Here is a 54,890-nt window from a genome sequence, read left to right as displayed (position 1 = left end):
CCAGCCCGGCACCGGGCTGACCGGCGACGCCGCCCTCGCCGCCGACGTCGTCAAGGGCCTGGACCATGTGCACGACACGGTCTACCACGCGGGTACGGCGCGCTACGGCAACTGGTGGGAGTGGCAGATCGGCAGCCCCCGCCTCCTCCTGGACGCCGTCGCGATGCTGTACGAGCAGCTCGGCGCGGACCGGCGGACCCGGTACCTGGCCGCCGTCGACCACTTCGTCCCGGACGGCATGCTCGGCGACTACACCGGTACCAGCACCGGCGCCAACCGCGTCGACCTGTGCCGCGTCGTCGCCCTGCGCGGCATCCTCGGCGGCGCCCCGGCGAAGATCGCGCTGGCCCGCGACGCGCTGTCCCCGGTCTTCCCGTACGTCACCAAGGGCGACGGCCTCTACGCCGACGGCTCCTTCGTCCAGCACACCTGGGTCGCCTACTCCGGCACCTACGGCTTCGTCCTGCTCGACGGACTGGGCCGCCTCTTCACCCTGCTCGCCGGGACCGACTGGGCCGTCACCGACCCGGAGCGCCAGATCATCTTCGACAGCGTGGAGCACGCCTACGCGCCCCTGCTCTACAACGGCCTGATGATGGACAGTGTCAATGGGCGCGCCGTCAGCCGCGGCTACCTGCGCGCCGACGAGCGCCGGGTGATGCGCAGCGACCACTTCCACGGACACGCCCTGGTCGCCGCCGTCGCCCTCCTGGCGGAGGCGGCCACGCCGCAGGAGCGGGACCACTGGCAGGCCATGGTCCGGGGCTGGATGCGGCGTGACACCAGCTACCCGGTGCTCGCCGACCGGCAGTACGAGATCGCCGACCTCGCCCGCCTCAAGGGGCTCGCGGACGACGGCGGCCCGGTCGCGCCGGAACCCGTCGCCCACCGGCTCTTCCCGGCCATGGACCGGGCCGTGCACCGCCGCCCCGGCTGGGCCGCCGGCCTGGCCATGGCCTCGGACCGCATCACGTACTACGAGAACGGCAATGGCGAGAACCCGCGCGGCTGGCACACGGGCGCCGGAATGCTCTACTGGTGGGGCCGGGACTTCGCGAACGACCAGTACACGGATGCCTTCTGGCCCACCGTCGACCCGTACCGCCTGCCCGGCACGACCGTGTCCGCCAAGCGGCTGGCCGACAACGAGGGCGGCGGCTGGGGTCTGCCCAAGCCCGCCGCGCGGTGGGTGGGCGGCACCACCGACGGCGAGTTCGCCGCGGTGGGGCAGGACGTGCGCGGCCTGTCCTCCACCCTGCGCGCCAAGAAGTCCTGGTTCTTCGCCGCGGACTGCGTCATCTGCCTGGGCGCGGGCATCACCTCCGGCGACGGCGTGCCCGCCGAGACCGTCGTGGACAACCGCAACCTGGGCGCCTCGGGCATGCAGGCGCTGACCGTCGACGGCGTACGGCAGCCCGCGGCGCCCGGCCGTCCGCTGGCCTTCCCGCGCGCCCGCTGGATGCATCTGGCCGGGCACGGCGGGTACGTCTTCCCCCGCGTCCCCGGCGGCGGGGAAACGGTCCCGCACGTGCTGCGCGACACCCGGACGGGCGCGTGGAGCGACATCAACACCGGCGGCTCGCCCGACCCGTACACCCGCCGCTACCTGACCCTGTGGATCGACCACGGCACCGACCCGGCGGACGCCGCGTACGCCTACCTGCTGATGCCCGGGGCGGGCCCGCGCGCCCTCGCCGCCCGGGCCGCCGACCGCCACTGGCTGACCGTCCTCGCCAACACCGGCGAACGGCAGGCGGTCGCCGTCCCCTCGCTCGGGCTGACCGCCGCGAACTTCTGGCAGGCCGGTTCGGTGGGCGGCCTGACCGTCTCGGCGCCCGCGAGCGTGCTGCTGCGTGAGCGGGCGGCGCGGACCGCGCGCGGGGCGCACGGCGCCCGTACGGCGTCACTGTGCGTGGCCGAGCCGCCGCGCACCGGGAAGCCGTTCGAGGTGATCTGGGACCGGCCGGTCCGCGCGGTGCTCACCGCCGACCCCTCCGTCACGGTCCTGGCGACCGCCCCGGCACTCCGCCTGCGCGTCACTCCAGGCACCTCCTGCACCACCCACACCTGCACGGTCGCACCCCGCTGACCGGCCGTTCCCCCTGATCACAGCGGTGCCGACGGGGTGATCAAGGTGGCCCGCCGCCCGTCAAGCAGCGGACTGCCACAATGCCGCGCGGTCACGTTTTGTCGGGCCCATACATACCGCTGGAGCCCTCCGGCGTGCCCACAGGAGCGGACGCGGGCCGCGTACAGGAGGCTTCTGTTCTGCCTGCCCACCAAATCGCTTCCGACGTTGTACGAAACCGACATCGGTTCCGGAGGGTCCGGCCACGTACCGTCGATACATGACCACTGTCGAAGATGTGCCCGCCGAGGCGAACGACGCCCGCGGGCGGGTCGCCGAGCTGCACGCCATCCGCGAGCAGGCCCGGCGCGGCCCCAGCGAGCGGGCGACCGAGGCGCAGCACGCCAAGGGCAAGCTCACCGCGCGTGAGCGGATCGAGCTGCTGCTGGACGAGGGTTCCTTCCGGGAGGTCGAGCCGCTGCGGCGGCACCGGGCCACCGGATTCGGCCTGGAGGCCAAGAAGCCCTACACCGACGGTGTGATCACCGGCTGGGGCACCGTGCACGGCCGGACCGTGTTCGTCTACGCCCACGACTTCAGGATCTTCGGCGGCGCGCTGGGCGAGGCGCACGCCACGAAGATCCACAAGATCATGGACATGGCCATCGCGGCCGGTGCCCCGCTGGTCTCCCTGAACGACGGCGCCGGCGCCCGTATCCAGGAGGGCGTCTCGGCGCTGGCCGGGTACGGCGGCATCTTCCAGCGCAACACCAAGGCGTCCGGCGTCATCCCGCAGATCAGCGTGATGCTCGGCCCGTGCGCGGGCGGCGCGGCCTACAGCCCCGCCCTGACCGACTTCGTGTTCATGGTCCGCGAGACCTCGCAGATGTTCATCACCGGCCCGGACGTGGTGCGCGCGGTCACCGGCGAGGAGATCACCCAGAACGGCCTGGGCGGCGCCGATGTGCACGCCGAGACCTCGGGTGTGTGCCACTTCGCCTACGACGACGAGCAGACCTGCCTCGAAGAGGTCCGCTACCTGCTGTCCCTGCTGCCGTCGAACAACCGGGAGAACCCGCCGTCGGTGGCGTGCGAGGACCCCGCCGACCGCTCCGGCGACGCCCTGCTGGACGTGGTGCCGGCCGACGGCAACCGCCCCTACGACATGCGCACGGTCATCGAGGAGCTGGTCGACGACGGCGAGTTCCTGGAGGTCCACGAGCGCTGGGCCACCAACATCATCGTGGCGCTGGCCCGGATGGACGGCGAGGTCGTCGGCCTGGTCGCCAACCAGCCGCAGTCACTGGCCGGTGTGCTGGACATCGAGGCGTCCGAGAAGGCTGCCCGCTTCGTCCAGATGTGCGACGCGTTCAACATCCCCATCGTCACGCTGCTGGACGTGCCCGGCTTCCTGCCCGGCGTCGACCAGGAGCACGGCGGCATCATCCGGCACGGCGCCAAGCTGCTGTACGCGTACTGCAACGCCACCGTGCCGCGGATCTCGGTGGTCCTGCGCAAGGCGTACGGCGGCGCGTACATCGTCATGGACTCGCAGTCCATCGGCGCGGACCTGACCTACGCCTGGCCCACCAACGAGATCGCGGTGATGGGCGCCGAGGGCGCCGCCAACGTCATCTTCCGCAAGCAGATCGCGGAGGCGGACGACCCCGAGGCGATGCGGGCGCGGATGGTCAAGGAGTACAAGTCCGAGCTGATGCACCCGTACTACGCGGCCGAGCGCGGCCTGGTCGACGACGTGATCGACCCCGCCGAGACCCGCGAGGTGCTCATCCGCTCGCTGGACATGCTCCGCAACAAGCACGCGGACCTGCCCGCCCGCAAGCACGGCAACCCGCCCCAGTAGGCGGGGCAGCCCGCCCCGCAGGGCGGCAGCCGACCGACCGGCCCCCGACCGGACCTTTCGCAGACCGGAGAAACGACGTGACCACTTCCGTTCAGACCAGCTCCATCCGCGTGGAGAAGGGTGAGGCCAGCGAGGAGGAGCTGGCGGCGCTGACCGCCGTCCTGCTCGCCCGCGCCGCCCACCGTCCGGAGGCCGCCGTGCCGGGCCGCCGCCGCGCCACCGCCGCCCGCTGGCGCCGGCTGGAGCGCCAGCACGGCTTCCGCGGCGCCGGTAGCTGGCAGCGCTGAGCAGCAAGCCGTCCGGGCCCGGTACTCCCACCGAGTACCGGGCCCGACTGCTTTCTTCGCGGGACGTACGCCGTTGCTGCGACGGCCGAAAGAAGGCGTAGGTTCACACCGACTCCGGGGCCGGGAGCTGTCCAATCCGTGATCCCCGTGCTGACATGCGCTCGTCATTGCGCTCCCGGCGTCCACCCCCGGGTCCCGGGAGCCGACCGCAGGACGACCGGAAGGAAAGCCCATGTTCCGCACCTTGGGTGTCGGTGCCGCCGCGGCATCGCTGCTGCTCCTCGCCGGGTCGGCGTCCCCCGCCTCCGCACAGACCTCGCCCCGGTACGGCGAAGAGGCGCCGCCGACCGGACAGATCACCATCACGGTCGCCACCGTCAACGGCTCGGGCTGCCGGCCGGGCAGCGCCGCGGTGGCCGTCGCGCCCGACAACACCGCGTTCACCGTGACGTACAGCGAATACCTCGCCCAGGCGGGCAAGGACAGCAGACCCACGGACTCCCGCAAGAACTGCCAGATCGCGCTGAACGTCCACGTCCCCCAGGGCTTCACCTACGCGATCGCCAAGGCCGACTACCGCGGCTACGCCCAGCTCGCGCCCGGCGCCGTCGGCCTGGAACAGGCGGGCTACTACTTCCAGGGCAGCTCCGAGACGGCCCGCAAGAGCCACCGCTTCACCGGTCCGTACGACGCCAACTGGCAGTCCTCGGACGAGACCGGGATCGACGCGCTGGTCTACGCCCCCTGCGGCGAGAAGCGCTACTTCAACATCAACACCGAGCTGCGGGTGGACGCCAAGGGCTCCGACCCCAAGGCGACCAGCTACATGGCGATGGACTCCACCGACGGCAGCATCAACACCAAGTACCACTTCGCGTGGAAGCAGTGCCCTAGGTAGCAGCCGCGTCGGCAGCGGTCCGTACGGCCACGGGGTCCGCGTGCACCGGTGCGCGCGGACCCTCCGGCTCCGCCGGGCCCTCCGGCACCTTGAGGTACAGCGTCAGGGCGGCGGAGACGACGTACAGCGCCGCGAAGACGATCACGACCCCGGCCGGTCCGAGCGGACCGAGGAAGACGCTGACGACGGCAGGACCGACGAAGGCCGCGCCGCCCGCGCCCAGGTTGAGCAGGGCCATCGCGCCGCCCTTGTTCTCCGGGGCGAGGGCCGGGACCAGGGCCGAGATGGGCACGAATCCGGCCAGCGTGATGCCGTACAGCATGCCCATGATGATCGCCACGGTGTAGTTGCCGCCGACGGCCTTCGGCACGAAGTACAGGGTCAGCGTGGTGACCGCGCAGCCGAGGCCGCCGAACGAGGCGATGGTCCGCCGCCAGCCGATCCGGTCGCCGATCGCCCCGAACAGCAGGTTGCACAGCACGTTGGTGCCGTAGATGACGGCCAGCAGGGTCAGCCAGCGGCCCTGCCCGAAGCCCAGCTCCGAGCCGAAGAAGGTCGGCAGGAAGACCAGGAAGCCGAACTCCGGGGCCGTGTTGATGATGCGTACGACACAGCCGACGGCGACCTTCGGGTGCGTCCAGGCGATGGACAGGCTGGACAGCAGCGACTGCACCGGCCGCACCTCCGGCGGCGCCAGCCGGGCGAACCCGGTGCGCTCCCGGACGCCGAGCAGACAGCAGGCGCCGCCCAGGACGATGATGCCGAGCGCCACCCACAGGGTGCCGAACTGGCCGAACCAGGGGTTGGTGACCCCCGCGACGAGCGAGCCGAGGGTGGGCAGCCCGCCGGTGAAGGCGACGTAGAACCAGCCGACCGCGGTGCCCATCCGGGCCGTCGGCGCGGTCGCGGTGATCCACACGAGGAAGCCGAAGGCGAAGAGCGGGTAGCCGAAGCCGCGCAGCCCGTAGAAGACCAGCATCAGCGGGTAGTTCTGCGGGCCCAGGGCGAAGACCAGGAAGAGCACGTCGAAGACGACCCACACCGCCAGCCCCAGTTGCATCACCCGGCGCGGGCCCCACAGGTCGGACAGGGCGCCGGACAGCCAGGACGCGAGCATCACGGTCACGCCGTACGCGGTGATGACGTACGAGGCGTGCACCTCGGTGCCCGCACCGTGGTTCGCCATGTACGGGGCGATGAAACCCGACTCGACGCCGTCGCCCACCATGAACAGCAGCACGCCGAGATAGCCGAGGACCAGCGGGCCCGGGATGCCGAGCCGGTCGGGGAGCGGGAGCTTCGGTGGGGCCATGGCCTGCCTCCGTGCGGTGCGGTGCGGCGGTACGTGCGGTGGGGGGCGCGCTGCGGCGGCGCGGGTGTGATGTGAGCAGCATGAATCCTGTGAACTTCACATGCAAGATGTGATGCAAGCTTTTCTCTGACGCCTTTCGCGCAACTTGAGCCGCCATTTACGCCAGGAGGGGTGACGGATATGTGATCTGGGTGTTAAATCCAACAGGGACGAAACAAAGGAGTGAGCCCGATGACCACCACCCCCGCCGGCCCCGGACACGACCCCGGAACCTTCCGCGAGGACTGGCTGGAGGGCCTGGCCGACGCCTACGCCCGCACGGTGCGCCGGGTCCCGGACACGTTCGGGGTCGTCGGACGGCACGCGCCGCGCCCCGGCAAGGTCGCGGTCGTCATCGGGGGCGGCTCCGGCCACTACCCCGCCTTCGCCGGGCTCGTCGGCCCCGGCCTCGCCGACGCGGCGGCCGTCGGCGACGTCTTCGCCAGCCCCAGCGCCGAACAGGTCTACCGCACCGCGCGCGCGGCCGACGGCGGCGCCGGGGTGCTCTTCAGCTACGGCAATTACGCCGGGGACGTCATGCACTTCGGCCTCGCCGCACGCCGCCTGGCCGCCGAAGGCACCGACGTCCGTACGGTCCTGGTCACCGACGACGTGGCCAGCGGGCCGCCGCCCGTCGCGGGCCAGGAGGTCGACCCGTCCCACGACCGGCGCGGGGTGGCCGGCGACTTCTTCGTCTTCAAGGTGGCCGGCGCGGCCGCCGAACGCGGTGACGACCTGGCGGCCGTCGCCCGCGCCGCCGAGCACGCCAACGCGATGACCCGCACCTTCGGCGCCGCGTTCGCTGGCTGTACGCTCCCGGGCGCCCGCGAACCGCTGTTCACCGTCGACGCGGGCACCACCGAACTCGGCATGGGCATACACGGCGAACCCGGCCTGCGCACCACCCGCCACCTCACCGCCGCCGAACTCGCCGACGCGCTCGTCGACAACCTCCTCCAGGAACTCCCCGAGCCGCCCGCCGGGAACGACGGCCGGGTCGCCGTCCTCCTCAACGGCCTGGGCCGCACCAAGTACGAGGAGATGTTCGTCGTCTACCGGCAGGTCAACCGCCGCCTGCGCGCCGCCGGGCTGCGCCCGCACCGCCCGGAGGTCGGCGAGTTCGTCACGTCCTTCGACATGGCGGGCGTCTCGCTGTCCGTCATGCTCCTGGACGACGAACTCGCCGCGCTCTACGACGCGCCCTGCGACACCCCCGCCTTCCGCAGCCTCCCGGGCGAGCACACGGAGGCCGCCGACCTCCGCCCGTCCGTACCCGCACCGGCTGCCGTCCCCTCCGCCGCCACCGACGCCCCCGGCACCGACCTCCCCGCCACCGCCGCCCTCCAGGCCGCCCTCGACCTGATCGCCGCCCACGAGGACGAACTGGGCCGCCTGGACGCGGTGGCCGGGGACGGCGACCACGGCATCGGCATCGTCCGGGGCCTGCGCGCCGCCGTCCGCGCGGCCCGCGCGGCCGAACCGGGTCCGTCCGCCGACCCCCGCTCGGCGGGCGCCGCGCTGCTCGCCGCCGGTCTCGCCCTGGCCGACGCCTCGGGCGGCGCGTCCGGCGCCCTGTACGGCACGCTGCTCGCCGAGACCGGCGCCGTCCTCACCCGCGCCGACGGCTACTCCACCGCCCTGTTCGCGGACGCCGCCGACGCCGCGCAGCGGGCCGTCTCGGAACTGGGCGGCGCCCGGGTCGGTGACAAGACGATGCTCGACGCGCTGGACCCGTTCCGGGCCGAACTCCACGCCCGCGCCGGCGAACCCCTGCCCGGCGCCTGGAAGGCGGCCGCCCAGTCCGCCACCCGCGCCGCGGCCGCCACCGCGGACCTCACCCCGTCCCGCGGCCGCGCCGCCCGGATGGGCCCGCTGGGCCACGGCCACCCGGACCCGGGAGCGACGTCGCTGGCGCTCCTGCTCACCGCCACCGCCGACCACCTGGACCGGTAACCCGCCGCCCCGGCAGCGCGAAGCCCCCCGCACCGAGAGGTACGGGGGGCTTCGCGCTGCGGACGCCGTCGGCCGGGCCGGTCAGCGCAGGCGGGCCATGAGAGCGTGCTCGACCAGGGTGATCAGGGCGCTCTTGGCCTCGCTGCGGTGGCGGGCGTCGGTGGTGATGATCGGTGCGTCGGGGCCGATCTGGAGGGCCTCGCGGACCTCGTCCGGCGTGTACGGCTGGTGTCCGTCGAAGCCGTTGAGGGCGATGACGAAGGGCAGGCCGCTGTTCTCGAAGTAGTCGACCGCCGGGAAGCAGTCGGCGAGGCGGCGGGTGTCGACCAGGACGACCGCGCCGATGGCGCCGCGGACCAGGTCGTCCCACATGAACCAGAAGCGGTCCTGACCGGGCGTACCGAAGAGGTACAGGATCAGGTCCTGGTCCAGGGTGATGCGGCCGAAGTCCATCGCCACGGTCGTCGTGGTCTTGTCCGGCGCGTGCGTGAGGTCGTCGATGCCGGCCGACGCCGAGGTCATCACGGCTTCGGTGCGCAGCGGGTTGATCTCTGAGACGGCCCCGACGAACGTGGTCTTGCCCACGCCGAAGCCGCCCGCCACCACGATCTTCGCGGAGGTGGTGGAGCGGGCTGCACCGCTAGAGCTTGCGAAGTCCACTGAGCACCCTTTCGAGCAGTGTCACATCTGGCTGTCCGCCGGCGGTCTCGTCCCCGCCGGGCTGATGGATGGCGACGAGTCCGGCCTCGGCCAGGTCGGCGACGAGGATTCGGGCGACGCCGAGGGGGATGGAGAGAAGGGCCGAGATCTCGGCCACTGACTTGATCTCGCGGCAGAGGTGGCAGATGCGCTGGTGCTCCGGCAACTGGCCCTGCAGCCTGGCCGGGTCGGCGGTCGTGCTGACCAGCGCCTCGATGGCGAGCTGGTAGCGCGGCCGGGTCCGGCCTCCGGTCATCGCGTACGGGCGCACGAGCGGGTTGTGCGCGCCCCCGGTGGGAGCCGACGGGCCGGGCGCGCGCCGCTGGGACTGCGCCGACCGGCTGCGGGGCGCCCGAGGCTGGTCGTACGGCGACGGCTCGTACGGCTGCCGGGAGTCGTACGGCTGCTGCTGGTAGGGCTGCCGGGACTGCGGCGGCTGGGGTGGCCGCTGCTGCCGGCGGCTGGGCGCGGAAGGGAAGTTGAAGCGGTTGTGATGGTGCTCGCCCTGGGGCCCGGACTGCTGTCCGGGACCGTACGGGTATCCGCTCGGGGGCGTTGCCACGTCTCCTCCTTCAACTTGCCAATCTGACGCCGGTCGCGCCACCGCACCCTATGGCGCGGTGGCGGGAAACGCACTGCCTGTCTGCTAGTTGAGAAGGCTGCCCTGCAGTTCGGCGCGCAGGTCGGGCGTCAGCACGGTGCCCGCGCGGTCGACCAGCAGGGCCATCTCGTAACCGACGAGGCCGATGTCGCACTCGGGGTGCGCCAGTACGGCCAGCGACGATCCGTCGGAGACGGACATGATGAAGAGGAAGCCGCGCTCCATCTCCACCACGGTCTGATTGACACTCCCGCCTTCGAAGATGCGGGAGGCGCCGGAGGTCAGCGAGGTGAGGCCGGAGGCCACCGCCGCCAACTGATCGGCTCTGTCCCGAGGGAAGCCCTCGGACATGGCGAGGAGGAGACCGTCCGCGGAGACCACGACCGTGTGGGACACACCGGGGGTGTTGTCCACGAAGTTGGTGATCAACCAGTTCAGGTTCTGCGCCGCCTGGCTCATCGGGCTCACACTAACGCTCCTGATCGTAGGTGCTGCCGGGGCCGAAGCCCTGTTGGTCATTCTGGGGGACCTCCGATTGGTCCGTGCCCACGTTGCGTCCCTGCTGGACCCCGCGCCGCAGGTTGCTCAGCCGGCCGCGGACGTCCTCCGGAGCACGGGAGACCTGCGGGCCGCCCTGCGGGCTCTGCTCCGCGGTGCCCTCGACCAGATTGGCCTTGGGCACCCGCCGGGGCAGACCGGAGGAGGTGACTCCGCCCGCCTTCGGCTCCCGCAGCCGCTCCGCCCGCTGCCAGCGCTCGTCGTTGGCCGAGCGCCACTCGGAGTCGTCCGTACCGGCCTCCGGCGCGTTCCCCTGCGGGGCGGCCGCCGGTTCCTCCTGGGCACGGGGCCTGGAGGACGCCTCCTCGAACGGCTGCCACTGCTGCTGGGGAGCCTGCGGCCGGCCGGCGGCTCCGCGGCGCGGAAGGCCGGCGTCGGTCAGCGGCGGTGTGCCGTTCGGGGTGGGGTCCGGTCGGTCGAATGCTACGCGTTCCGGACCGTCCGCGGGAGCGGGCCGCTGATTCCGGTCGGATTCCGGTTGGCCGCCGAAGTAGCCGGTGTGCGCTCCGTTTTCGGGCCCGCCGTCCTGCTGCCGCGACTCGAACGGGGCGTACGACTGCTGGCCGACGGCCTCGTCGTGACCGACTTCGGCAAGTCCCTGGCCCTGCGGCGACGGGTCCCCGTAGGTGCCCTGTGCCGGTTCCGCATATGCCTGGCCGGGGTGGTTCCCGTAGCCCGCGCCGTGCTGCTGGGCCGGGTCCTGGAACTGCGCCGGGGTCGGGAACTGGCCCGTGTCCTGGAACCGGTCCGGGCTCTGGCCCTGAGCCGGGTCCTGGAACTGTGCCTGGTCGCCGAACTGCGCCTGGTCCTGGAACGGCGCCTGGTCCTGGAACGGCGCCTGGTCCTGGAACTGTGCCTGGTCGCCGAACTGCGCCTGGTCCTGGAACAGCGGCGCCGACGGGTCCTGGTACGGGCCCGGCGTCTGCGCGGGGTGGTGCGAGTCCTGCGCGGGGTGGTGCGAGTCCTGCGCGGGGTGGTGCGAGTCCTGCGCGGGGTGGTGCGGCTGGGTGCCCGCGCCGCCGGCCTGCGCCTCCAGCGCCGCCCGGCGCTCCTCGCGCATCAGCGAGCGGTTGACCGGGTCGAGCCGCGAGGCCCCGCCGTGCTGTCCGTGGCTCAGGCCCAGCTCGTCGAAGCCCAGCTCGGCGGCGGACCGGCCGTCGCTCTCGTACGCGCCCTGCTGGTGCTCGGGCACGATGCGGGAGACGGTGAAGTCGTCGTCGTAGCCGCCCTCCTCCTCGCCGCCACCGCCGTGCGTGATGGGCTCGGGGAGCATGACGAGGGAGGTGGTGCCGGCCTGCTCGCCCGAGGGGCGGAGCTGGACGCGGATGCCGTGCCGGTCGGCGAGCCGGCCGACCACGAAAAGGCCCATCCGCTGGGAGACCGAGGCGTCCACGGTCGGCGGGTTGGCCAGCTTGTGGTTGATGTCCGCGAAGTCCTCGGGGGTGAGCCCGATGCCCTTGTCGTGGATCTCGATCATGACGCGGCCGTCCGGCAGCCGGGTGGCGGCGACCCGCACCTTGGTCTGCGGCGAGGAGAACGTGGTGGCGTTCTCCAGCAGCTCGGAGAGCAGGTGCACGAGGTCGGTCACGGCGGTGCCGTGGATGTCGCCGTCCGGCACGCCGGACAGTTCTATTCGCTCGTACGCCTCGACCTCGGACGTCGCCGCGCGCAGCACGTCGATCAGCGGCACCGGCTGGTTCCAGCGGCGGCCCGGCTCCTCGCCCGCGAGGATGAGGAGGTTCTCGCCGTTGCGCCTCATACGGGTGGCCAGGTGGTCCATCCGGAAGAGGTTCTCCAGTTGGTCCGGGTCGGCCTCGTTGTTCTCCAGCTCGGTGATCAGGGTGAGCTGACGTTCGATCAGGCCCTGGTTCCGCTGCGAGAGGTTGGTGAAGATCGCGTTGACGTTGCCGCGCAGCAGCGCCTGTTCGGCGGCGAGCCGGACGGCCTCGCGGTGCACCTGGTCGAAGGCGCGGGCGACCTCGCCGATCTCGTCGGTGGTGTGGATCGGGATGGGCTGCACCCGGGTGTCGACGCGGCCCGGGTCCGTACGGGAGAGCTGGTCGACCAGGGTCGGCAGCCGCTGCTCGGCGATGCCGAAGGCGGCGGTGCGCAGCCGGCTCATGTTCCGGCTCATCCGGCGGGCCATCATGCCCGCCACCAGGAAGGCGATGACCAGCGCCGCGATCACGATCGCGGAGTCGACGAAGGTGGACCGCCGGGCGTCCGAGGAGATCGCGGCCGCCTCGTCCACCGCCTTGTCGGCGAGGTCCTTCTCGATGGCCCGGTACATGTCGAACGTGCCGGTGGCCGCGGTGAACCAACTCTCCGGCGTGATGCCCTGCGCGGCGAGCTGCTGCGGCGAGGCGCCGGAGGCGATGGCGGTGGCCATCGCGTCGAAGGACGGCGACCCGTCGCTCCGCTTCTTCAGCTTGGCGGCGTCGTCCTTGAGCCGCTGCACGTCCTCGGGGGTACCGCCGGAGGTGTACTCGCCGATGGCGATGTTCTCCAGGTACTTGTACGAGGCGAACGCGGTCAGTTGCTTCTTGTGCTCCTTGCCGCCCTGCGGGGACGCCGGGTCGACCAGCAGGTGCGTACCGATGGAGCGGGTGAGCGACTCGGCGGCCTTGGCCAGCGAGACGGCGTAGACCGTACGGCCGTAGGAGGTGATGTTGCCGGTGCCCAGGCCCAGCTCGTTGGCGAACTCCATCAGCGGGTGCTGGATGGCGACGTAGCCCTCTTCGGTGCGGACGCCGGGAAGCTGCGGCGTGTACGCGGCCTCGCGCAGCTTCGTCAGGCCGGGCTCGGCCTTCTGGAAGGCGGCGAGGCGGCGCTTGAGGCCCTCCTTGGCGGGCATCTCCTTGACCGCGGCGTGGAACGCGCCGGCGGCGGTGTCGGTGGCCCGGCGGGCCTCGCTCACCGCGGGGTCGTCCCGCTTGCCGGCCAGCAGCGGCTGGGCGGTGCGGTCGCGCTCGTCGATGATGGCGTGGCTGTAGGCCGCCGCGGCGCGTACCAGCTTGGCGGTGGCCTCGGCGTCCTGGGCCTCCTGCCAGGTCTCGACGGAGGCGTTGACCCGCAGGCCGCCGAAGACCAGGGCGACGAGTACGGGGATCAGCAGGATCGCGTTGAGGCGGGTGGCCACCCGCCAGTTGCGCGGCGAGAACCGCCCGCCGCTCACGGGGACGGTGGCGACCGGGCTCTCGGCCGCGCCGGGGGCCGGTGCCGCACTGTGCGACGGTGGCGTGAAGTTGCCCCGCCGCGGTTCCTGCGGCTCGGGGCCCGACTTGCTTCGCCTCACTCGACCAACAACCTCTCGGCGCCGGCACCGCACCCTTTTGCGCTGTGCCGTTTTCTTCAGGGCGTCACTACTCCGGAGTTCAGCGAATTTCAGCACGTCAGGACCGTGCGTTCCAAACACTGGGCAAAGGGGCGGCGACGCGCTGAGCACGTCAGATAAAAGGGGCGTTAAGGGCGAGGGGCGGCAAAAGGCGGGAGAAATGTGAGCGCAGCGGAGCCGCGTGTGCGCGCCGGGTGTCGGCGGCGGGTGAATTCTCTGTCGAAACGTTATGAACACGGCCGGCGGCGTGGCCAAGGACACAGATCTTTTGGCGCCGCACGGGAACCGCGGCCGGCCCGGGCCTTTCCGGCGCCGTACGGCACCGGAAAGGACTCTCCTTGCCTGAGGCAACTTACCTGAGGGCGGGGCGGCGTGCCGCCGTCACTTCAGGCGGGCCATGAGAGCGTGCTCGACCAGCGTGATGAGAGCGCTCTTGGCCTCGCTGCGGTGGCGGGCGTCGGTGGTGATGATCGGTGCGTCGGGGCCGATCTGGAGGGCCTCGCGGACCTCGTCGGGCGTGTACGGCTGGTGTCCGTCGAAGCCGTTGAGGGCGATGACGAAGGGGAGGCCGCTGTTCTCGAAGTAGTCGACCGCGGCGAAGCAGTCGGCGAGGCGGCGGGTGTCGACCAGGACGACCGCGCCGATGGCGCCGCGGACCAGGTCGTCCCACATGAACCAGAAGCGGTCCTGGCCCGGCGTACCGAAGAGGTACAGGATCAGGTCCTGGTCCAGGGTGATGCGGCCGAAGTCCATCGCCACCGTGGTGGTGGTCTTGTCCTGGACGTGGCTCAGGTCGTCGATCCCCGCCGAGGCGGAGGTCATCACGGCCTCCGTACGCAGCGGATTGATCTCCGAGACGGCCCCGACGAACGTGGTCTTGCCCACGCCGAAGCCGCCCGCCACCACGATCTTCGCCGAGGTGGTGGACCGGCCGCCCGGTCCGGCGGCCGCCGCGGCGCCGTCAGAGCTTGCGAAGTCCACTGAGCACCCTTTCCAGCAGCGTCACGTCGGGCGTACCGCCGGCCTCGCCACTGCCGCCCGGCTGGTGGATCGCCACCATGCCGGCCTCCGCCAGGTCCGCGACCAGGATCCGGGCCACCCCCAGCGGGATGTGCAGCAGCGCCGAGATCTCGGCGACCGACTTCACCTCGCGGGTCAGATGGCAGATGCGCTGGTGCTCCGGCAGCAGGCCGGGAAGCTGGGACGGGTCAGCGGTCGTGCTGACCAGCGCCTCGATGGCGAGCTGGTAGCGCGGCCGGGTCCGTCCCCCGGTCATGGCGTACGGGCGGACCAGCGGCTGGTCACCTTCGCCCCCGTACGGCGCTTGGCTGTAGGCGCCGTACGGGCCGGGCGAGGCAGGTGGCGGGGTCATGGGGTCCTCCGGACGGGACAACTGACTGTCGTCGGGTTGGGCCGGTGGGGGTGCGGCACGGTGGGCGGTGGGTCGGGTCGTGACGTTCGGCAGGACTCAGTGCAGCAGGCTGCCCTGGAGTTCGGCGCGCAGGTCGGGCGTCAGCACGGTGCCCGCGCGGTCGACCAGCAGGGCCATCTCGTAACCGACGAGGCCGATGTCGCACTCGGGGTGCGCCAGTACGGCCAGCGACGATCCGTCGGAGACGGACATGATGAAGAGGAAGCCGCGCTCCATCTCCACCACGGTCTGGTTGACCACGCCGCCCTCGAAGATGCGGGACGCACCGGAGGTCAGCGAGGTCAGCCCCGAGGCCACCGCCGCCAACTGGTCGGCGCGGTCGCGGGGAAAACCGTCGGACATGGCGAGGAGCAGTCCGTCCGCGGAGACCACCACCGTGTGGGACACCCCCGGGGTGTTGTCCACGAAGTTGGTGATCAACCAGTTCAGATTCTGCGCCGCCTGGCTCATCGGACTCAACTAACGCTCCTGCTGGTGAGTGGGGTCGACAATGCCGTGGTTGCCGGTGGAGGCGTTCTCCTCGGCCCGGTAACGGCCTTGCTGGATACCCCGACGAAGATTGGTCAGACGGCCGCGCACGTCGTCGGGCGCACGCGAGACCTGCGGACCGGTCTGGTGGGACTGCTGCTGCGCGGTGCCGGCGACCAGGTTGGCGCGCGGTACCCGGCGGGGCAGTCCGGAGGTGGTGACGCCACCGGCGGCGGGCTGGCGGATCTGCTCCGCCTGCCGCCAGCGCTCGTCGTTGGGCGAGGCACGCCACTGGCCCTGCTCACCCTGGGTTCGGCTGTCGGCGGCGGCACCGTCGAAGAGCGAGCCGGACGTACCGGCGGACGCGCCGCCGGCGGCGGCACCGGGCTCGCGGCGCGGCAGCGGCGGCGCCTCGGAGTGCTCCGCCGACGGGGCCGAGGGCTCGTCGGCGGCCTGCTGCGGTACCGAGGCCGCACCGGACGCCGGGTGGCTGAACCAGTTCGACTCGATGGTGTCGAAGATCGGCGTACGGCCGTCACCCGGACCGGCGGGCGAACCGCCGCCGAGGAGGTCACCGGAGGCGCCGTCCTGGCGCTGCCGCTCCTGCGGCACCGCGAACTCGCCGGTGCCCTGCTGCGACCCGTTCTGCAGGTCGGCGGGGAGGGCGAACTCGCCCGTGACGCCGGCGTCCTGCTGCTGCGCGCCGCCGCCGAAGGCACTGCCGCCCGTGAAGGCGTTGCCCGCGGCCGCGTCATAACCGTTGTTCCCGTACGCGGTCTCGCCGAAGCCGCGCCCGTCGTCCGGGCGGGCGAACTGCCCGGTGTCGCCGGGGCCCTGCGGCGACTCGCCGCGCAGGTCGGCGGGCAGCTCGTACTGACCGGTCGCCTGGTCGTCGCGCTGCGGCGCGCCGGAACCGAAGGCGTCGGTACGGGCGAACTCGCCGCTGTCACCGGGGCCGCGGCCGGTCCGGTCGGCGTCCGCGCCGGGCGGCGAGGCGTCGAAGTCGGGACGGGCGAACTCCGCCGTGTCACCGGGGCCGCCGGCCGCCGGGCGGGCGAAGCCGCCGGTGGTCTCCGGCTCCTCGTGGCCGCGCGGCCGGTCCTGCTCCTGGCGGGGCGTCATCGGCCAGTCGTCCGAGGCGCCGCGCTCACGGCGGGCACCCCAGCTCGTGGTGTTGGGCTGCGAGGGGCCGCCGGTGGCGTCCGCGCCGCCGGTCAGCTCACCGGCCGCGCCGCGCTGCGGAAGCTCCGGGCGCTCGTCACGGCGGGGCGCGCCCGTCGGGGGAGCGACCGTCGGCATCTGCGAGGTGTCACCGGCACCGGCGCCCGTGTTCGCACCGGCCGGCGCGCCACGGGTCGGCAGCGCCGGACGCCCGTCGCTGAGCTGACCGGTGTTCGGGGTGCTCTTGGAGGGACCGGCGGGCGCGTTGCCCGTACGGCCGGCCGGCGCGCCGAACGCACCGGCACCCGGCCCGCCCTGGCCGCCCGGACCGCCGCGGCCCGGCAGCGCCGGACGCGCGCCGCCCGCACCGACCTGGCCACGCGGCTGCAGACCGGCGAGACGGTTGGCGGAGGCGTTCGGGGTGTGCGGCGCGGGGGCACCCTCGACGGAACCGGCACCCGGCCCGCCCTTGCCGCCCGGCTGGGGCTTCTTGCCGCCCTGGGCGACATCGACCGGCAGCATGACCAGCGCCGTCGTACCGCCCGAGTCGGACGGCCGCAACTGGATGCGGATGCCGTGCCGCAGCGACAGGCGGCCGACCACGAACAGACCCATGCGGCGGGAGACCGAGACGTCCACCGTCGGCGGGCTGGCCAGCCGCTCGTTGATCGCGGACAGGTCCTCGGGGGACAGGCCGATACCGGTGTCGTGGATCTCGACCAGGACGCGGCCGTCGGGCAGCGCGTGACCGGTCACCTTGACCTTGGTCTGCGGGGAGGAGAACGAGGTCGCGTTCTCCAGCAGCTCGGCGAGCAGGTGCACGAGGTCGTTGACGACCCGGCCGGCGACCTCGGTCTGCGGTACGGCGCTCAGTTCGATGCGCTCGTACTGCTCCACCTCGGACGCGGCGGCGCGCAGCACGTCGACCAGCGGGACCGGGCGCGTCCAGCGGCGGCCCGGCTCCTCGCCCGCGAGGACGAGGAGGTTCTCACCGTTACGGCGCATACGGGTCGCGAGGTGGTCCAGCTTGAACAGCGAGGAGAGCTGGTCCGGGTCGGCCTCGCGGGACTCCAGTTCGGAGATGAGCGAGAGCTGACGCTGGATGAGGCCCTGGCTGCGGCGCGAGAGGTTGGTGAACATCGCGTTGACGTTGCCCCGCAGCAGCGCCTGCTCGGACGCCAGCCGGACGGCTTCGCGGTGCACGTCGTCGAAGGCCGCGGCCACCTTGCCGATCTCGTCCCGGCTGTGCACGCCGACGGACTCCACGGAGGTGTCCACGTCCTGCGGGTCCGCCTCGGAGAGCTGCTTGACCAGCTCGGGCAGGCGCTCCTGGGAGACCTTCTGCGCGGTGTCCTGGAGCCGGCGCAGCGAGCGCACCATGGACCGGGACACGACGAACGCGCCGACCAGCGAGATGCCCAGGACCAGCAGGATCAGCGCACCGCTGAGGATGGCCTCCTGCGTCGCCTCGTTGCGCAGCTCGCGGGACTTCTGCTCCATCTGCGAGAGCAGCGAGCTCTCGATACGGCCCATCTCGTCGATCTTGACGGTGTCCGTGTCGTACCAGTCGAGGTACTTGTAGTCCTCGCTGTGGATGCCGCCGTCGCTGGCGAAGGCGCGGTGCGCGAAGGCGACGGCCGCCTTGATGTCGTCGTTGTTGCCGTCCAGACCCTTGGTGAGGTCGGTGGCGCCGGTGTAGATCTGCGAGAAGCGGTCGCGGGCCGCCTTCTCATTGTCCTCGGCGGTACGGCCGGCCAGCCGGTCGTTGGAGGAGAGCTGCGGGCTGCCCTTGTGCGCGAGGCCGGCACTGACCAGCGCGCGCTGCATCGACGCGTATTCCTTGGCGGAGGAGAACGCCGCGAGCGCACGGGTGCTGCGGATCATCTCCGGGTTGCTGGTCGCCTGCGCCATGTCCTGGGAGAGCGCGAGCAGCGAGGTGATGAGCTGGTTGTAGCTGCTGACCGTACGGGCGGCGTTGTCGCCGTCCTTGTACGCGTTGTTGCGGATCTCGTTGAGGGTGTTGAGCTGACGCCCGATGTCCAGCAGGGTCGCCTGCACACCGGCCATCGTCGGGTCGTCGCGCTGGACGTCACCGGTGGCCTTGTTGAACGCCTGCTTGGCCCGGTCGGTCGCCTCACGCGGGGCGACGACACTGGCGTCGTCCTTGACGTTGCCGGTGCCGGCGATCGGGCCCGCCGACTTGTCCCGCTCCGTCTGGAGGGCGTCGGCCAGCTCGGTGGCCTGCCGCGTCATCTCGGTGAGCAACTGCATCTTGTCGAGCTGGTCGATGTTCTCCAGCGACGTGTTGATGCGCATGCCGCCGAGCGTGGTCGCGGCGATGACGGGGAGCGCGAGCAGGGAGACCAGGCGGGTGCTGATGCGCCAGTTGCGCATGGCTATTCGCGCGCCGGGGCCGCTCGGCTCCTTGGCGCCCTTCGGCGGCTTGGGCGAGGCGCCGTCGGCGGAGTCACCCCCGGCCGCCGGGCCGGGGCCCTGGCCATGCTGGGGCGAGGCGGCGCGGTCGCTTCCGCCGCGCAGCTCCGGGTCCGCCGCAGCTTCCCCTTGGCCCTGGCGGGCCTGGGGAGACCCGTCCCTCTTGAAACGTCCCTGCACTAGCGTCGCAACCTCTGGACCAGGCGTCCCTCCGCGTGAACGGCGGGACGGTTGTCGAGTCGTAGGGGACCGGGGCCCCCGTTTGGCGGTCGTGAGTGACCGGCGAGCTGCCCTCTCTGGCCGAGAGAGCGGCACCACCGCGCGGCGCTTCGCTGCGCCCCCTGCGCGCCGTCCGGCTGAAACCTGCGGCGGTCCGTGGAATTCCAGCACAGTGCAGGATCTCCAACAAGGGCGGTGCCGTCCGCTGTGACATGCGTGACGCAATGTACGGAACACGTCACAACACGTAGAGAGTGACGCTGTCGATAACGGACTAATGCCCGCGAGTCGCTCGCGGGCACCTCCTGTCCCAGGTGGGGTGATCGGGAGCGGAACATGGGCTTCAGTCCAGCAATGTCCGTTTCGCCCCTGGATGTTGATCATGAGAAATGCGGCATTTGTCACACACTTCGTGAGCAAACTCACAGGCCGCGTGTCGACTTTCCCGAAGTCACGCGGGGAATAGCGCGCATAGCCTGACGCTTTACACAGTTGCCCGAAATGACAAGGCCGCAATCCTCCGGACGCGGGGAAACGGCCTTGCTCCCCGACCCCACGCGAGGCATGAAGCAGTGAAGACCACGATGATGTTCCGCAACATAGCCAACCCGCGGCGCACCACCCTCGCCCACCTCAAGGACGCCGACGACCTCCAGAACGCCGCGCCCGAGGCCCCGGAGCACCCCGTCGAGCTGCCCACCCAGACCGCCAACCCCCGCCGCACCGTCCTCATGGACGCCCCCGCGCCGCAGACGGTCCCCGCGCAGGCCACGGCCCAGGACGCGGCCGTCTGACCTAGGGGAAGCGGGCCCGCCGCGCCCCCCGCGATAGCCTGGAGTGTCAACTCCGGCCAGTGATCTATGAGGGGCAGCGGCAACCCGTGCGCATCGCCAGATTCTCCATCGACGGCAACGTCGGCTTCGGCGTCCTCGACGGCGACGACATCGACGTCATCAAGGGACACCCCTTCGCGGAATTCGAGCGCTCGGGTCACAAGGTCCCCCTCGACAAGGTCCGCCTGCTGCCCCCGGTCCTGCCCAACAAGGTCGTCGCGGTCGGCCGCAACTACGCGGAACACGCGCGCGAGCTGGGCAACGAGGTCCCGGATGTGCCGGTCACCTTCTTCAAGCCCTCCACCTCGGTGGTCGGCCCCGGCGACCCGGTGGTCTACCCCTCCTTCTCCCAGGAGGTCCACCACGAGGCCGAGCTCGCCGTCGTCATCGGCCGCATGTGCCGCGAGGTCCCCCGCGAGCGCGCCAAGGACGTGATCCTCGGCTACACCTGCGCCAACGACATCACCGCGCGCGACGTGCAGAAGCGCGAGGCGCAGTGGGCGCGGGCCAAGGGCTTCGACACCTCCTGCCCGCTCGGCCCCTGGGTCGAGACGGAGCTGGACCCGAGCGACCTGACCATCATGTGCACCGTCAACGGCGAACAGCGCCAGCTCGGCCGCACCAGCGAGATGGTCCGCTCCGTCGAGGACCTGATCGTGCACATCACCGAGGCGATGACGCTGCTCCCCGGCGACGTCGTCCTCACGGGCACCCCGGCCGGGGTCGGCCCCCTCCAGGACGGCGACGAGGTCGCCGTCCACATCGAAGGCATCGGCACTCTCACCAACAAGGTGATCAAGCGTGGCTAACGCGACCCCCGTCCGCGTCCGTTTCTGTCCCTCCCCGACCGGCAACCCCCACGTGGGCCTGGTCCGTACCGCCCTGTTCAACTGGGCCTACGCCCGCCACGAGCAGGGCACCATGGTCTTCCGCATCGAGGACACCGACGCGGCCCGTGACTCCGAGGAGTCCTACGAGCAGCTCCTGGACTCGATGCGCTGGCTGGGCCTGGACTGGGACGAGGGCCCCGAGGTCGGCGGCCCCCACGCGCCGTACCGCCAGTCGCAGCGCATGGACCTCTACAAGGAGATCGCGCAGAAGCTGCTGGACGCCGGCCACGCGTACAAGTGCTACTGCTCCACCGAGGAGCTGGACGCCCGCCGCGAGGCCGCCCGCGCAGCCGGCAAGCCCTCCGGTTACGACGGCAAGTGCCGCGCCCTGACGGCCGACGAGATCACCGCGTACGAGGCCGAGGGCCGCGAGCCGATCGTCCGCTTCCGGATGCCGGACGAGCCGATCACCTTCACGGACCTGGTCCGCGGCGAACTGACCTTCACCCCGGAGAACGTCCCGGACTACGGCATCCTCCGCGCCAACGGCGCGCCGCTGTACACCCTGGTCAACCCGGTCGACGACGCCCTGATGGAGATCACCCACGTCCTGCGCGGCGAGGACCTGCTCTCCTCCACCCCCCGCCAGGTGGCCCTCTACAAGGCCCTGATCGACCTGGGCGTCGCCAAGTACGTCCCCTACTTCGGTCACCTGCCCTACGTCATGGGCGAGGGCAACAAGAAACTCTCGAAGCGCGACCCGCAGGCTTCCCTCAACCTCTACCGCGAGCGCGGCTTCCTCCCCGAGGGTCTCCTCAACTACCTCTCCCTCCTCGGCTGGTCCTTCTCCGCCGACCAGGACGTCTTCTCCATCGAGGAGATGGTCGCGGCCTTCGACATCGCCGACGTCAACGCCAACCCGGCCCGCTTCGACCTCAAGAAGGCCGAGGCGATCAACGCCGACCACATCCGCCGCCTGGACGTGAAGGCGTTCATCGAAGCCTGCCGCCCCTGGCTCCAGGCCCCCCACGCCAACTGGGACCCGGCCGACTTCGACGAGGCGGCCTGGCAGGCCATCGCCCCGCACGCGCAGACCCGCCTGACGGTCCTCTCCGACATCACCGCCAACGTCGACTTCCTCTTCCGCAAGGAGCCGGTCGAGGACGAGGCGTCCTGGAACAAGGCGATGAAGGGCGACCCGGTGGCCCTGCTCACCACCGCCCGCGAGAAGCTGGCCGGCGCCGACTGGTCCAGCCCCGACTCCCTCAAGGAGGCCGTCCTGGCCGCCGGCGAGGCCCACGGCCTCAAGCTCGGCAAGGCCCAGGCCCCGGTCCGCGTGGCCGTCACCGGCCGCACGGTCGGCCTCCCGCTCTTCGAGTCCCTGGAAATCCTGGGCAAGGAGCGCACGCTGGCCCGCATCGACGCGGCGCTGGCGAAGCTGGGCGCGTAACGCGGAGGCTTTACGCCGTACGGCGAAGGGGCGGCCACCGGAATTCGGTGGCCGCCCCTTCGCACGTGGTGGGGGTGGGTCACGCGGCCACGAGATCGATGACGTTGATCACGACGTGCGTGTTGGACACCACGTACTGGATGAAGCCGCCCTCGAAGGCGGCCGACCAACTGTTGTCCCGATGGCTCTTGGCGGGCGCGCCGAACGGGTTCAGGCTGAGCCGTTTCTCCAGCTCCTCCAAGGAGGCCCGTTGCGCGGTGCCCAGGGCCGCCTTGCACCGTGCGGCACGGTCCGCGTACCTGATGACGTAAGCGGTCATGGGCACCTGCCGACGTCGATCGGATTGTTCTCGGCGTCGTACGCGTTGCCCTCGGCGTCCCGGAAGACCATGCCTTCCGTGTCCCCCTCCGCCAGGCGCTTGGCCATCTGCTCCACCTGATCCAGGTAGCCGGGCGTCGCGCACGCGCAAGCGAAGGGGAACCACTTGTCGACAACCCGGTCCAGCTCCGCACGATCGAACTCCGCCGCCGCGCTGAGCCAGTCCTGCTCGAAGTACTGCAGCCAGTCCGGCCGCCGCTGCAACGCCGTACGGATGGCGTCCGGAGTCCGCTCGCAGGCGTCCCGGTCCACTTCGATCTCTCTGTCCATGGCCGGCGACCTCCGGTACGTGTTGGCAGGGCGGGACCCACGGTAGGCGGCGGTGGGGCACGCATCCAGGAGATCCGCGCTTCCGTGCCGCAACGGGCGCATCATGACCGGCGACGGTCGAATCGGCCCGTCCTTCACGCCCCCGGCCAGACGACGCTCCCGAGACTCCCCGGCCGCATCGACACGAACCGGGCCGCGCGCTCCGGCGCCGCCACCGACATCCGGAAGCCACCCTCCACGGCGGCGACATCCGCCCGCCCGTCCTCGTAGGCGAGCCCCCAGGCGGCGACCCGAGCGTCCCGCAGGCCGCAGATGCCGAACTCCTCGACGACGGCGAAGAGGCGGGGCGCGGTGGCGTCGACCAGTTCTTGGACCTCTTGGGCGAAGCCGTTGGGTGGGTCGGGGAGGGGCGGGGGTGGGGATACGGTGGTCATGTGAAGTCTCCTGGCTGTGGGCGAAGTTGATCGGCTGGTGACTAGGAGGCTAGGGCAATGGCTGGTATGCAGCCCAGCATTCTGCTGGATCGCATATCACTACCACTCGTGTGAGTGAAAGGGCGGCAGGCGTGGCTCGTGCGAAGGTTCCGCCGACGGTCAGACAGCGACGTCTGGGAGCTGAGCTGCGCCGTCTGCGCGAGCACGCAGATCTGTCCGCGACGCGCGCCGGGGAACTGTTCGGTGCGCCGCAATCGCGCATCAGCAACATCGAGGCGGGTAGTTACGCGGTCAGCGCGGACCGTGTCAGGGCGTTGGCCCGGCTCTACGAATGCTCGGATGACGCCCTCATTCAGGCGCTAGCCGCGATGACCGGCGGCCGTACGCGGGGCTGGTGGGAGGAGTACCGCGAGATCCTGCCGGCTGACGCGTTGGACCTGGCCGAGCTGGAACATCACGCACGTGCCCTACGGGTCGCCTCGGTGATCCACATCCCTGGGCTGTTGCAGACCAGGGACCATGCCCGTGTGGTCATCGGTGACGTAGTGCCTCACCTGACTCCCGATGAGATCGAGCATCGGGTTTCCCATCGCCTCAAGCGCCAAGGCGTGGTCCATGGGGAATCAGCGACCCCGCTGCTGGCGATCATTCACGAAGCCGCCTTGCACATAGGGTTTGGCGGTCCCGCCGTCGCGCGGGAACAGCTCCAGTATCTCGTCGACCGGAGCGAGGAGGCGCACGTGGACGTGCGGGTGATCCCGTTCGGAACGGGCACTTTCCCCGGAGCAGGGCACGGCATCGTCCAGTTCGTCGGCGACATCCCCAACCTGGACACGATCCAGCTCGACACCGACCATGGCTCCCTCTTCATCGGTGGAGAGGCGCATGTCACGAAGTACCGCGCCGTCCTGGACCGAATGGAGTCCCGGGCGCTGAAGCCGTCTCAGTCGCGGGACCTGATCCTGCGGGTGAGGAACGAGTTGTGAAGGAGCGAGGCCCAGCATGACCCGTCTGACCTGGCAGAAGTCGACCTTCAGTGGAGAGGCTGCCAACTGCGTGAACATCGCCGCCACACCTGACGGCACCGTACTTCTCCGCGAGAGCGATGCTCCGGAGGCGATCCTGTCGGCCACTCGCGACGGGCTGGCCGCGTTCCTGGCGGCGATCAAGGCGAGCGGTGTGGGACGAACTGCCAGGGGGTGAAGCCCGTTATGTTCCGCCTGGTCTGGCAGAAGTCTTCGTACAGCAATGCGGGTGCGAACTGCGTGAACATCGTTGCTGTACCTGACGGCACCGTACGTCTGCGGGAAAGCGACGATCCGCAGGTGACCCTCTCGACCTCCCGCCAGGGGTTGGCCGCGTTTGTGGCGGTCCTCAAGGGAAGCGGTGTAGAGGGAATGCTGTAGCCAGGGTTTGTCACCGACCGATCGAGACCGGTCCACTCCTGGCATCTGCCTCGGCTGATGTGAGGTGCGGGCCCGGTCTCGATCGGGTCACCGTGTGGATCGCCGCTTGGCCACGTATCGGGCGACTCGGGTGGCGCCCATGAGTACTGGTGCCGCGATGATCCCTCCGGCCAGCCCCCACAGGACGCTGGCTACAAAAGACTGGTGGCCCAGGCTGAGGCCGAGGACCACTCCCAGTCCGCACAACACCGCGAGCGAGACGGTCCGCTCAGCGCTGGGGTGCCGACTCTCCATGCTGTCTGTCATGTCGGTGCTCCTCACAGGCCATGTCGTCCGGGATCGAAGGAAGAAGGCAACGGCTGTCAGCCGAAGAGGCCGCTGATCGCCCCGGCGACGCCACCGGCCACACCTGATGCGACAGCTCCGGGGAGGCACCCCACTCCTCCGGCGAGGGCGCCGGCCGCACATCCGCCGACCAGGCCGGCGGCCGTTCCCTTGGCCGCATCGTTCAGCCACTTGGGGTCGGCGACGACGGGGAATGCCGTGGAGTCCGCGATCCGTACCGACTGGACGAGGGTGTTGCCGTCGACGCGGTAGCTGGTGGGTACGGGCTTGCCGTTGGCGTCCTTGGCCCAGGGGGTGGTGAAACCGCCGAGGAAGGTGCCGTTCTTGGCGATGGCGGCGACCGCGCCGTTGTCGAGCTCGACCAGGCGGGCGCCGGCGGGAAGGCCGACGTCGTAGCGCTGTTCGCGCGGGGCGGTGACGTCCTTGAGGACGGCCAGGGCGCGAATGCCGCCGTCGGTGGTGGGCTGGACGGCGAGGTCGGTGGCCTCGGCTGCGCCGGGGTAGACAGTGGTGTTCTTGCCGGCCTTGGCGCCGGTGACGTTCTTGGTGCCGGGAAGGGCGATGGATACGGCGTCACCCGTCGCGGTGCCGGCCTTGGCGTCCCCGGTGGAACGCTGGGGGATCGTGGTGCCAGGGGCCGGGGTCAGAGCGATGTCGGTGGTGCCGGTGGCCTTCTCGACCAAGGCCGCGGTCTGCTCGGCCGGGGAAGGGATGTCACCGGCGAAGGCGGCGGGGGCGGCCCCGAGCGTGAGTGTTGCTGCGCTGATGGTGGCGACGACGGTACTGGCTATGCGCTGGCGGTGGTTCATGAAGGCCCTTCGTAGACGGATCTGCAACCCTCTGGCGCCAATGTGTTGGGCATATGCCAGGGGCGAGCGGATCTGAGCGTGGCATATCCGAAGGGGTAGCTAAAGGTTGAATGAGCGATTACCTCGGGAATCGGGTCCTTGGTCCCGGGGGCGCGAGCCGTACGGCTGGGCCGGCTGCTGATGAGGCCCAAGCGATTGACGTGACGGCCGGGACCTTGGTCCCGCACCGGCGAATGGGTCCGGCCGGGACCGCACGCGCCATGTGCCCGTACGTAACCGCTAAGCGCGCAGGGGTCCGACGGTCGACCCCCGGCCACCGGAGCCCCATGCCACCTTCGGTGCGCGAGCGCGCCTCGGCACGCCTCCGCGCGCTTGTGTTTTCCCCACTCGCTGTGGTGGCGGTAGCCGGCCACGCGGACCCGCATTGCCATGGCCTTGACGTGGGCAGGGCGAAAACTCGGGCGCTCGCGCGGCCCGTCCGGGTACCGTCGGCTTCATGACCATCGAGGCCGTCCTCTGGGACGTGGACGACACCCTCTTCGACTACACGGGGTCGGACCGCGTGGGAGCCCTGCGGCACATCGAGGCGGAGGGGCTGCTCGCGCGGTACGCGGACGCCGAGTGCGCGCTCGGGCGGTGGCGGGAGTGCATGGAAGCCGCCTTCGGGCGGTTTCTCGCCGGGGAAGTGGGGTTCCTGGAGCATCGCAGGGAGCGGGCTCGGGCCTTCCTCGGGGCGGAGCTGAGTGACGACGAGGCCGATGCCTGGTTCGGGCGGTACGTCGCGCTGTACGAGGCGGCCTGGACGCTGTTCCCGGACTCCGTGCAGGCGCTGACGGACCTGGCGCCGCTGGCCCGGCAGGGTGTGCTGTCGAACTCGTCCGTCCGTAATCAGGACCGCAAGCTGCGGGCGCTCGGCATACGCGAGCACTTCGAGGTGGTGCTGTGCGCCGACGAGGTGGGGCACGCGAAACCGGCGGCGGAGGCGTTCCTGGCGGCCTGTGACGCCATGGGCCTGGCGCCCGAGCGGGTCGTGTACGTCGGGGACAAGCTGGACGTGGACGCGATCGGCGCGCGCGACGCGGGGCTGGGCGCCGTGTGGGTGGACCGGAGCGGGGTGGAGGGGGACGTGCCGGACGGGGTGACGCGGATCGGCGGGCTCGGCGAGCTGCCGGGGCTGGTGCGCGGCCTTATCGGTTTTGGAGCGTCGTCCACCTTCGGGTAATGTTCTTTCTGCGCCGCCCGGGCGGGCCGAAAAAGCCGGACCGGGAAGCGCAAGCCGAACAAGACCCCTGGCGGGGGTTGCGTTCCGGTGGGCTATGGTGTAATTGGCAGCACGACTGATTCTGGTTCAGTTAGTCTAGGTTCGAGTCCTGGTAGCCCAGCAAGAGATCTTCTGAAGGTCTCTTGATCATGCAGTACCAGGCCCCCGTTGTGTAGCGGCCTAGCACGCCGCCCTCTCAAGGCGGTAGCGCCGGTTCGAATCCGGTCGGGGGTACAGATCCTTTCTCACCGTCACCTTCGGGTCGCTCCCGGATGCGACGACGCAAGGATCGCTAGGGCCCCCGTTGTGTAGCGGCCTAGCACGCCGCCCTCTCAAGGCGGTAGCGCCGGTTCGAATCCGGTCGGGGGTACTGGTCTAAACCACCATGGGCTATGGTGTAATTGGCAGCACGAGTGATTCTGGTTCATTTAGTCTAGGTTCGAGTCCTGGTAGCCCAGCGCGAAACCGCAGGTCAGACTGTGGTTCTGCAAAGCAGGCCCCCGTTGTGTAGCGGCCTAGCACGCCGCCCTCTCAAGGCGGTAGCGCCGGTTCGAATCCGGTCGGGGGTACGCACAGAAGAGGCCCTTCCCTGGTCGGGGGAGGGCTTCTTCGCGTTCGCGTGGGAAGGCCCTCGCGCAGGGTCCGGCGTCACGAGGTGTCGCCCCTGAAGCGGCGGTGCGATTCCTCCGCCTCCGCCAGCCGCCGCAGGCTCAGCAGGACCGGTTCGAGCAGCACGGTCAGGGCCACCGCGGCCTCCACCTGCTCGGCGGGCGTCTCGTACTCCTCCACCAAATCCAGGTCGGCGACGGCCATTTCGCCCGCGAGCCGGGCGTACGGCAGCAGGTTCTCGACGGCGTGCGGATAGCCGAGCCGGGCGAGCGCGGCCAGCGCGTTCACCAGCATGCCGTACGTGGGGGAGACCGGGCCGACCTCCAGCCCGTACTGCCAGCCCAGGCGGCGCAGCAGCTCGTCGGCCGTGCGGCGGGCGGCGGTGGTCTCCGGGGCCTCCTTGGGCGGGCCGGGAGGGTGGGGGAGGGCCCATACGGCCGCGCCGAGGCGCAGGTGGTGGTCCAGCGACTCGTCCTCGACCGCGGCCAGCACCTCGCGCGCGGTGGCCACCGGCATCTTGCCGACCTGGACCAGCGCGCGGACCAGGCGCAGCCGGCGCAGGTGGGCGTCGCCGTATTCGGCGGTGGTGGCGGTGATCCGTTCGCCGGGCGGCAGCAGTCCTTCCCGCAGGTAGTACTTGATCGTGGCGGTGGACAGCCCGCTGCGTTCGCTCAGTTCTGACAGTCGCACCGCTTGCGCCCTTCCTTGGAGAGTGTCACTATCCAAGCATGGATAGTGACGCTATCCAAAGAGTCGGGAGGTAGGGGGACCGTCATGGGGGACAAGGTCGTATCGGGGCGCACGGTGGCGGACGCCGACGGGGAGGTGGTCGTCTTCCTGGTCGGTATGCGCATCAACAAGTTCCGGGCGGTGCGCAGTTGGCTTCCCGTGCTACGCGCGATGCCGCGGCTGGTCAGGGAGTTGGTGTGCGACCCGGGCGCCGGGATGCTCGCCTACCGGATGCTGAACGGCGGGCCGCGCGTCTTCACCGTCGTCCAATACTGGGAGTCGCGCGAGAAGTTGTACGCCTACGCCGCCGACCCGGAGATGGGGCACCGCCCCGCGTGGGCGGCGTTCAACCGCCGCGCGCGGAGCGGCGCAGGGGCGGTGGGGATCTGGCACGAGACCTATGTCGTACCGGCGGGCGCGTACAGCACGATCTACAGTTCGATGCCGCTGGGCGGGCTCGGCGCCGCATACGGTATCGCCGCGCCGGGGCGGCGCGGGGCGCTCAGTGCGCCCGTGGGCGGGGTGTAGTCACGCCTCGGTGTGGCCGACCGGCCGGTGCGGGCGTCGGCGGCCGCACCGGCCGGTCGTTCGTTTTCGCAGGTCAGCGGCTCAGCCCGTACGGCGCAGCGCCTCGCTGAGCCGGGCCGCCGCGTCGATGACCGCCTGGGCGTGCATCCGGCCCGGGTGGCGGGTCAGCCGCTCGATCGGTCCGGAGACCGAGACGGCGGCGACCACGCGGTTCGACGGGCCGCGTACGGGGGCGGAGACCGAGGCCACGCCGGGCTCCCGCTCGCCGATCGACTGCGCCCAGCCCCGGCGTCGTACGCCGGACAGCGCGGTGGCCGTGAAACGGGCGCCCTGGAGGCCGCGGTGCAGGCGCTCCGGCTCCTCCCAGGCCATCAGGATCTGGGCGGCCGAACCGGCCTTCATGGGGAGCGTGGAGCCGACCGGGACGGTGTCCCGCAGTCCGGACAGCCGTTCCGCCGCGGCCACGCAGATCCGCATGTCGCCCTGGCGCCGGTAGAGCTGCGCGCTCTCGCCCGTCACGTCGCGCAGATGCGTGAGCACCGGTCCGGCCGTGGCCAGCAGGCGGTCCTCGCCGGCCGCGGCGGCCAGTTCCGACAGCCGCGGGCCGAGGATGAACCGGCCCTGCATGTCCCTCGCCACCATCCGGTGGTGTTCCAGTGCCACGGCCAGCCGGTGTGCCGTGGGTCGTGCGAGCCCGGTCGCCGTGACCAGCCCGGCGAGGGTGGCCGGACCGGACTCCAGAGCGCTCAGTACCAGAGCTGCCTTGTCGAGAACGCCGACGCCGCTAGAGTTGTCCATGCAACGATACTCGCGTCTCACAGTGTGAAACGCAAGTTCAATTTTCCTGGGAAGCCGCCAATCTGTAGGCGCGGCCCCCGACCAGGGCCCGGCACGGCGTCCGGATCCGGGGGACGGGCGCCGCGTACACAGTCGAGTTGGGCCGGCAATGCGGCCGGCCGGAGGGAAAGCGATGGCACGGACACTCGCGGAGAAGGTCTGGGACGACCACGTCGTCCGGCGCGCCGAAGGCGAGCCCGACCTCCTCTTCATCGACCTGCACCTGCTCCACGAGGTGACCAGCCCGCAGGCGTTCGACGGCCTGCGCAAGGCCGGCCGGCCGGTGCGGCGCACCGACCTCACCATCGCCACCGAGGACCACAACACCCCCACCCTCGACATCGACAAGCCGATCGCCGACCCCGTCTCCCGCACGCAACTGGAGACGCTGCGCAAGAACTGCGCGGAGTTCGGCGTCCGGCTGCACCCGCTGGGCGACGTCGAGCAGGGAGTCGTCCACGTAGTGGGACCGCAGTTGGGACTGACCCAGCCGGGCACCACCGTGGTCTGCGGCGACAGCCACACCTCCACCCACGGCGCCTTCGGCGCGCTGGCCTTCGGCATCGGCACCAGCCAGGTCGAGCACGTGCTCGCCACCCAGACGCTGCCGATGGCGCCCTTCAAGACCATGGCCGTCACCGTCGAGGGCGAGCTGCCCGACGGCGTCACCGCCAAGGACCTGATCCTCGCCGTCATCGCCCGGATCGGCACCGGCGGCGGCCAGGGGTACGTCATCGAGTACCGCGGCGAGGCCATCGAGAAGCTCTCGATGGAGGCCCGGATGACCATCTGCAACATGTCCATCGAGGCGGGCGCCCGGGCCGGCATGATCGCCCCCGACGAGACCACCTTCGCCTACCTCCAGGGCCGCGACCACGCGCCCCAGGGGGCCGACTGGGACGCCGCCGTCGCGTACTGGAAGACCCTGCGCACCGACGACGACGCGGTCTTCGACCACGAGGTCGTCGTGGACGCTTCCGAGCTGGCGCCGTTCGTCACCTGGGGCACCAACCCGGGCCAGGGCGCACCCCTTTCGGCGGACGTCCCCGACCCCGCTTCGTACGAAGACGCATCGGAGCGCTTCGCCGCCGAAAAGGCCCTGGAATACATGGGGTTGACGGCGGGTCAGCCGCTGCGCGACATCCGTGTGGACACCGTCTTCGTAGGTTCCTGCACCAATGGGCGCATCGAGGATCTGCGCGCCGCCGCCGAGATCGTACGGGGCCGCCGGGTCGCCGACGGCGTACGGATGCTCGTCGTACCGGGGTCGGTACGGGTCTCCCTCCAGGCGGTCTCGGAGGGCCTCGACAAGGTGTTCACCGAGGCCGGTGCAGAGTGGCGGCACGCCGGCTGCTCGATGTGCCTCGGCATGAACCCGGACCAGCTCGCACCCGGCGAGCGGTCCGCCTCGACCTCCAACCGCAACTTCGAGGGACGGCAGGGCAAGGGCGGCCGTACCCACCTGGTCTCGCCCCAGGTCGCCGCCGCAACGGCGGTTCTCGGCCATCTGGCATCGCCGGCCGACCTGTCCGACGCCGACGCCGACGTACGCACGCCCGCGGGAGTCTGAACCATGGAAGCTTTCACCACGCACACCGGCCGGGCCGTCCCGCTGCGCCGCAGCAACGTCGACACCGACCAGATCATCCCGGCCCACTGGCTCAAGAAGGTCACCCGGGACGGCTTCGAGGACGGGCTCTTCGAGGCCTGGCGCAAGGATCCGGCGTTCGTCCTGAACCAGGAGGCGTACCGGGGGGCGACCGTCCTGGTGGCCGGACCCGACTTCGGCACCGGCTCCTCGCGCGAGCACGCGGTGTGGGCCCTGCAGAACTACGGCTTCAAAGCCGTCATCTCCGCGCGTTTCGCGGACATCTTCCGGGGCAACTCGCTGAAGAACGGACTGCTGACCGTGGTGCTGCCGCAGGAGACCGTCGAGGCGCTGCAGCAGCTCGCCGAGGCCGACCCCGCGGCCGAGGTCACCGTCGACCTCGTCGGCCGGCAGGTCCGGGCACCGGGCATCACCGCAGGGTTCGAGCTGGACGAGAACGCGCGTTGGCGGCTGCTGGAGGGCCTGGACGACATCAGCCTCACCCTTCGGGAGGAGGAGGCCATCGCCACGTACGAGGCGAACAGGCCGTCGTTCAAGCCGCGTACGGTAGTAGTCTGACCTCGGGTTTTTTGGCTCAAAGCCTTATTGCGTACGATGCGCCCCTTGCTAGTTGGCAGGGGGCGCATCGGCGTGTGGAGGCTGCCGTTGAGGCCCCGTGAAGCGACAACTCGCCGCAGATGGCACAATTAGCGCATGGAACGCGACGACCAACTCGAGCTCTACGGTGTCGTCGCCGACCGACTCAAGGACGCACACACACGAGTGCGGACACTGCAAGTCCCGGAGGGCGTACGCATGGCGCTGACCCGGAAGCTGCTCGTCATCACGGCGGCGGCGAAACACGATCTGGCGGACGCGGCAAGGCGTCTGGAGTGGTTCATGAACGACCTCGACGAGGGTCGCTTTCCCGTAGACGTGCACGCCGATGGAACTCCGTGAAGGTCGAGTTCGTTGCGGCACAAGGGTGATTAGCCCGTTTCGTGTTTGATTTGCGGTATATATCTGCCTAACGTGCGAAAAGGCTTGAACACTTTCGTTCCAGCAATGTCTCCGAAGGGGAAGACGTGAACAAGGCGCAGCTCGTAGAAGCCATTGCCGACAAGCTCGGCGGCCGTCAGAACGCCGCGGACGCGGTGGACGCGGTACTGGACGCAATCGTCCGTGCAGTTGTCTCCGGCGACCGCGTATCGGTCACCGGATTCGGTTCGTTCGAGAAGGTGGACCGTCCGGCCCGCTACGCCCGCAACCCGCAGACGGGTGAGCGGGTGCGGGTCAAGAAGACCTCGGTGCCCCGTTTCCGCGCGGGTCAGGGCTTCAAGGACCTGGTCAGCGGCTCGAAGAAGCTCCCGAAGAACGACGTGGCCGTGAAGAAGGCTCCCAAGGGCAGCCTCTCGGGCGGTTCTTCCACCCGTACGACGGCCAAGGCCGCCGCCAAGAAGGCCACGGCCAAGAAGTCGGCCGCGAAGAAGGCCACGGCCACCGCCGCCAAGAAGGCCACGCCGGCGAAGAAGACCACCGCCACGGCGAAGAAGGCCACGGCCACCACCGCCAAGAAGGCCACCCCGGCGGCGAAGAAGGCCACCGCCACCACGGCGAAGAAGTCGGCGGCCAAGAAGACCACGGCCACCGCCGCCAAGAAGGCCACCCCGGCCAAGAAGGCCACCGCCACCGCCAAGAAGGCGACGGCCAAGAAGACCGCGCCCGCGACCAAGGCGACGGCCAAGAAGGCCCCGGCCAAGAAGACCACGGCCCGCAAGACCACCGCCAAGAAGACCACCGCCCGCAAGCGGTAATCCAGCAGCGGCGACGCCACGCGTCGGGCCGGACTCCCCTCGGGGAGCCCGGCCCGCGGTGCGTCGCGGACCGCCCGCCAGGTGCGCGGCGCGGCCCGGACGCGGTGCGCGGCGCGGCCCGGACGCCGTGTGCCGTCTAGGCTGGTCACCATGCAGGCCACCGCGTACACCTACGACGCCCAGACCCGCTCCGGCAGCGTGCTGCTCGACGACGGCACCCCGCTGCCCTTCGACGCCGCGGCCTTCGACGCGGGCGGCCTGCGGCTGCTGCGGCCCGGCCAGCGGGTCCGTATCGACGTCGAGGGAGAGGCCGGGGGCGGCACGGAGACGGACGGGCGCCGCATCGTGCTCGTCACGCTTCAGACGTTCTGACGGCTTTCCGGCACTTCTCGAAGACTCCCTCAGGGCGCCCGGACGCCTTCCGCCGCCGCGTAAGCCCGCATCCGCGGCACACAGCGGGCGGTGTGCCGCCCCACACCCAGTGCCAGCGCGGCCCGCAGGTCCTCCCCGGTGTCCACGTCCCGGCGTACGGATTCGGTCCCCGGCAGCACGATCTCCCGCGCTCCCGATTCGCGGTGACGCGCCCGGGACGGCCCCCCGAAAGCGGGTGCCAATTCCACTCCCGGCGCCGCGCACAGCAGTGTCGTCCCGATTTCCGCCGCATCCGCGAGAAATGCCCGGGGAAATGCCGCGGCCGCCGACAGCACCCGCGTCAGTTCCGCGGGGCGCAACGCCGGGAGATCCGCGTTCAGTGCCGCCACGGCCGCGGCGGCGCGCCGCCGCCGCACCTGATCCGCGCCGTACGCCAGCGCAGCGTTCAGGCCGCGGCCCGGAACGTCCGCGACGACCCGCGCTCCGAGGGCCGCCAACCGCTCCCCGGCCACCGGATCGTCCGTGACAACCGCCACATCCAGGACGTCTTCGCAGGCCAGCGCAGCCGTCACGGTGTCCAGCGCGAACGCCAGTGCCAACTGGGGCCGGAGCTCTTCCCCCGCCGCCCGGGACAGCCTGCTCTTCGCCCGTACCAGGGGTTTCAGCGGTACGACCAGGCTCCAGCCCACGTCCGCTCCGTCTCTTCGCATCGCCCTCATTCTCACCCGCCGTCACCGCCTTCCGTGAGCGGCGGGGTTACGGTGTTCTCGACATAGCGGGTACCTGGGGCGACACTTGTGCGGCTGCCGGGTCGCAGCAGCTCAGCAGATCCCACAAGGAGGGTGTCCCAGTGTCCCGCCGCAGAATCGGCTTCTGGTACCGCTTGGCCGCGGTCATCTGCAAACCGCCGCTCCTGGTTCTGTTCAAGCGGGACTGGCAGGGAATGGAGCACATTCCCGCCGACGGCGGATTCATCACCGCGGTCAACCACAACTCGTATCTGGACCCGCTGTCGTATGCGCACTACCAGTACAACACCGGCCGGGTCCCGCGATTCCTCGCCAAGTCCGGACTCTTCAAGGGCGGCTTCGTCGGCCTGATGATGCGCGGAACCGGCCAGATCCCCGTCTACCGGGAATCCGCCGACGCCGCGGTGGCCTTCCGCGCCGCCGTCGCCGCCATCAACAAGGGCGAATGCGTCGCCTTCTACCCCGAGGGCACCCTCACCCGCGACCCCGACATGTGGCCCATGCAGGGCAAGACGGGGGCCGCCCGGGTGGCGTTGCTCACCAAGGCCCCGGTCATCCCGGTGGCGCAGTGGGGCGCCAACGAGGTCATGCCGCCGTACGCCAAGGAGAAGAAGCTCCGGCTCTTCCCCCGCAAGACCCTGCGGGTCAAGGCGGGCCCGGCGGTCGACCTGAGCGAGTTCTACGGCAAGGAGCCCACCGCCGAGGTGCTGCGCGAGGTGACCGACAAGGTCATGGCCGCCGTCACCGCGATCCTCGCCGAGGTACGGAACGAACCGGCGCCGGCCGAGCCGTACGACCACCGCAAGGACGCCGTCCGGCGCAGCCGGGCCCGCCGCGAGCAGCAGAAGGCCGAGCGGGCGCGGAAGCTGGACGAGCAGGGCGTGAAACTGGACGACCAGGCACCGAAGACACAGGAGGATGAAGGCAAGTGACGCGCTGCGCCGTCTACGGCACGGGGTCCTGGGGCACCGCATTCGCGATGGTGCTCGGCGACGCGGGCTGCGAGGTGACGATGTGGGGCCGCAGAGCGGGCCTGGTCGACGCCATCAACACCGGCCGGACCAACCCCGACTATCTGCCGGACGCGGAGCTGCCGGAGACCGTACGGGCCACCACCGACCCCGCGGAGGCCGCGCACGGCGCCGATTTCACCGTCCTGGCCATCCCCTCGCAGACGCTGCGCGAGAACCTCGCCGCCTGGGCGCCGCTGCTGCCCGCCGACACGGTCCTGGTCTCCCTGATGAAGGGCGTCGAACTGGGCACCGCCAAGCGGATGAGCGAGGTCGTCGAAGAGGTCGCCAAGGCCCCCGCCGAGCGGGTCGCGGTGCTGACCGGCCCCAACCTCGCCAAGGAGATCGCCGCCCGGCAGCCCGCCGCCGCGGTCGTCGCCTGTGTGGACGAAGCCGTGGCCCGGCGCCTCCAGGCCGCCTGCCACACCCCGTACTTCCGCCCGTACACCAACACGGACGTGGTCGGTGCCGAGCTGGGCGGCGCGGTCAAGAACGTCATCGCGCTGGCGGTCGGCATGGCCGGCGGCATGGGCCTGGGCGACAACGCCAAGGCGTCCCTGATCACCCGCGGCCTCGCCGAAACGACCCGGCTGGGCCTGGCGATGGGCGCCGACGCGCACACCTTCGCCGGTCTCGCCGGCATGGGCGACCTGGTCGCCACCTGCTCCTCGCCGCTCTCCCGCAACAACACCTTCGGCGCCAACCTCGGCCGCGGCATGTCGCTGGAGGAGACCATCGCGGTCACCAAGCAGACCGCGGAGGGCGTCAAGTCCTGCGAGTCGGTACTGGATCTCGCCCGCCGGCACGGCGTCGACATGCCGATCACCGAGACGGTCGTGGACATCGTCCACGAGGGCAAGCCGCCGCTGGTGGCCCTCAAGGAACTGATGTCGCGCAGCGCCAAGCCCGAGCGGCACTGACCGAGCGTTCACGCCCTGTGGGGGCCCGCGGCCGCTCCCGGGGCTGCGCCACCGGCCCTCCTGGGGCAGCAGGTACGCTCAACGCGATATGAGCAGCGAGACCCCTTCCCAGAAGCCCCGCGTCGCCGTCGTGTTCGGCGGGCGCAGCTCCGAGCACGCCATCTCCGTGGTCACCGCGGGTGCCGTGCTGGCCGCCATCGACCGCGAGAAGTACGACGTGCTGCCCATCGGCATCACGACCGACGGCCGGTGGGTGCTGACCGCCGACGCCCCGGAGCGGATGGCCATCACGGACCGGAAGCTGCCGGACGTGGCGGAGCTGAGCGAATCCGCCGAGGGCGCCGTCGTCCTGCCGGTGGACCCGACCAGCCGCGAGGTCGTCTACAGCGAGCCGGGCGCGGTGCCCAAGGCGCTCGGCGAGGTCGATGTCGTCTTCCCGGTGCTGCACGGCCCGTACGGTGAGGACGGCACCCTCCAGGGCCTCCTGGAACTGTCCGGCGTGCCCTACGTGGGCTCCGGGGTGCTCGCCTCGGCCGTCGGCCAGGACAAGGACTACATGAAGCGGGTGTTCACCTCCTTCGGGCTGCCGGTCGGCCCGTACGAGGTCGTCCGCCCCCGCGAGTGGGAGCAGGACCCCGCGGCGGCCCGCAAGAAGATCGTGGACTTCGCCGCGGAACACGGCTGGCCGCTGTTCGTGAAGCCCGCCCGCGCCGGTTCCTCCATGGGCATCACCAAGGTGGACGACGTCTCCGGCCTGGACGCGGCCGTCGAGGAGGCCCGCCGCCACGACCCCAAGATCATCGTGGAGTCGCTGCTGACCGGCCGGGAGATCGAGTGCGGCGTCCTGGAGTTCGCGGACGGCCCGCGCGCCAGCGTCCCGGCCGAGATCCCGCCGGTCTCCGACCACTCCTTCTACGACTTCGAGGCCAAGTACATCGACTCGGCCGCCGGCCTGGTGCCCGCCCCGCTCACCGGCGAGCAGACCGCGCGCGTCCAGGAGCTGGCCGTGGCGGCCTTCGAGGCGGCCTCCTGCGAGGGACTGGTGCGCGCCGACTTCTTCCTCCAGGACAACGGTGAGTTCGTGATCAACGAGATCAACACGCTGCCCGGTTTCACGCCCATCTCGATGTACCCGAGGATGTGGCAGGAGACCGGCGTCAGCTACCCCGAACTGGTCGACCGGCTGATCCAGGCGGCGCTGCGGCGCTCCACCGGGCTGCGCTGACCTCCGGACCTGCCCGGCCGGCGGCCTCAGACCCCGGCCGGCACCGTCTTGCGTACGGCGTCCGCGAGGTCGGTGAGCACATCGACCTCGGGGGCGTACTTCCCCGGAACGCTCACCTCGACATACGTCTTGCGCAGTACGGTCGTGAAGCGGTATCCGTCGTCCTGCCGCTCGAAGAGCCAGTCGACACCGTCGACTTCCGCCGCGTCCGCACCGGGGTTGTAATGTTCACTCCCGGGCGTCAGCACGGCGGGTTTGGGTACCCCGCAGCGCAGCTTGACGGGGGGATCGCCCCAGACGGCGGTGAAGTCCGAGACCGGGTCGGCGGTGCCCCGCTCCAGCCCGTCCACGGTCCGCGGCAACTCCTTCCGGAGCGCCCGGCACTGCCGCGCGGAGTCGCCCTCGGGCGCGGGGGCGGCGGTGGGGGCCGAGGACGAGCAGCCCACCGCGGCGAACGCCACGGTGAGCAGGGCCGGAACCAGCAGCCGGCGCGACGAGGAGATCACCCGGCCGAGCATACGGGGGAGCTAGAGATGGACCACCGGGCAGGTCAGGGTGCGGGTGATGCCGTCCACCTGCTGAACCTTGGCGACCACCATGCGGCCGAGTTCGTCGACCGTGTCGGCCTGGGCCCGCACGATCACGTCGTACGGGCCGGTGACGTCCTCGGCCTGGATCACGCCGGGGATCTTGGCGATCACTTCCGCCACGGCCGACGCCTTGCCCACCTCGGTCTGGATCAGGATGTACGCCTGTACCACGGGACCTCCAGGGCGGCTTCGAGGATCATGTGGGAAGAAGGGACGCCACGGTACCGCGTCGGCGCGCGCGCCGGGGAGACCCGGGCGGGGAACGCGACGCGCGGCGCGGGGACCGGCCGCCCCGGGGGAGCGGGGGCCGGACCCGAGGCGACGGAGTACGGATCGGCAGCGCAGTACGGATGGTCCGTACGCATCGGAAGGGCAGCAGCATGAAGGGCACCGTGGGCGAGCTGGGAGAGTTCGGGCTGATCAGGGAGCTGACCTCCCGGCTCACCGCCACCCCGGCCGTACGGATCGGTCCGGGCGACGACGCCGCGGTGGTCACCGCGCCCGACCGCAGGGTCGTGGCCAGCACCGACGTCCTCCTCGAAGGGCGGCACTTCCGCCGCGACTGGTCCACCGCCTACGACGTGGGCCGCAAGGCCGCCGCGCAGAACCTGGCCGACATCGCCGCCATGGGAGCGGTGCCCACCGCCATCCTGCTCGGCCTGGTCGTGCCCGCCGAACTGCCCGCGACCTGGGCGACCGAGCTGATGGACGGGCTGCGCGACGAGTGCCAGGTGGCGGGCGCCGCCGTGGTCGGCGGCGATGTCGTACGCGGTGACACGATCACCGTCGCCATCACCGCCCTGGGTGACCTGCGCAACCAGGAACCGGTCACCCGATCCGGTGCCCAGCCGGGCGACGTCGTCGCCGTCACCGGCTGGCTCGGCTGGTCGGCGGCCGGCTACGCGGTCCTCACCCGGGGCTTCCGCTCCCCGCGCGCCTTCGTGGAGGCGCACCGCCGCCCCGAACCCCCGTACCACGCGGGCCCCGCGGCGGCCGGTCTCGGCGCCACCGCCATGACGGACGTCAGCGACGGCCTGGTCGCCGACCTGGGCCACATCGCCGAGGCCAGCAAGGTCCGGATCGACCTGCGCTCGGGCCAGATCGACATCCCCTCGCAGATGTCCGACATCGGTACGGCGGTCGGCGTGGACCCGATGCAGTGGGTGCTCAACGGGGGCGAGGACCACGCCATCGTGGCGACGTTCCCGCCCGACGTGAAACTGCCCGCCCGCTGGAAGGTGATCGGCGAGGTGCTGCACCCGTCGGCGCTGCCGCAGGTCACGGTGGACGGCGCACCCTGGTCCAGCGCGGGCTGGGACCACTTCGGCGGGGACGAGGACGGCGAGCAGGCGGGCGCCTGAGGCACGGGCCTGTTCAGCGCCTCGGGGACCGCAGGCAGGGGCTTCGCGCGGGGAACCGCGGGGCCGGTCCGCGCCTCAGGGACCGCGGGCAGCCCCCGCACCGCGCCCCGGTAGATTCGCCGGTATGCGCACACCTCCACGCGTCCTGACCGTCGCCGGGTCCGACTCCGGCGGCGGCGCGGGCATCCAGGCCGACCTGAAGACGATGCTGGCGCTCGGCACGCACGGCATGAGCGTGCTGACCGCCGTCACCGCGCAGAACTCGCTCGGCGTGCAGGGCGCGTGGGAACTGCCCGCCGAAGCCGTCCGGGCCCAGTTCCGCAGCGTCGTCGACGACATCGGCGTCCAGGCGGTCAAGACCGGGATGCTGTCCTCACCCGAACTGGTCGAGACCGTCGCCGCCCTGCTCGCCGGGGTGTCCGCGCCGGTCGTCGTCGACCCGGTCGGCGTCTCCAAGCACGGCGACGCCCTGCTGGCCGCCTCGGCGCTGGACGCCGTCCGCACCAAGCTGCTGCCGACAGCCACCCTCGCCACCCCCAACCTCGACGAAGTGACCCAGCTCACCGGCGTACGGGTACGGGACGAGGCCGATCTGCCGCGCGCCGCCGCCGCGGTCCTCGGCTTCGGCCCGCGCTGGGCGCTGATCAAGGGCGGCCACCTGGAGGGCGACGCCGTCGACCTGCTCACCGACGGCGCCGAGGAACACTGGCTGCGCGCCCCGCGGCACGACAACCGGCACACCCACGGCACCGGCTGCACCCTGGCCAGCGCCGTCGCCGCCCGGCTCGCGCTGGGGGACACGGTCCCGGAGGCCGTGGCGGCGGCCAAGGAGTACGTGACCGGCGCCATCGCGGGCGGCTTCCGGCTGGGCGCGGGGATCGGGCCGGTGGATCACGGGTGGCGGATGCGGAACTAGGGCGCGTGCCCGGTGCGCGCCCCTCCCGGGCTCCCGGCGTACCGGCCTCCGGGTACGGCAAAAAGCCGGTCCACCGAGGTGGACCGGCTTTCAGGCAACCGGCGGGGCTGCGCTACGACTAGGACGTCAGCGCGAGACCTTGCCGGCCTTGATGCACGAGGTGCAGACGTTGAGCCGCTTCGGCGTGCGCCCGATGACCGCGCGCACCGTCTGGATGTTGGGGTTCCAACGACGGTTGGTACGGCGGTGCGAGTGGGAAACGCTCTTGCCGAAGCCCGGCCCCTTGCCGCAGACGTCGCAGTTGGCAGCCACGGGTCACTCCAAAGACTTCAGATGCACTTACGGTGAATCCCGACGAGCGGAGTGCATTGAACCGACCCGATTCGCCAGGAGAGGAATGGCCCGATTCGCATCGGGCAACCGGAGCAGCATACAACGACCGCTCCCGTAGAACGAAACTACCATGAGCGCCCCGGCCCCCGCCCCGCCGCCGGGCCCCCGCGCCACTACTGTGCGGTGGATCGCATGACCGAGCCGAGCCCGCCGAGGGCCGCTGGCCGAGGAGGACGAACGGTGCCGCACCCGCTCGACGCCGATGCGGTACGTACCTGGTGCGCCCTCGCGCTCCAGGCCCTGGGCCGCGAGCGCGAGCGGATCGACGCGATCAACGTCTACCCCGTGGCCGACGGCGACACCGGCACCAACCTGTACCTGACCGTGGAGTCCGCGGCCCGCGCGGTCGAGGCCGCCTTCGACGGGCACGGCGCCTCGGGCACCGCACCGGACCTGGCCGACGCCGTCGGCGCCATGGCCCACGGGGCCCTGATCGGGGCCCACGGCAATTCCGGGACGATCCTCGCGCAGTTGCTGCGCGGGATGGCGGAGATCCTGGGGGACGGGGACGGGGGTACGGCCGGGTCCGGGCCCGGCGGTCCGGCGGCGGTGCTGAAGCAGGCCCTGCGGCGCGCGGCCGAATCGACGTACGAGGCGGTGGCGCACCCCGTCGAGGGCACGGTCCTCACGGTCGCCACCGCGGCCGCACAGGCGGCCGAGCGGGCCGACGGGACCCCGGCAGCCGTGGCGCGGGCCGCGTACGAGGGAGCACGTACGGCCCTGGACGCGACGCCGGGGCAACTGGCGGTCCTGGGCCGGGCGGGCGTCGTGGACGCGGGAGGCTGCGGCCTGGTCGCCCTGCTGGGCGCGCTGGCCGGGGCGCTCTCAGGGGAGGTGCCGACGGCGGCGATCACCGTACGGCCGGACGCTCCCGTACCGGTGGCGGGCGGCTGTCCGGCGGCGGAGGGGAACGGGTCCGGCCCCGAGGGGCGGCACGGGGACGAAGCCGACCCGGACGGCCCCGCCTTCGAAGTGATCTACCTCCTGGAGGCCGACGACGCCGCCGTGGCCCGGCTCCGCACCCGCCTGGACGCCCTCGGCGACTCCCTGGTGGTCGTCGGCGGCGACGGCCTGTGGAACGTGCACGTCCACGTGGACGACGCCGGCGCCGCCGTCGAGGCGGGCATCGAGGCGGGCCGCCCGTACCGCATCCGCATCACCCACTTCGGGACACCGGACGGCGGCGGCCGGGGCGCCCGCCGCCGCGCGCCCGAGCCGGCGGCGCGCGCCGTGGTGGCCGTGGTGCCGGGCGACGGGCTCGCCGGCCTGTGCGCCGAGGCCGGCGCGACCCCGGTGACCGTACGCCCCGGCGAGCCGCCCGCCAGCGGCGAGCTGGTGCAGGCCATCCGGCAGGCGAACGCCCGCGAGGTGATGCTGCTGCCCAACGACCCCGAACTGCGGCACACGGCGGCCGCCGCGGCCGAGCAGGCCCGTACCGAAGGCGTACGGGTCGCCCTGATCCCCACCCGCGCCGCCGTCCAGGGCATCGCCGCGCTGGCCGTGCACGAGCCCGCCCGCAGCTTCGACGAGGACATGGTGGCCATGACCTCGGCCGCGGGCGCCACCCGCTACGCGGAGCTGGCCGTCGCCGAACGGCAGTCCTGGACGATGGCCGGCGTCTGCCAGGCCGGGGACGTCCTCGGGCTGATCGACGGGGACGTGGTGGTGATCGGCTCCGACCTGGCCGAGACCGCGGTGACCGTACTGGACCGGATGCTCTCCGCGGGCGGCGAAATGGTGACGCTCGTCCTGGGCGCGGACTTCCCGGATTCCCTCGCGGACCGCCTGGAAAGGCACGTACGGGAACGCCACCTGGCCGTGGACACCGTCGTCTACGAAGGCGGGCAGCGCGGCGCGCCCCTTCTCATCGGCGTCGAATAACGCCCTGGAAGGCGGTGCGGAAATGCGTACCACCCCGGCGGAATTCCGGGGCCTGCCGCCGGTTGTCAGTGGCGTGGTGTGCAATGGTCATCGTGTCCGCGCTCGACGAACCCCTGAAGAAGATTCTCGGTGGCACCACCGCCAAGGTGATGGCCGAGCACCTCGGCCTGCACACGGTCGGCGACCTGCTCCACCACTATCCGCGCAGATACGCGGAGCGCGGTGAGCTGACCCGGCTCTCCGACCTGCCGCTGGACGAACACGTCACGGTCGTCGCGCGGGTCGCGGACGCCCGCGTGCTGAAGTTCAACAACGGCCGCGGCCAGCGCCTGGAAGTGACCCTCACCGACGGCAGCGGCCGCCTCCAGCTCGTCTTCTTCGGCAAGGGCATCCACAAACCGCACAAGGACCTGCTGCCCGGCCGCCGCGCGATGTTCGCGGGCAAGGTCTCGGTCTTCAACCGCAAGCTGCAACTGGCCCACCCCGAGTACGCGCTGCTGGAAGGCGAGGGTGCCGAGGCCGGCGAGGAAGCCGTGGACGCGTTCGCGGGCCGCCTCATGCCGATCTACCCGGCCTGCCAGCAGATGGCCTCCTGGAAGATCACCAAGGCCGTCGACGCGGTGCTGCCCAGCGCCCGCGAGGCACTGGACCCGCTGCCGGAGGCCCTGCGCGCGGGCCGGGCCCTGCTGCCGCTCCCGGACGCACTGGAGAAGATCCACCGCCCCCGCACGAAGGCCGACATCGAGGACGCCCGCTCCCGGCTCAAGTGGGACGAGGCGTTCGTCCTCCAGGTGGCCCTCGCCCGCCGCCGCATGGCGGAAACCCAACTCCCCGCCACCCCCCGGCCGTTGACCCCCGGCGGCCTGCTCGACGCCTTCGACGCGAAACTCCCCTTCACCCTCACCGAAGGCCAGCAGAAGGTCAGCCGCGAAATCTTCGGCGACCTGGCGACGGACCATCCGATGCACCGGCTCCTGCAAGGGGAAGTGGGCAGCGGAAAAACCATGGTGGCCCTGCGCGCCATGCTCGCCGTCGTGGACACCGGCGGGCAGGCGGCCATGCTCGCGCCCACCGAAGTGCTCGCCCAGCAGCACCACCGGTCCATCACGGAGATGATGGGGGAGCTGGCCGAAGGGGGCATGCTCGGCGGCGCCGAGCACGGGACCAAGGTGGTGCTGCTGACGGGCTCGATGGGGGCCGCCGCCCGCCGGCAGGCCCTGCTCGACCTCGTCACGGGCGAGGCCGGCATCGTCATCGGCACCCATGCGCTGATCGAGGACAAGGTGCAGTTCCACGACCTGGGCCTGGTCGTCGTCGACGAGCAGCACCGCTTCGGCGTGGAGCAGCGGGACGCGCTGCGCGGCAAGGGCAAGCAGCCGCCGCACCTCCTCGTCATGACGGCCACCCCCATTCCCCGTACGGTCGCGATGACCGTCTTCGGCGACCTGGAGACGTCCGTACTGGACCAACTCCCCGCCGGGCGCTCGCCGATCGCCAGCCATGTCGTGCCCGCCAAGGACAAGCCGCACTTCCTGGCGCGGGCTTGGGAACGGGTGCGCGAGGAGGTCGGGAACGGCCATCAGGCGTACGTGGTGTGCCCCCGCATCGGTGACGAGGAGGAGGCGCCGAAGGGCAAGGGCGCCAAGAAGAAGTCCGCGGAGGAGGCAGCGGCGGGGGAGGACAAGCGGCCCCCGCTCGCCGTCCTGGACGTCGCCGAGCAACTGACGAAGGGGCCGCTCGCCGGGCTGCGCGTCGAGGTACTGCACGGCCGGATGCACCCGGACGACAAGGACGCGGTGATGCGCCGGTTCGCGGCCGGCGAGGTGGACGCGCTGGTGGCCACCACCGTCATCGAGGTCGGGGTGAACGTGCCCAACGCCACCGCCATGGTGATCATGGACGCGGACCGCTTCGGCGTCTCCCAGTTGCACCAGTTGCGCGGCCGGGTCGGCCGCGGCTCCGCGCCCGGCCTGTGCCTGCTGGTCAGCGAGATGCCCGAGGCCAGCCCCGCGCGGGCCCGGCTCGCCGCGGTCGCCGGCACCCTGGACGGCTTCGAGCTGTCCCGTATCGACCTGGAGCAGCGCCGCGAGGGCGACGTCCTCGGCCAGGCCCAGTCCGGCGCCCGTACGTCCCTGCGGATGCTCGCCGTCATCGAGGACGAGCAGGTCATCGAGGCCGCCCGGGAGGAAGCCACCTCGGTCGTCGCCGCCGACCCCGAACTGACCGGCTATCCGGAGCTGCGGATCGCCCTCCAGGCCCTGCTGGACGCCGAGCGCGAGCAGTACCTCGACAAGGGGTGAGAGCGACGGGCGCCGATCCGGCCGGGGGCATGACACAGGCTCCGACCGGGGAGGCCGGGCCGGGCGGCGCGGCCCCGCCCCGGCCGACGCCATATCGTGGGGAGTGGTCCGCGCAGGCGGGCCGCCCCACCCGCAGCGCGAAGGACCGAGACCCATGACCCGCGTGATCGCCGGCATCGCCGGCGGCCGGCGCCTGGCCGTGCCCCCCGGCAACGGCACCCGCCCCACCTCCGACCGGGCGCGCGAGGGCCTGTTCTCCACCTGGGAGTCGCTGGACGGCACGCTGTCCGGCGCCCGGGTGCTCGACCTGTACGGCGGCTCCGGCGCCGTGGGCCTGGAGGCGCTGTCCCGCGGCGCCGCGCACGTCCTGCTGGTCGAGGCCGACGCCCGCGCCGTCCGCACCATCAGGGACAACGTCCGCACCGTCGGTCTGCCGGGCGCCGAGGTGCGCGCCGGCAAGGCCGAGCAGGTGGTCGCCGGACCGGCCCCGGACGCGCCGTACGACGTGCTCTTCCTCGACCCGCCGTACGCCGTCACCGACGGCGATCTTGAGGAGATCCTGCTCACACTCCACCGGCGGGGCTGGTGCGCCGAGGAGGCACTCGTCACCGTGGAGCGGAGCACCAGAGGCGGTCCGTTCCCCTGGCCGGCCGGGTTCGGGGCCATTCGGTCCCGGCGCTACGGCGAGGGGACGCTTTGGTACGGTCGCGCCGCTTCGACGTGCGACAACGCGTCATGACCGGACCGGAGAGCGAGGAACCTCAGTTGCGCCGCGCAGTCTGTCCGGGGTCGTTCGACCCCATCACCAACGGGCATCTGGACATCATTGCCCGGGCCTCCAGGCTCTACGACGTCGTGCACGTCACCGTGATGATCAACCAGGCCAAGAAGGGCCTGTTCTCGGTCGACGAGCGGATCGACCTGATCCGCCGTGCCACCGCCGAGTACGGCAACGTCCAGGTCGAGTCCTTCCACGGCCTGCTCGTCGACTTCTGCAAGCAGCGCGACATCCCCGCCATCGTCAAGGGGCTGCGGGCGGTCAGCGACTTCGACTACGAGCTGCAGATGGCCCAGATGAACAACGGCCTCTCCGGCATCGAGACCCTCTTCATCCCCACCAGCCCCACCTACAGCTTCCTCTCCTCCAGCCTGGTCAAGGAGGTCGCGGCCTGGGGCGGCGACGTCTCGCACCTCGTGCCGCCCTTCGTCCTGGAGGAGCTGACCAAGCGGCTCGGCAGCGAGTGACGGCCTGACCTTCCGTCAGCAGGTGTCGGCGCGGGGCGCTGTGGACGTACAGTCGTCCCCGTTCCGTCGTACCGACCCGGAGAGTGGCGAGTCCAAGGTGGACGTGCAGAAAAAGCTCGACGAGATCGTCCGGACCGTCGGCAGCGCCCGGTCCATGCCCATGTCGGCCTCGTGCGTGGTCAACCGCGCCGAGCTGCTCGCCATGCTGGAGGAGGTGCGGGCCGCGCTGCCCGGGTCGCTCGCGCAGGCCCAGGAGGTGCTCGGCGACCGTGCGCAGATGGTCGAGGAGGCCCGTGCCGAGGCGGAGCGGATCATCGAGTCCGCCAACGCCCACCGCGGCTCGCTGATCTCCGACACCGAGGTCGCCCGGCAGTCCCAGGCCGAGGCCGACCGCATCCTGGCCGAGGCCCGCCGCGAGGCCGAGGAGGTCCGCGCCGAGGCGGACGACTACGTGGACAGCAAACTGGCCAACTTCGAGGTCGTCCTCACCAAGACCATCGGCTCGGTCGACCGCGGCCGAGAGAAGCTGCTGGGCCGCGCGCCGGGCGAGGACGGCCACCTGGACGAGGACGGCATCCAGGCCCCCGAGCACAGCGCCGACCCGCAGACGCTCAAGGAGCGGGCCGACCGCTACGTGGACGCCAAGTTCGGCGCCTTCGAAGCCGTCCTCACCAAGACCCTGGAGGCCGTCGGCCGCGGCCGGCTCAAGCTCCAGGGCGCCCGCCCGACGGACGAGCTGGGCAGCCTCGCCGCACCGGCCGACGGGCACCACCCGGGCCACACCGGCGACGCCGAGTACCTGGCCGGGCTCGCCGAGCTGGCCGACCCCGTACCGCCACAGCCGCACGCCCCGCCGCAGCCCGCCGTGCCGCCGCAGGCCCAGCCCGTGGCCCAGCAGGACCACTACGCCGACTACACCGCCCCGGGCTACCAGCAGCAGGACGTCTACGGCTACCAGCAGGCCCCGTACGCGCAGCAGGACCCGTACGGCTACGGCTGGCAGGACCCGCAGGCGCAGCAGCACCCGCACCAGCAGTCCTACGACCCGAACGCGGCCTACCTCCAGCAGCCCCAGTCGCCGGGGCAGGACGCCGCGGGCCGGGCGGCGCAGCCCGCCGCGCTCGACGAGACCAGCCTCTTCGACACGAGCATGATCGATCTGGACCGGCTGCGGCAGTACGAGGAGGGGCGGCAGTAGCGGATTGGGCCTATCGGGACCGTTCCAGTATCCTGGCTCTTCGGTCGCGTGTACGTCCGCGATCTCTGCTGCCCGGTCGCCTCTCGGTGACGGGGCGGCTCGTACGTCAGCGTAGAAAGCAGGAAGCCATCAACGCCCGCCTCGACCACCGTTCCCCGCTCGTGTTCGACACGCGCGATCTGGGACGTCGTCCCGGTGCGCTGCAGCGGCTCTCCCGCACCGTCGAGGCCCCCCGGGACCTCGGCAACGAGGTCATCGGAGTGCCCGTGGGCGCGCCGGTGGAACTCGACTTCCGCCTGGAGTCCGTCATGGACGGGGTGCTTGTCACAGGCACCGGCCGTGCATCGGTCCAGGGGGAGTGCGTAAGGTGTCTGGAGCCGCTGGAGCGCGAGCTCGTAGCGGACTTCCAGGAGATGTTCTCCTACCCCGACGCCGACGCCAGGAACCGCACCGCGGAGCCCGGCGACGACGCCGAGGAAGAGGAGGACACGCTCTTCCTAGAGGACGACCTGTTCGACCTCGAACCCGTGCTGCGTGATGCGGTGGTGCTCGCACTGCCGATGCAGCCGGTGTGCCAGGACGACTGTCCGGGCCTGTGCTCCCAGTGCGGGGCGCGGCTCGCGGACGACCCGGACCACCACCACGACGCCGTCGACATCCGTTGGGCGGCACTGCAGGGACTCGCCACCGACCCGGCCGGCGAGAAGGACAACATGGGCGGCGCCGAAGCGGGCGTCGACGAGAAGCAGGAGAAGTAGCCGTGGCTGTTCCGAAGCGGAAGATGTCGCGCAGCAACACGCGCCACCGCCGGTCGCAGTGGAAGGCTGCGGTCCCCACCCTGGTGGCGTGCGAGCGCTGCCACGAGCCGAAGCAGCAGCACATCGCGTGCCCGAGCTGCGGCACCTACAACAAGCGACAGGTCCTCGAGGTCTGATCGGCTGGTGACAGGCTCTATGTCAGACGCCCCTACGTCACCCCGCAAGCGCGGGGCCGACACGGCAACGGCGGACACGGCCTCGTCCCACACGCTTCTGGAAGGGCGGCTCGGGTACCACCTCGAGTCCGCCCTTCTGGTGCGTGCGCTGACGCACCGCTCGTACGCGTACGAGAACGGCGGTCTGCCCACCAACGAGCGGCTGGAGTTCCTCGGGGACTCGGTGCTCGGCCTGGTGGTCACGGACACGCTGTACCGCACCCACCCCGACCTGCCCGAAGGCCAGTTGGCCAAGCTGCGGGCCGCGGTGGTCAACTCGCGCGCACTCGCCGAGGTGGGCCGCGGCCTCGACCTCGGCGCCTTCATCCGCCTCGGCCGGGGCGAAGAGGGCACCGGAGGCCGGAACAAGGCGTCCATCCTGGCCGACACCCTGGAAGCGGTGATCGGCGCGGTCTATCTCGACCAGGGCCTCGAAGCGGCCGGCGAGCTGGTGCACCGGCTCTTCGACCCGCTCATCGAGAAGTCCGCCGGCCTCGGGGCCGGCCTGGACTGGAAGACCAGCCTCCAGGAACTGACCGCGACCGAAGGTCTCGGTGTCCCGGAGTACCTGGTCAGCGAGACCGGTCCGGACCACGAGAAGACCTTCACTGCTGCTGCCCGCGTCGGTGGTGTCTCGTACGGCACCGGCACCGGCCGCAGCAAGAAGGAAGCCGAGCAGCAGGCGGCCGAGTCCGCCTGGCGGGCGATCCGCGCGGCGGCGGACGAAGCGGCCGAGAAGGCCGCGGACGTCCCGCCGGCCGGGGAGCCCGTGGTTCCCCCGGCGGGGGAGCCGCCCGTTTCCGGCTGAGCCGCAGAGGTCGTCACTCCCGGTCGTCCACCCCCGTAGGGGAGGGCGGCCGGGCAGTGCTTTGCGGGGGCCGTACCGTCCGCCCCCGGGGCGGCGCGCACCATCCGTACCGCGTCCCCGCGCGCTCGCGGCGGACATCCCATGACGAGGAGAGCCGTGCCCGAGCTGCCCGAGGTCGAGGTCGTACGCCGCGGACTGGAGCGGTGGGTGCGGGGCCGTACCGTCGACGCCGTCGAGGTCCTGCACCCGAGGGCCGTACGGCGGCACACCGCCGGAGCCGTCGACTTCGCGACGCGCCTGCGGGGGCAGCGCATCGGCGAGGCCCGGCGCCGCGGCAAGTACCTCTGGCTCCCGGTCACCGACGGCCTGTCCGTCCTGGCCCACCTGGGCATGAGCGGGCAGCTCCTGGTCCAGCCGCAGGACGCCCCCGACGAGAAGCACCTGCGCGTCCGCTTCACCTTCGACGACGACGCCGGCACCGAACTGCGCTTCGTCGACCAGCGCACCTTCGGCGGGCTGTCGCTGCACGACGCCGTTCCCGGCGACCTCGAAGGGCTCCCCGACGTCATCGCGCACATCGCCCGCGACCCGCTCGACCCGGCCTTCGACGACGCCGCCTTCCACGACGCGCTGCGCCGCCGCCGCACCACCGTCAAGCGCGCGCTGCTGGACCAGTCGCTGATCAGCGGGGTCGGCAACATCTACGCCGACGAAGCCCTGTGGCGCTCCCGGCTGCACTACGACCGCCCGACCGCCACCCTCACCCGCCCCCGCACCACCGAGTTGCTCGGCCACATCCGCGACGTGATGAGCGCCGCGCTCGCCGTCGGCGGCACCAGCTTCGACAGCCTCTACGTCAACGTGAACGGCGAGTCGGGCTACTTCGATCGGTCGCTGGACGCGTACGGGCGCGAGGACGAGCCGTGCCGGCGCTGCGGCACGGCCATGCGCCGCCGCCCCTGGATGAACCGCTCCAGCTACTTCTGCCCGCGCTGCCAGCGGCCGCCGCGCCCGTAGGGCCGTACCGGGCGACCGCCGCGCCCGTAGGGCCGTACCGGGTGACCGCCGCACCCGCGCCCGTATCCGGCACCCGCCGCGCCCGTAGCCGTACCGGACACCCGCTGCCTCAGGCGTCCGCGCGCGCCGCGTCGTAGCGCTCCCGCGCCGCCAGTACCTCCGGCATACGGTGCTCCACCAGCTCGATGAGCCCCAGCAACCGCTCGGCCACCTCGCGTCCCAGCGAGGTCAGGGCGTAGTCCACCCGTGGCGGGTTGGTCTGCTGGGCCTCGCGGTGGACCAGCCCGTCGCGTTCCAGGGCGTGCAGGGTCTGGGACAGCATCTTCTCGCTGACCCCGTCGACCTGCCGCCGCAGTTCGTTGAAGCGGAACGTGCCCTGGTGCAGTGCGCCCAGCGTCAGGCCGCCCCACCGGTCGGTGACGTGCTTGAGGGTGTCGCGCGACGGACACGTGCGCGCGAAGACGTTGAACGCCTCCTCCGTCGCCGCTTCCGTCCCGCACGCCGGAACCTCCTGCGGGCTGCCCTGATTCGCCATACACGCAAGCCTACTCCCGCACAGCGCTAACTCGGCGATTGTGCTTTCTTTTAGTTAGTGCTTTCCTTTGGTTATCGAGCCGCGCCGCACCCCGCCGCACGGCCGCACACCGAGGAGCCCTTCCATGTCCACGCCCGCCCCCGCCACCACCCCCGTCGTCGCCGTCGCGTACCACTCCGGCTACGGCCACACCGCGGTGCTCGCCGAGGCCGTACGCGCCGGCGCCGCCGACACCGGCGCGACCGTCCACCTGATCAAGGTCGACGCGATCACCGAGGCCCAGTGGGACCTGCTCGACGCCGCCGACGCGATCGTCTTCGGCTCGCCGACCTACATGGGCACCGCGTCCGGCGCCTTCCACGTCTTCGCCGAGGCCACCGCCAAGCGCTGGGCGACCCGCGCCTGGCAGGACAAGCTCGCGGCGGGCTTCACCAATTCCGCCTCCAAGAGCGGCGACAAGCTGCACACCCTGCAGTTCTTCTCCGTGCTGGCCGCCCAGCACGGCATGCACTGGGTCAACCTCGGCCTGCTGCCCGGCTGGAACGCCACCACCGCCTCCGAGAACGACCTCAACCGCCTCGGCTTCTTCCTGGGTGCCGCCGCGCAGACCGACAACGACCGCGGCCCCGACGGCGTCCACAAGGCCGACCTCGCGACCGCCGAGCACCTCGGCCGCCGCGTCGCCGGCCAGGCCGCGCTCTTCGCCGCCGGCCGCGCCGCCGTCGGCGCCTGACGGGGCCGCCGGTGCCGGGCGCTCGCGGGTACGGCGCGCGCCCGCCCCGCGCGCTCCGCCCCGGGTGTGCCGTCCGTACGCGGGGACACGTACACGCCGACCCACCCGCATACGCGTGCTTTCGTACGGATGGAGATGCGACCCTGTAGCCAGGGGGCCATACCTTCGGAGGTTGGGATCCGATGGCGACGAGTATGCATCTGGTCTGGAGCTCGACGGCGCCCGGCAGCGTCGTGTACGAGACACACGCGATCGAGGTGGTCGAAGAAGGCGGCGTACACGGCGAGGTCGTCAGCGAGCGGCACGAGGTCACGGTGCACAGCCGCGCCCAGGCGGAGGAGATCGCCGCCGAACACGGCTACGAGCTCTACCGCGACGGGGAGGAGTGGGACAGCCTTCCGGAGGAAGGCTGAGCCGCGGGCGGCGGAGCGGCTCGACGCGAAGGGCACAGGCGCCCGGTGACATCGTGGCCTGTGGTGCCGTAGCCGAGCAGTGTTGTGGCCTGCGGTTATATCGTCGATGCAAGTCAAGCTCGCCGTCAGTGCCTGTTCTGCTGGCGCCTGGATGCCAGTGCAGACAGAAATGCCCGCGTGGCGCTGTCAGTGGTGCCCTCTAGGGTGCCTCCAACTCCCGCGAACGTGGGAGGTGGCTTGAACAGATAGGGCGGGGGACGCGTGACTACAGTGCTGACACCGATTCTTGGTGGCGTTGGGGTTGTGCTTGCCGCAGCAGCGGGACCACTGGTGACTGGCATGATCCAGAACCGTAGAGATGCTCGTTTGGCCGCTGATCTCGAAAGGAACCGAACGCTTCTCGGTGAGCTCCGAGGCGATGATCGCAACGCCTGGGAGCACGAGATCGCTCAGTTGGAAGTCCTGGTGAGGCGACAGGTAGCTGCCGTAACCGCTCGTCAGACCAAGTATGTCGAGCATCGCAGAAATTGGGCCAGCCTCGGCGCTGTGGTCCTCATCGTCATCCTAGCCTTCCCGCTGCTGTGGCTGCTGACGCTCCCTGGGGCTTGGTGGTCCTGGTCCCTGTTCGCCGCTCTTCTGACTATGTCGTTGATCATGTGCGGGCTCGGCTTCTATCAGACGTTCAATCCGGATGAGCCTCCAGCGCCGGAGGGCGGCGGGGTCAGTGGCTGAGCGCCCAAGATCGATGTGGCTGCTTAGGGAAGGAACAAGGGATCACTGACAGCCATCCAGACGCGATTCAGAAGAACTCGCAAAGGTCGGCTTGAGAAACCTCAGAACCCGAAGTCCTGCGTCCACCACGGGCCGCCCCGGCCGAAGTGCGCTCCGACCCCCAAGGTCTTGTACTCGCAGTTCAGTATGTTGGCGCGGTGGCCGGAGCTGTGCATCCAGGTGTTCATCACCGCGTGGGCGTCGGCCTGGCCGCGCGCTATGTTCTCGCCGCCCAGGTCCTCTATGCCCGCCTGCTTGGCCCGGTCCCACGGGCTGCGGCCGTCCGGGTCGGTGTGGTCGAAGAAGCCGCGGCGCGCCATGTCCTCGCTGAACTTCCGGGCCAGGTCGCCCAGTTCACGGTCGGCGGTCACCGGTGAGCAGCCGGCCTTCGCGCGCTCCTGATTGACCAGGCCCACCACCTGCGACTCGGCGGTGGAGGGCGGGGTGCCCGGTGCGGCGGAGGCGGTCGGGGTGCTCTTCGGGGGCGCGGGGGTGGTCGTCGTACGGTCCGGCCGCTGCGTGCGGTCCCGGTCGGGAGCGGTGTCCGCGGCGGGCGTGGACGGCTGCCGGGGGCCGGGGTGGTCGGCGGGGCGGCGGAGGACGTGGGGCGTGCCCGGTCCGGGAGGCCGGGCCGGGGCTCGCCGCGGCTGGCCTGTCCGGCGCCCCGGTCCGTGGGCGACACGGACGCCGCGTCGCGCGGTGTCGTGTGCGGCAGGGCGTCGGCGCGCACCCGTTCGCCGGAGCCGCCGCTGCCGCCCCAGTCGTACTGGCTGCCGCCGGGCAGCAGGCCCGAGGCGACGGCGACCGCGCCCATCGCCACGGCGGCCGAAGCGCCGAGCAGCCCGGTGCGGACCGGGGCGGAGCGGCGGTCGCGCGCGGGGCGGTCGCCGCGATGGCGGCCGGAGTGCGCGGGGCCCGCGGGCGCGGGAGGTGCGGCGGCCAGGCTTCCGGCCCGGTCCGTGGCTCCGGCGGCTTCGGGTGATGCGGGAGCGGAGCGTCGATGGCGGCCCATCCACTGCCTTCCTTCTGTCCACACGAGCGTCAACGTGCCTCACTCGTAAGGGTGAGTCTCGTTGCCGGGCGACTGTACGCCATGACGTGTGGGGCCGATGTGCCCGCCGAGCAATTGGCCGGTTAACGTGCAGACATGAACGAAGATGTCCGCCTGACCGCCTGGGTGCGCGGCCGGGTCCAAGGAGTCGGCTTCCGGTGGTTCACCCGGGCCAACGCCCTGCGGATCGGCGGCCTCACGGGCTTCGCCCTCAATCTGGAGGACGGCCGGGTCCAGGTCGTCGCCGAGGGACCCCGCGAACGGTGCGAGGAGCTTCTGGAGTGGCTGCGCACCGGCGACACGCCCGGACGGGTCGAGGGGGTGGGTGAGATCTGGGACACTCCGCGGGGCGGTTACGACGGATTCGCGATCCGCTGACCCGGTGCGGCGCGCGGTATCCGGGAACCGGACGCGGGGCCGGTTTCACGTGTCCCCGTCAGATGCACACTGCAGTCATGACCTGGTGGTTGCCAACTCGGCCGACCCGTGGAAGGCTGCCGCTGTAAGGATGATCTCCACGCCCCCGAGGCGCTTTTCTGGGGAGCCGGTCCGGCGTTGCCGCGGCCGCGGACTCCCGGGCGCCCAAGGATACGGGGCGTGATCGTGTTGACCCTCAAACCTTTTGGTGAGACTCTGGAAGCCCCGCGCACCTTAGCTGTTTGGCATTGAGCTCGCAGGATAATGACAAGCACCGCGGGTGCGAATCCCTCACGACCCACACCGCTTCGGTCGGTCACTCAGTGTGGAGGACCATCCATCATGGCAAAGGCGCTTCTCGGTTACGTCGGCGGCTCCGACCCCCGAGTCCTCTCCGAGATGCGACGGCTTCAGCAGCGCGTCCAGGACCTCGAATCCGAACTCATCCGGATGCAGGCCGAAAACGACATGCTGTCCGCTGCCGCACGTCACGACGACTCGATGCTCGACGGCATCGACGTACCCCAGGCGGAGCCCGCGCTCACCTGACCCCACCCCCGGGGCC

Annotated in this window: 59 protein-coding genes and 5 tRNA genes (1 of these 64 cut by a window edge); 42 read left to right on the top strand and 22 right to left on the bottom strand. The window is 71.3% G+C overall.

Going from position 1 to position 54,890, the window contains the following annotated elements; translation table 11 throughout:
- The 4 genes from EJG53_RS11780 to EJG53_RS11765 form a co-directional block, all read left to right on the top strand.
- On the top strand, positions 1–2,089 hold the 3' portion of the coding sequence (locus tag EJG53_RS11780) for a polysaccharide lyase 8 family protein (protein ID WP_125044800.1). Its footprint begins 356 nt before the window's first position; 2,089 of the gene's 2,445 nt are visible here — the last part of the coding sequence; its start codon lies off the left edge, out of view; it ends in the stop codon at positions 2,087–2,089.
- A 259-nt stretch (positions 2,090–2,348) separates the two neighbouring features.
- Complete coding sequence (locus EJG53_RS11775) at positions 2,349–3,932, top strand: acyl-CoA carboxylase subunit beta (RefSeq protein WP_031004483.1); 1,584 nt, start codon at positions 2,349–2,351, stop codon at positions 3,930–3,932.
- A 77-nt stretch (positions 3,933–4,009) separates the two neighbouring features.
- Entirely contained in the window at positions 4,010–4,219 is a 210-nt protein-coding gene (locus tag EJG53_RS11770) for an acyl-CoA carboxylase epsilon subunit (protein WP_031004486.1), read from the top strand.
- A gap of 232 nt (positions 4,220–4,451) precedes the next feature.
- Complete coding sequence (locus EJG53_RS11765) at positions 4,452–5,117, top strand: DUF4360 domain-containing protein (protein WP_125044799.1); 666 nt, start codon at positions 4,452–4,454, stop codon at positions 5,115–5,117.
- On the opposite strand, the gene EJG53_RS11760 is transcribed toward EJG53_RS11765, so the two are convergent.
- Positions 5,110–6,429, bottom strand: a complete 1,320-nt coding sequence (locus EJG53_RS11760; protein ID WP_125044798.1) for an MFS transporter — start codon at positions 6,427–6,429, stop codon at positions 5,110–5,112. The two genes, EJG53_RS11765 and EJG53_RS11760, sit on opposite strands and share 8 nt — an antisense overlap.
- A gap of 231 nt (positions 6,430–6,660) precedes the next feature.
- On the opposite strand from EJG53_RS11760, the gene EJG53_RS11755 reads away from it, so the two are divergent.
- Positions 6,661–8,421 carry a dihydroxyacetone kinase family protein gene (locus EJG53_RS11755; RefSeq protein WP_125044797.1) on the top strand — a complete coding sequence of 587 codons (1,761 nt, stop codon included), beginning with the start codon at positions 6,661–6,663 and terminating at the stop codon, positions 8,419–8,421.
- A gap of 81 nt (positions 8,422–8,502) precedes the next feature.
- Here the strand turns inward: EJG53_RS11755 and EJG53_RS11750 are convergent, their stop codons facing one another.
- From EJG53_RS11750 to EJG53_RS11715, 8 genes are all read right to left on the bottom strand, one after another.
- On the bottom strand, positions 8,503–9,081 hold the full coding sequence (locus tag EJG53_RS11750; RefSeq protein ID WP_073447656.1) for a GTP-binding protein: 579 nt from the start codon (positions 9,079–9,081) through the stop codon (positions 8,503–8,505).
- Entirely contained in the window at positions 9,062–9,682 is a 621-nt protein-coding gene (locus tag EJG53_RS11745; RefSeq protein ID WP_125044796.1) for a DUF742 domain-containing protein, read from the bottom strand. Before EJG53_RS11745 ends, EJG53_RS11750 begins: the two co-directional genes overlap by 20 nt.
- Before the next feature lie 84 nt (positions 9,683–9,766).
- Complete coding sequence (locus EJG53_RS11740) at positions 9,767–10,180, bottom strand: roadblock/LC7 domain-containing protein (protein ID WP_018087204.1); 414 nt, start codon at positions 10,178–10,180, stop codon at positions 9,767–9,769.
- 10 nt (positions 10,181–10,190) lie between these two features.
- A complete protein-coding gene (locus EJG53_RS11735) occupies positions 10,191–13,574 on the bottom strand; it encodes a sensor histidine kinase (RefSeq protein ID WP_125044795.1) in 3,384 nt (1,127 codons plus the stop codon).
- A 420-nt stretch (positions 13,575–13,994) separates the two neighbouring features.
- Entirely contained in the window at positions 13,995–14,594 is a 600-nt protein-coding gene (locus tag EJG53_RS11730; RefSeq protein ID WP_125044794.1) for a GTP-binding protein, read from the bottom strand.
- A complete protein-coding gene (locus EJG53_RS11725) occupies positions 14,575–14,985 on the bottom strand; it encodes a DUF742 domain-containing protein (protein WP_030018343.1) in 411 nt (136 codons plus the stop codon). Before EJG53_RS11725 ends, EJG53_RS11730 begins: the two co-directional genes overlap by 20 nt.
- A 96-nt stretch (positions 14,986–15,081) precedes the next feature.
- The gene (locus tag EJG53_RS11720; RefSeq protein ID WP_030018344.1) at positions 15,082–15,495 is read right to left on the bottom strand and encodes a roadblock/LC7 domain-containing protein; all 414 of its coding nucleotides are present in this window, start codon (positions 15,493–15,495) and stop codon (positions 15,082–15,084) included.
- A gap of 9 nt (positions 15,496–15,504) precedes the next feature.
- The gene (locus EJG53_RS11715) at positions 15,505–19,287 is read right to left on the bottom strand and encodes a sensor histidine kinase (RefSeq protein WP_125044793.1); all 3,783 of its coding nucleotides are present in this window, start codon (positions 19,285–19,287) and stop codon (positions 15,505–15,507) included.
- Between the two features lie 611 nt (positions 19,288–19,898).
- On the opposite strand from EJG53_RS11715, the gene EJG53_RS11710 reads away from it, so the two are divergent.
- The 3 genes from EJG53_RS11710 to gltX all read left to right on the top strand — a co-directional run bounded on the left by EJG53_RS11710 (position 19,899) and on the right by gltX (position 22,439).
- On the top strand, positions 19,899–20,120 hold the full coding sequence (locus tag EJG53_RS11710) for a hypothetical protein (protein ID WP_125044792.1): 222 nt from the start codon (positions 19,899–19,901) through the stop codon (positions 20,118–20,120).
- 86 nt (positions 20,121–20,206) lie between these two features.
- On the top strand, positions 20,207–20,968 hold the full coding sequence (locus tag EJG53_RS11705) for a fumarylacetoacetate hydrolase family protein (RefSeq protein ID WP_030018347.1): 762 nt from the start codon (positions 20,207–20,209) through the stop codon (positions 20,966–20,968).
- Complete coding sequence (gene gltX / locus EJG53_RS11700) at positions 20,961–22,439, top strand: glutamate--tRNA ligase (protein WP_125044791.1); 1,479 nt, start codon at positions 20,961–20,963, stop codon at positions 22,437–22,439. The genes EJG53_RS11705 and gltX overlap by 8 nt, the downstream gene beginning before the upstream one ends.
- A gap of 79 nt (positions 22,440–22,518) precedes the next feature.
- On the opposite strand, the gene EJG53_RS11695 is transcribed toward gltX, so the two are convergent.
- The 3 genes from EJG53_RS11695 to EJG53_RS11685 form a co-directional block, all read right to left on the bottom strand.
- Positions 22,519–22,758 (bottom strand): hypothetical protein, encoded by a 240-nt coding sequence (locus EJG53_RS11695; RefSeq protein WP_125044790.1) that lies wholly within the window; start codon positions 22,756–22,758, stop codon positions 22,519–22,521.
- Positions 22,755–23,087, bottom strand: coding sequence for a DUF6247 family protein (locus tag EJG53_RS11690; RefSeq protein ID WP_030018350.1), 333 nt, complete (start codon positions 23,085–23,087; stop codon positions 22,755–22,757). The genes EJG53_RS11695 and EJG53_RS11690 overlap by 4 nt, the downstream gene beginning before the upstream one ends.
- A 134-nt stretch (positions 23,088–23,221) precedes the next feature.
- Positions 23,222–23,521 carry a hypothetical protein gene (locus tag EJG53_RS11685; RefSeq protein WP_125044789.1) on the bottom strand — a complete coding sequence of 100 codons (300 nt, stop codon included), beginning with the start codon at positions 23,519–23,521 and terminating at the stop codon, positions 23,222–23,224.
- Between the two features lie 131 nt (positions 23,522–23,652).
- Between EJG53_RS11685 and EJG53_RS11680 the strand changes: the two genes are divergently transcribed.
- Genes EJG53_RS11680 through EJG53_RS11670 form a run of 3 tightly spaced genes read left to right on the top strand, consistent with a single transcriptional unit; the run spans position 23,653 to position 24,927 of the window.
- The gene (locus EJG53_RS11680) at positions 23,653–24,507 is read left to right on the top strand and encodes a helix-turn-helix domain-containing protein (protein ID WP_031007195.1); all 855 of its coding nucleotides are present in this window, start codon (positions 23,653–23,655) and stop codon (positions 24,505–24,507) included.
- Between the two features lie 16 nt (positions 24,508–24,523).
- On the top strand, positions 24,524–24,724 hold the full coding sequence (locus EJG53_RS11675; RefSeq protein WP_031007197.1) for a DUF397 domain-containing protein: 201 nt from the start codon (positions 24,524–24,526) through the stop codon (positions 24,722–24,724).
- Between the two features lie 8 nt (positions 24,725–24,732).
- Positions 24,733–24,927, top strand: coding sequence for a DUF397 domain-containing protein (locus EJG53_RS11670; protein WP_125044788.1), 195 nt, complete (start codon positions 24,733–24,735; stop codon positions 24,925–24,927).
- 87 nt (positions 24,928–25,014) lie between these two features.
- Here EJG53_RS11670 and EJG53_RS11665 read toward each other — a convergent pair whose 3' ends face one another.
- Both EJG53_RS11665 and EJG53_RS11660 read right to left on the bottom strand, forming a co-directional pair.
- On the bottom strand, positions 25,015–25,233 hold the full coding sequence (locus EJG53_RS11665; protein WP_125044787.1) for a hypothetical protein: 219 nt from the start codon (positions 25,231–25,233) through the stop codon (positions 25,015–25,017).
- Between the two features lie 56 nt (positions 25,234–25,289).
- On the bottom strand, positions 25,290–26,081 hold the full coding sequence (locus tag EJG53_RS11660) for a hypothetical protein (RefSeq protein WP_125044786.1): 792 nt from the start codon (positions 26,079–26,081) through the stop codon (positions 25,290–25,292).
- Positions 26,082–26,577: 496 nt separating this feature from the next.
- Between EJG53_RS11660 and EJG53_RS11655 the strand changes: the two genes are divergently transcribed.
- From EJG53_RS11655 to EJG53_RS11630, 6 genes are all read left to right on the top strand, one after another.
- Entirely contained in the window at positions 26,578–27,303 is a 726-nt protein-coding gene (locus EJG53_RS11655) for an HAD family hydrolase (RefSeq protein ID WP_125044785.1), read from the top strand.
- Between the two features lie 88 nt (positions 27,304–27,391).
- Positions 27,392–27,463: transfer RNA gene (locus EJG53_RS11650), tRNA-Gln, on the top strand.
- Between the two features lie 40 nt (positions 27,464–27,503).
- A tRNA-Glu gene (locus EJG53_RS11645) sits at positions 27,504–27,576 on the top strand.
- Between the two features lie 63 nt (positions 27,577–27,639).
- Positions 27,640–27,712, top strand: a tRNA-Glu gene (locus EJG53_RS11640).
- Positions 27,713–27,728: 16 nt separating this feature from the next.
- Positions 27,729–27,800: transfer RNA gene (locus tag EJG53_RS11635), tRNA-Gln, on the top strand.
- Positions 27,801–27,838: 38 nt separating this feature from the next.
- Positions 27,839–27,911 (top strand) — tRNA-Glu (locus tag EJG53_RS11630).
- Positions 27,912–27,990: 79 nt separating this feature from the next.
- Here EJG53_RS11630 and EJG53_RS11625 read toward each other — a convergent pair.
- The gene (locus EJG53_RS11625) at positions 27,991–28,641 is read right to left on the bottom strand and encodes a MerR family transcriptional regulator (RefSeq protein WP_125044784.1); all 651 of its coding nucleotides are present in this window, start codon (positions 28,639–28,641) and stop codon (positions 27,991–27,993) included.
- A gap of 84 nt (positions 28,642–28,725) precedes the next feature.
- Here EJG53_RS11625 and EJG53_RS11620 point away from each other — a divergent pair, with 84 nt between their 5' ends.
- Positions 28,726–29,208 (top strand): DUF4188 domain-containing protein, encoded by a 483-nt coding sequence (locus EJG53_RS11620; RefSeq protein ID WP_125044783.1) that lies wholly within the window; start codon positions 28,726–28,728, stop codon positions 29,206–29,208.
- An 81-nt stretch (positions 29,209–29,289) separates the two neighbouring features.
- Here the strand turns inward: EJG53_RS11620 and ndgR are convergent, their stop codons facing one another.
- Positions 29,290–30,006 (bottom strand): IclR family transcriptional regulator NdgR, encoded by a 717-nt coding sequence (gene ndgR, locus EJG53_RS11615; protein ID WP_003984709.1) that lies wholly within the window; start codon positions 30,004–30,006, stop codon positions 29,290–29,292.
- A gap of 172 nt (positions 30,007–30,178) precedes the next feature.
- Here ndgR and leuC point away from each other — a divergent pair, with 172 nt between their 5' ends.
- The 5 genes from leuC (at position 30,179) to EJG53_RS11590 (ending at position 33,819) form a co-directional block, all read left to right on the top strand.
- On the top strand, positions 30,179–31,615 hold the full coding sequence (gene leuC, locus EJG53_RS11610; RefSeq protein ID WP_125044782.1) for a 3-isopropylmalate dehydratase large subunit: 1,437 nt from the start codon (positions 30,179–30,181) through the stop codon (positions 31,613–31,615).
- A 3-nt stretch (positions 31,616–31,618) separates the two neighbouring features.
- Positions 31,619–32,212 (top strand): 3-isopropylmalate dehydratase small subunit, encoded by a 594-nt coding sequence (leuD, locus tag EJG53_RS11605; RefSeq protein WP_125044781.1) that lies wholly within the window; start codon positions 31,619–31,621, stop codon positions 32,210–32,212.
- 135 nt (positions 32,213–32,347) lie between these two features.
- Positions 32,348–32,593, top strand: a complete 246-nt coding sequence (locus EJG53_RS11600) for an SCO5555 family protein (protein WP_031007214.1) — start codon at positions 32,348–32,350, stop codon at positions 32,591–32,593.
- A gap of 125 nt (positions 32,594–32,718) precedes the next feature.
- Entirely contained in the window at positions 32,719–33,447 is a 729-nt protein-coding gene (locus tag EJG53_RS11595; protein ID WP_125044780.1) for an HU family DNA-binding protein, read from the top strand.
- 150 nt (positions 33,448–33,597) lie between these two features.
- Positions 33,598–33,819, top strand: coding sequence for a hypothetical protein (locus tag EJG53_RS11590; RefSeq protein WP_125044779.1), 222 nt, complete (start codon positions 33,598–33,600; stop codon positions 33,817–33,819).
- Positions 33,820–33,848: 29 nt separating this feature from the next.
- Here EJG53_RS11590 and cofC read toward each other — a convergent pair whose 3' ends face one another.
- Positions 33,849–34,529 (bottom strand): 2-phospho-L-lactate guanylyltransferase, encoded by a 681-nt coding sequence (gene cofC, locus EJG53_RS11585; RefSeq protein ID WP_244955104.1) that lies wholly within the window; start codon positions 34,527–34,529, stop codon positions 33,849–33,851.
- Between the two features lie 140 nt (positions 34,530–34,669).
- On the opposite strand from cofC, the gene EJG53_RS11580 reads away from it, so the two are divergent.
- From EJG53_RS11580 to EJG53_RS11570, 3 genes are all read left to right on the top strand, one after another.
- Positions 34,670–35,500, top strand: a complete 831-nt coding sequence (locus tag EJG53_RS11580) for a lysophospholipid acyltransferase family protein (protein ID WP_125044777.1) — start codon at positions 34,670–34,672, stop codon at positions 35,498–35,500.
- On the top strand, positions 35,497–36,498 hold the full coding sequence (locus EJG53_RS11575) for an NAD(P)H-dependent glycerol-3-phosphate dehydrogenase (RefSeq protein ID WP_125044776.1): 1,002 nt from the start codon (positions 35,497–35,499) through the stop codon (positions 36,496–36,498). The genes EJG53_RS11580 and EJG53_RS11575 overlap by 4 nt, the downstream gene beginning before the upstream one ends.
- 88 nt (positions 36,499–36,586) lie before the next feature.
- Positions 36,587–37,723, top strand: a complete 1,137-nt coding sequence (locus EJG53_RS11570; protein WP_125044775.1) for a D-alanine--D-alanine ligase family protein — start codon at positions 36,587–36,589, stop codon at positions 37,721–37,723.
- A gap of 26 nt (positions 37,724–37,749) precedes the next feature.
- Here the strand turns inward: EJG53_RS11570 and EJG53_RS11565 are convergent, their stop codons facing one another.
- Complete coding sequence (locus EJG53_RS11565) at positions 37,750–38,241, bottom strand: DUF3515 domain-containing protein (protein WP_125044774.1); 492 nt, start codon at positions 38,239–38,241, stop codon at positions 37,750–37,752.
- A gap of 9 nt (positions 38,242–38,250) precedes the next feature.
- Entirely contained in the window at positions 38,251–38,484 is a 234-nt protein-coding gene (locus tag EJG53_RS11560; protein ID WP_030018372.1) for an Lrp/AsnC family transcriptional regulator, read from the bottom strand.
- Positions 38,485–38,693: 209 nt separating this feature from the next.
- Between EJG53_RS11560 and EJG53_RS11555 the strand changes: the two genes are divergently transcribed.
- Together EJG53_RS11555 and thiD are read left to right on the top strand one after the other, a co-directional pair.
- On the top strand, positions 38,694–39,674 hold the full coding sequence (locus EJG53_RS11555; protein ID WP_125044773.1) for a thiamine-phosphate kinase: 981 nt from the start codon (positions 38,694–38,696) through the stop codon (positions 39,672–39,674).
- 124 nt (positions 39,675–39,798) lie between these two features.
- A complete protein-coding gene (gene thiD, locus EJG53_RS11550) occupies positions 39,799–40,590 on the top strand; it encodes a bifunctional hydroxymethylpyrimidine kinase/phosphomethylpyrimidine kinase (protein WP_125044772.1) in 792 nt (263 codons plus the stop codon).
- Positions 40,591–40,716: 126 nt separating this feature from the next.
- Here the strand turns inward: thiD and rpmB are convergent, their stop codons facing one another.
- Positions 40,717–40,902: a 50S ribosomal protein L28 gene (gene rpmB / locus EJG53_RS11545; RefSeq protein ID WP_003984695.1), complete on the bottom strand. Its 186-nt coding sequence runs from the start codon at positions 40,900–40,902 to the stop codon at positions 40,717–40,719.
- Positions 40,903–41,115: 213 nt separating this feature from the next.
- On the opposite strand from rpmB, the gene EJG53_RS11540 reads away from it, so the two are divergent.
- From EJG53_RS11540 to mutM, 9 genes are all read left to right on the top strand, one after another.
- The gene (locus EJG53_RS11540) at positions 41,116–42,864 is read left to right on the top strand and encodes a DAK2 domain-containing protein (RefSeq protein WP_125044771.1); all 1,749 of its coding nucleotides are present in this window, start codon (positions 41,116–41,118) and stop codon (positions 42,862–42,864) included.
- An 83-nt stretch (positions 42,865–42,947) separates the two neighbouring features.
- Entirely contained in the window at positions 42,948–45,164 is a 2,217-nt protein-coding gene (gene recG, locus EJG53_RS11535) for an ATP-dependent DNA helicase RecG (protein WP_174856397.1), read from the top strand.
- Positions 45,165–45,318: 154 nt separating this feature from the next.
- Positions 45,319–45,903, top strand: a complete 585-nt coding sequence (rsmD, locus tag EJG53_RS11530; RefSeq protein WP_125044769.1) for a 16S rRNA (guanine(966)-N(2))-methyltransferase RsmD — start codon at positions 45,319–45,321, stop codon at positions 45,901–45,903.
- Positions 45,904–45,929: 26 nt separating this feature from the next.
- On the top strand, positions 45,930–46,409 hold the full coding sequence (gene coaD / locus EJG53_RS11525; RefSeq protein ID WP_032927549.1) for a pantetheine-phosphate adenylyltransferase: 480 nt from the start codon (positions 45,930–45,932) through the stop codon (positions 46,407–46,409).
- A gap of 97 nt (positions 46,410–46,506) precedes the next feature.
- Entirely contained in the window at positions 46,507–47,607 is a 1,101-nt protein-coding gene (locus tag EJG53_RS11520; protein ID WP_167515283.1) for a cell division initiation protein, read from the top strand.
- A gap of 128 nt (positions 47,608–47,735) precedes the next feature.
- Complete coding sequence (locus EJG53_RS11515; RefSeq protein WP_174856546.1) at positions 47,736–48,365, top strand: YceD family protein; 630 nt, start codon at positions 47,736–47,738, stop codon at positions 48,363–48,365.
- A 2-nt stretch (positions 48,366–48,367) separates the two neighbouring features.
- Positions 48,368–48,541 (top strand): 50S ribosomal protein L32, encoded by a 174-nt coding sequence (gene rpmF / locus EJG53_RS11510; RefSeq protein ID WP_003951102.1) that lies wholly within the window; start codon positions 48,368–48,370, stop codon positions 48,539–48,541.
- Between the two features lie 19 nt (positions 48,542–48,560).
- The gene (gene rnc, locus EJG53_RS11505; protein WP_125044766.1) at positions 48,561–49,388 is read left to right on the top strand and encodes a ribonuclease III; all 828 of its coding nucleotides are present in this window, start codon (positions 48,561–48,563) and stop codon (positions 49,386–49,388) included.
- Between the two features lie 156 nt (positions 49,389–49,544).
- Positions 49,545–50,405 carry a bifunctional DNA-formamidopyrimidine glycosylase/DNA-(apurinic or apyrimidinic site) lyase gene (mutM, locus tag EJG53_RS11500; protein WP_125044765.1) on the top strand — a complete coding sequence of 287 codons (861 nt, stop codon included), beginning with the start codon at positions 49,545–49,547 and terminating at the stop codon, positions 50,403–50,405.
- 109 nt (positions 50,406–50,514) lie between these two features.
- Here mutM and EJG53_RS11495 read toward each other — a convergent pair whose 3' ends face one another.
- The gene (locus EJG53_RS11495; RefSeq protein WP_125044764.1) at positions 50,515–50,940 is read right to left on the bottom strand and encodes a winged helix-turn-helix transcriptional regulator; all 426 of its coding nucleotides are present in this window, start codon (positions 50,938–50,940) and stop codon (positions 50,515–50,517) included.
- Between the two features lie 124 nt (positions 50,941–51,064).
- Here EJG53_RS11495 and EJG53_RS11490 point away from each other — a divergent pair, with 124 nt between their 5' ends.
- The 3 genes from EJG53_RS11490 to EJG53_RS11480 all read left to right on the top strand — a co-directional run bounded on the left by EJG53_RS11490 (position 51,065) and on the right by EJG53_RS11480 (position 52,818).
- Positions 51,065–51,673, top strand: a complete 609-nt coding sequence (locus EJG53_RS11490) for a flavodoxin family protein (RefSeq protein WP_125044763.1) — start codon at positions 51,065–51,067, stop codon at positions 51,671–51,673.
- Positions 51,674–51,855: 182 nt separating this feature from the next.
- Entirely contained in the window at positions 51,856–52,086 is a 231-nt protein-coding gene (locus EJG53_RS11485; protein WP_125044762.1) for a hypothetical protein, read from the top strand.
- A 339-nt stretch (positions 52,087–52,425) separates the two neighbouring features.
- Entirely contained in the window at positions 52,426–52,818 is a 393-nt protein-coding gene (locus EJG53_RS11480; protein ID WP_125044761.1) for a hypothetical protein, read from the top strand.
- A 101-nt stretch (positions 52,819–52,919) separates the two neighbouring features.
- Here EJG53_RS11480 and EJG53_RS42400 read toward each other — a convergent pair whose 3' ends face one another.
- On the bottom strand, positions 52,920–53,273 hold the full coding sequence (locus EJG53_RS42400; RefSeq protein WP_244955102.1) for a CAP domain-containing protein: 354 nt from the start codon (positions 53,271–53,273) through the stop codon (positions 52,920–52,922).
- Between the two features lie 731 nt (positions 53,274–54,004).
- On the opposite strand from EJG53_RS42400, the gene EJG53_RS11470 reads away from it, so the two are divergent.
- Complete coding sequence (locus EJG53_RS11470; RefSeq protein WP_125044760.1) at positions 54,005–54,286, top strand: acylphosphatase; 282 nt, start codon at positions 54,005–54,007, stop codon at positions 54,284–54,286.
- Positions 54,287–54,667: 381 nt separating this feature from the next.
- Positions 54,668–54,874, top strand: coding sequence for a hypothetical protein (locus EJG53_RS11460; protein WP_030018387.1), 207 nt, complete (start codon positions 54,668–54,670; stop codon positions 54,872–54,874).
- The last annotated feature ends 16 nt before the right edge of the window (positions 54,875–54,890 follow it).

The organism is Streptomyces chrestomyceticus JCM 4735 (assembly GCF_003865135.1).
Classification (GTDB): domain Bacteria; phylum Actinomycetota; class Actinomycetes; order Streptomycetales; family Streptomycetaceae; genus Streptomyces; species Streptomyces chrestomyceticus.
This window is presented reverse-complemented; position numbering and strand designations above follow the sequence as displayed.

What these genes read in the sequence shown, in the direction of transcription:
- EJG53_RS11775 (WP_031004483.1), top strand. Translation starts at nt 2,349, where the DNA reads ATGACCACTGTCGAAGATGTGCCCGCCGAGGCGAACGACGCCCGCGGG.
- EJG53_RS11765 (WP_125044799.1), top strand. Translation starts at nt 4,452, where the DNA reads ATGTTCCGCACCTTGGGTGTCGGTGCCGCCGCGGCATCGCTGCTGCTC.
- EJG53_RS11760 (WP_125044798.1), bottom strand. Translation starts at nt 6,429, where the DNA reads ATGGCCCCACCGAAGCTCCCGCTCCCCGACCGGCTCGGCATCCCGGGC.
- EJG53_RS11755 (WP_125044797.1), top strand. Translation starts at nt 6,661, where the DNA reads ATGACCACCACCCCCGCCGGCCCCGGACACGACCCCGGAACCTTCCGC.
- EJG53_RS11740 (WP_018087204.1), bottom strand. Translation starts at nt 10,180, where the DNA reads ATGAGCCAGGCGGCGCAGAACCTGAACTGGTTGATCACCAACTTCGTG.
- EJG53_RS11725 (WP_030018343.1), bottom strand. Translation starts at nt 14,985, where the DNA reads ATGACCCCGCCACCTGCCTCGCCCGGCCCGTACGGCGCCTACAGCCAA.
- EJG53_RS11720 (WP_030018344.1), bottom strand. Translation starts at nt 15,495, where the DNA reads ATGAGCCAGGCGGCGCAGAATCTGAACTGGTTGATCACCAACTTCGTG.
- EJG53_RS11695 (WP_125044790.1), bottom strand. Translation starts at nt 22,758, where the DNA reads ATGACCGCTTACGTCATCAGGTACGCGGACCGTGCCGCACGGTGCAAG.
- EJG53_RS11690 (WP_030018350.1), bottom strand. Translation starts at nt 23,087, where the DNA reads ATGGACAGAGAGATCGAAGTGGACCGGGACGCCTGCGAGCGGACTCCG.
- EJG53_RS11685 (WP_125044789.1), bottom strand. Translation starts at nt 23,521, where the DNA reads ATGACCACCGTATCCCCACCCCCGCCCCTCCCCGACCCACCCAACGGC.
- EJG53_RS11675 (WP_031007197.1), top strand. Translation starts at nt 24,524, where the DNA reads ATGACCCGTCTGACCTGGCAGAAGTCGACCTTCAGTGGAGAGGCTGCC.
- EJG53_RS11670 (WP_125044788.1), top strand. Translation starts at nt 24,733, where the DNA reads ATGTTCCGCCTGGTCTGGCAGAAGTCTTCGTACAGCAATGCGGGTGCG.
- EJG53_RS11665 (WP_125044787.1), bottom strand. Translation starts at nt 25,233, where the DNA reads ATGACAGACAGCATGGAGAGTCGGCACCCCAGCGCTGAGCGGACCGTC.
- EJG53_RS11660 (WP_125044786.1), bottom strand. Translation starts at nt 26,081, where the DNA reads ATGAACCACCGCCAGCGCATAGCCAGTACCGTCGTCGCCACCATCAGC.
- EJG53_RS11655 (WP_125044785.1), top strand. Translation starts at nt 26,578, where the DNA reads ATGACCATCGAGGCCGTCCTCTGGGACGTGGACGACACCCTCTTCGAC.
- EJG53_RS11620 (WP_125044783.1), top strand. Translation starts at nt 28,726, where the DNA reads ATGGGGGACAAGGTCGTATCGGGGCGCACGGTGGCGGACGCCGACGGG.
- ndgR (WP_003984709.1), bottom strand. Translation starts at nt 30,006, where the DNA reads ATGGACAACTCTAGCGGCGTCGGCGTTCTCGACAAGGCAGCTCTGGTA.
- leuC (WP_125044782.1), top strand. Translation starts at nt 30,179, where the DNA reads ATGGCACGGACACTCGCGGAGAAGGTCTGGGACGACCACGTCGTCCGG.
- leuD (WP_125044781.1), top strand. Translation starts at nt 31,619, where the DNA reads ATGGAAGCTTTCACCACGCACACCGGCCGGGCCGTCCCGCTGCGCCGC.
- EJG53_RS11600 (WP_031007214.1), top strand. Translation starts at nt 32,348, where the DNA reads ATGGAACGCGACGACCAACTCGAGCTCTACGGTGTCGTCGCCGACCGA.
- EJG53_RS11590 (WP_125044779.1), top strand. Translation starts at nt 33,598, where the DNA reads ATGCAGGCCACCGCGTACACCTACGACGCCCAGACCCGCTCCGGCAGC.
- cofC (WP_244955104.1), bottom strand. Translation starts at nt 34,529, where the DNA reads ATGCGAAGAGACGGAGCGGACGTGGGCTGGAGCCTGGTCGTACCGCTG.
- EJG53_RS11570 (WP_125044775.1), top strand. Translation starts at nt 36,587, where the DNA reads ATGAGCAGCGAGACCCCTTCCCAGAAGCCCCGCGTCGCCGTCGTGTTC.
- EJG53_RS11565 (WP_125044774.1), bottom strand. Translation starts at nt 38,241, where the DNA reads ATGCTCGGCCGGGTGATCTCCTCGTCGCGCCGGCTGCTGGTTCCGGCC.
- EJG53_RS11555 (WP_125044773.1), top strand. Translation starts at nt 38,694, where the DNA reads ATGAAGGGCACCGTGGGCGAGCTGGGAGAGTTCGGGCTGATCAGGGAG.
- thiD (WP_125044772.1), top strand. Translation starts at nt 39,799, where the DNA reads ATGCGCACACCTCCACGCGTCCTGACCGTCGCCGGGTCCGACTCCGGC.
- EJG53_RS11540 (WP_125044771.1), top strand. Translation starts at nt 41,116, where the DNA reads ATGACCGAGCCGAGCCCGCCGAGGGCCGCTGGCCGAGGAGGACGAACG.
- recG (WP_174856397.1), top strand. Translation starts at nt 42,948, where the DNA reads ATGGTCATCGTGTCCGCGCTCGACGAACCCCTGAAGAAGATTCTCGGT.
- rsmD (WP_125044769.1), top strand. Translation starts at nt 45,319, where the DNA reads ATGACCCGCGTGATCGCCGGCATCGCCGGCGGCCGGCGCCTGGCCGTG.
- rnc (WP_125044766.1), top strand. Translation starts at nt 48,561, where the DNA reads ATGTCAGACGCCCCTACGTCACCCCGCAAGCGCGGGGCCGACACGGCA.
- EJG53_RS11495 (WP_125044764.1), bottom strand. Translation starts at nt 50,940, where the DNA reads ATGGCGAATCAGGGCAGCCCGCAGGAGGTTCCGGCGTGCGGGACGGAA.
- EJG53_RS11490 (WP_125044763.1), top strand. Translation starts at nt 51,065, where the DNA reads ATGTCCACGCCCGCCCCCGCCACCACCCCCGTCGTCGCCGTCGCGTAC.
- EJG53_RS11485 (WP_125044762.1), top strand. Translation starts at nt 51,856, where the DNA reads ATGGCGACGAGTATGCATCTGGTCTGGAGCTCGACGGCGCCCGGCAGC.
- EJG53_RS11480 (WP_125044761.1), top strand. Translation starts at nt 52,426, where the DNA reads ATGATCCAGAACCGTAGAGATGCTCGTTTGGCCGCTGATCTCGAAAGG.
- EJG53_RS11470 (WP_125044760.1), top strand. Translation starts at nt 54,005, where the DNA reads ATGAACGAAGATGTCCGCCTGACCGCCTGGGTGCGCGGCCGGGTCCAA.
- EJG53_RS11460 (WP_030018387.1), top strand. Translation starts at nt 54,668, where the DNA reads ATGGCAAAGGCGCTTCTCGGTTACGTCGGCGGCTCCGACCCCCGAGTC.